53 protein-coding genes (2 of these 53 running past the window's edge) are annotated in these 56,364 nt (G+C 71.1%); 25 read left to right on the top strand and 28 right to left on the bottom strand.

Annotation, left to right across the window (positions count from 1 at the left end):
- The 6 genes from AB0N02_RS10740 to AB0N02_RS10765 form a co-directional block, all read right to left on the bottom strand.
- Positions 1-90: the beginning of an ABC transporter permease gene (locus AB0N02_RS10740; protein ID WP_363944753.1), read on the bottom strand. The gene continues 651 nt to the left of window position 1, outside the view; 90 of the gene's 741 nt are visible here — the first part of the coding sequence; its start codon is at positions 88-90; its stop codon lies off the left edge, out of view.
- A gap of 141 nt (positions 91-231) precedes the next feature.
- Positions 232-1,116, bottom strand: a complete 885-nt coding sequence (locus AB0N02_RS10745; protein WP_363944755.1) for an ABC transporter ATP-binding protein — start codon at positions 1,114-1,116, stop codon at positions 232-234.
- A 10-nt stretch (positions 1,117-1,126) separates the two neighbouring features.
- Entirely contained in the window at positions 1,127-1,429 is a 303-nt protein-coding gene (locus AB0N02_RS10750) for a transcriptional regulator (protein WP_363944756.1), read from the bottom strand.
- Positions 1,426-2,052 carry a hypothetical protein gene (locus AB0N02_RS10755; protein WP_363944758.1) on the bottom strand — a complete coding sequence of 209 codons (627 nt, stop codon included), beginning with the start codon at positions 2,050-2,052 and terminating at the stop codon, positions 1,426-1,428. The genes AB0N02_RS10750 and AB0N02_RS10755 overlap by 4 nt, the downstream gene beginning before the upstream one ends.
- Positions 2,053-2,631: 579 nt before the next feature.
- Complete coding sequence (locus AB0N02_RS10760; RefSeq protein ID WP_363944760.1) at positions 2,632-3,210, bottom strand: hypothetical protein; 579 nt, start codon at positions 3,208-3,210, stop codon at positions 2,632-2,634.
- Between the two features lie 559 nt (positions 3,211-3,769).
- Entirely contained in the window at positions 3,770-4,231 is a 462-nt protein-coding gene (locus AB0N02_RS10765; RefSeq protein WP_363944762.1) for an ATP-binding protein, read from the bottom strand.
- 134 nt (positions 4,232-4,365) lie between these two features.
- Here AB0N02_RS10765 and AB0N02_RS10770 point away from each other — a divergent pair, with 134 nt between their 5' ends.
- The 3 genes from AB0N02_RS10770 to AB0N02_RS10780 are packed head-to-tail and all read left to right on the top strand — an operon-like array spanning position 4,366 to position 5,655.
- A complete protein-coding gene (locus tag AB0N02_RS10770) occupies positions 4,366-5,148 on the top strand; it encodes a helix-turn-helix transcriptional regulator (RefSeq protein ID WP_363944764.1) in 783 nt (260 codons plus the stop codon).
- Positions 5,139-5,372 carry a DUF397 domain-containing protein gene (locus AB0N02_RS10775; RefSeq protein ID WP_363944765.1) on the top strand — a complete coding sequence of 78 codons (234 nt, stop codon included), beginning with the start codon at positions 5,139-5,141 and terminating at the stop codon, positions 5,370-5,372. Before AB0N02_RS10770 ends, AB0N02_RS10775 begins: the two co-directional genes overlap by 10 nt.
- Positions 5,373-5,424: 52 nt before the next feature.
- Positions 5,425-5,655 carry a DUF397 domain-containing protein gene (locus AB0N02_RS10780; RefSeq protein ID WP_363944767.1) on the top strand — a complete coding sequence of 77 codons (231 nt, stop codon included), beginning with the start codon at positions 5,425-5,427 and terminating at the stop codon, positions 5,653-5,655.
- A 98-nt stretch (positions 5,656-5,753) separates the two neighbouring features.
- On the opposite strand, the gene AB0N02_RS10785 is transcribed toward AB0N02_RS10780, so the two are convergent.
- From AB0N02_RS10785 to AB0N02_RS10810, 6 genes are all read right to left on the bottom strand, one after another.
- Complete coding sequence (locus AB0N02_RS10785; protein ID WP_363944769.1) at positions 5,754-6,071, bottom strand: helix-turn-helix transcriptional regulator; 318 nt, start codon at positions 6,069-6,071, stop codon at positions 5,754-5,756.
- A gap of 308 nt (positions 6,072-6,379) precedes the next feature.
- Positions 6,380-7,309: an AraC family transcriptional regulator gene (locus AB0N02_RS10790; RefSeq protein WP_363944771.1), complete on the bottom strand. Its 930-nt coding sequence runs from the start codon at positions 7,307-7,309 to the stop codon at positions 6,380-6,382.
- 95 nt (positions 7,310-7,404) lie between these two features.
- Entirely contained in the window at positions 7,405-9,543 is a 2,139-nt protein-coding gene (locus AB0N02_RS10795; RefSeq protein WP_363944773.1) for a xanthine dehydrogenase family protein molybdopterin-binding subunit, read from the bottom strand.
- A gap of 31 nt (positions 9,544-9,574) precedes the next feature.
- Positions 9,575-10,567: a xanthine dehydrogenase family protein subunit M gene (locus tag AB0N02_RS10800; protein WP_363944775.1), complete on the bottom strand. Its 993-nt coding sequence runs from the start codon at positions 10,565-10,567 to the stop codon at positions 9,575-9,577.
- Positions 10,564-11,106, bottom strand: coding sequence for a 2Fe-2S iron-sulfur cluster-binding protein (locus tag AB0N02_RS10805; RefSeq protein WP_363944776.1), 543 nt, complete (start codon positions 11,104-11,106; stop codon positions 10,564-10,566). Before AB0N02_RS10805 ends, AB0N02_RS10800 begins: the two co-directional genes overlap by 4 nt.
- A gap of 671 nt (positions 11,107-11,777) precedes the next feature.
- A complete protein-coding gene (locus AB0N02_RS10810; protein WP_363944778.1) occupies positions 11,778-12,209 on the bottom strand; it encodes a nuclear transport factor 2 family protein in 432 nt (143 codons plus the stop codon).
- A gap of 62 nt (positions 12,210-12,271) precedes the next feature.
- On the opposite strand from AB0N02_RS10810, the gene AB0N02_RS10815 reads away from it, so the two are divergent.
- Positions 12,272-12,796: a helix-turn-helix domain-containing protein gene (locus tag AB0N02_RS10815; protein ID WP_363944780.1), complete on the top strand. Its 525-nt coding sequence runs from the start codon at positions 12,272-12,274 to the stop codon at positions 12,794-12,796.
- A gap of 41 nt (positions 12,797-12,837) precedes the next feature.
- Here the strand turns inward: AB0N02_RS10815 and AB0N02_RS10820 are convergent, their stop codons facing one another.
- Both AB0N02_RS10820 and AB0N02_RS10825 read right to left on the bottom strand, forming a co-directional pair.
- A complete protein-coding gene (locus tag AB0N02_RS10820) occupies positions 12,838-13,893 on the bottom strand; it encodes a hypothetical protein (protein WP_363944782.1) in 1,056 nt (351 codons plus the stop codon).
- A complete protein-coding gene (locus AB0N02_RS10825; protein ID WP_363944784.1) occupies positions 13,893-14,720 on the bottom strand; it encodes a TetR/AcrR family transcriptional regulator in 828 nt (275 codons plus the stop codon). Before AB0N02_RS10825 ends, AB0N02_RS10820 begins: the two co-directional genes overlap by 1 nt.
- A 671-nt stretch (positions 14,721-15,391) precedes the next feature.
- Here AB0N02_RS10825 and AB0N02_RS10830 point away from each other — a divergent pair.
- Complete coding sequence (locus AB0N02_RS10830) at positions 15,392-16,669, top strand: M20/M25/M40 family metallo-hydrolase (protein WP_363944786.1); 1,278 nt, start codon at positions 15,392-15,394, stop codon at positions 16,667-16,669.
- 119 nt (positions 16,670-16,788) lie between these two features.
- Here AB0N02_RS10830 and AB0N02_RS10835 read toward each other — a convergent pair whose 3' ends face one another.
- From AB0N02_RS10835 to AB0N02_RS10865, 7 genes are all read right to left on the bottom strand, one after another.
- The gene (locus tag AB0N02_RS10835) at positions 16,789-17,229 is read right to left on the bottom strand and encodes an ATP-binding protein (RefSeq protein WP_363944788.1); all 441 of its coding nucleotides are present in this window, start codon (positions 17,227-17,229) and stop codon (positions 16,789-16,791) included.
- A 163-nt stretch (positions 17,230-17,392) separates the two neighbouring features.
- The gene (locus AB0N02_RS10840; protein ID WP_363944790.1) at positions 17,393-18,205 is read right to left on the bottom strand and encodes a DUF1206 domain-containing protein; all 813 of its coding nucleotides are present in this window, start codon (positions 18,203-18,205) and stop codon (positions 17,393-17,395) included.
- 37 nt (positions 18,206-18,242) lie between these two features.
- Positions 18,243-19,124, bottom strand: coding sequence for a Ppx/GppA family phosphatase (locus AB0N02_RS10845; RefSeq protein WP_363944791.1), 882 nt, complete (start codon positions 19,122-19,124; stop codon positions 18,243-18,245).
- Positions 19,125-19,376: 252 nt separating this feature from the next.
- Positions 19,377-21,395 (bottom strand): amino acid transporter, encoded by a 2,019-nt coding sequence (locus tag AB0N02_RS10850; protein ID WP_363944792.1) that lies wholly within the window; start codon positions 21,393-21,395, stop codon positions 19,377-19,379.
- 271 nt (positions 21,396-21,666) lie between these two features.
- Positions 21,667-22,548 carry a carbohydrate ABC transporter permease gene (locus tag AB0N02_RS10855; RefSeq protein ID WP_363944794.1) on the bottom strand — a complete coding sequence of 294 codons (882 nt, stop codon included), beginning with the start codon at positions 22,546-22,548 and terminating at the stop codon, positions 21,667-21,669.
- Complete coding sequence (locus tag AB0N02_RS10860) at positions 22,545-23,450, bottom strand: sugar ABC transporter permease (protein ID WP_363944796.1); 906 nt, start codon at positions 23,448-23,450, stop codon at positions 22,545-22,547. Before AB0N02_RS10860 ends, AB0N02_RS10855 begins: the two co-directional genes overlap by 4 nt.
- A 128-nt stretch (positions 23,451-23,578) precedes the next feature.
- Complete coding sequence (locus AB0N02_RS10865; protein ID WP_363944798.1) at positions 23,579-24,850, bottom strand: extracellular solute-binding protein; 1,272 nt, start codon at positions 24,848-24,850, stop codon at positions 23,579-23,581.
- 990 nt (positions 24,851-25,840) lie between these two features.
- On the opposite strand from AB0N02_RS10865, the gene AB0N02_RS10870 reads away from it, so the two are divergent.
- From AB0N02_RS10870 to AB0N02_RS10905, 8 genes are all read left to right on the top strand, one after another.
- Positions 25,841-26,188, top strand: coding sequence for an NADH-quinone oxidoreductase subunit A (locus tag AB0N02_RS10870; protein ID WP_363944800.1), 348 nt, complete (start codon positions 25,841-25,843; stop codon positions 26,186-26,188).
- Positions 26,179-27,495, top strand: a complete 1,317-nt coding sequence (locus AB0N02_RS10875; protein ID WP_363944802.1) for a hypothetical protein — start codon at positions 26,179-26,181, stop codon at positions 27,493-27,495. The genes AB0N02_RS10870 and AB0N02_RS10875 overlap by 10 nt, the downstream gene beginning before the upstream one ends.
- Positions 27,488-28,564 (top strand): complex I subunit 1 family protein, encoded by a 1,077-nt coding sequence (locus tag AB0N02_RS10880; RefSeq protein WP_363944804.1) that lies wholly within the window; start codon positions 27,488-27,490, stop codon positions 28,562-28,564. The genes AB0N02_RS10875 and AB0N02_RS10880 overlap by 8 nt, the downstream gene beginning before the upstream one ends.
- Before the next feature lie 256 nt (positions 28,565-28,820).
- Positions 28,821-29,354, top strand: a complete 534-nt coding sequence (locus AB0N02_RS10885; RefSeq protein ID WP_363944806.1) for an NADH-quinone oxidoreductase subunit J — start codon at positions 28,821-28,823, stop codon at positions 29,352-29,354.
- 1 nt (position 29,355) lies between these two features.
- Positions 29,356-29,661, top strand: coding sequence for an NADH-quinone oxidoreductase subunit K (locus AB0N02_RS10890; protein ID WP_363944808.1), 306 nt, complete (start codon positions 29,356-29,358; stop codon positions 29,659-29,661).
- Positions 29,658-31,550: a proton-conducting transporter membrane subunit gene (locus tag AB0N02_RS10895; RefSeq protein WP_363944810.1), complete on the top strand. Its 1,893-nt coding sequence runs from the start codon at positions 29,658-29,660 to the stop codon at positions 31,548-31,550. Before AB0N02_RS10890 ends, AB0N02_RS10895 begins: the two co-directional genes overlap by 4 nt.
- Complete coding sequence (locus AB0N02_RS10900) at positions 31,547-33,058, top strand: NADH-quinone oxidoreductase subunit M (RefSeq protein WP_363944812.1); 1,512 nt, start codon at positions 31,547-31,549, stop codon at positions 33,056-33,058. The genes AB0N02_RS10895 and AB0N02_RS10900 overlap by 4 nt, the downstream gene beginning before the upstream one ends.
- 5 nt (positions 33,059-33,063) lie before the next feature.
- Entirely contained in the window at positions 33,064-34,605 is a 1,542-nt protein-coding gene (locus tag AB0N02_RS10905) for an NADH-quinone oxidoreductase subunit N (RefSeq protein ID WP_363944899.1), read from the top strand.
- Positions 34,606-34,946: 341 nt separating this feature from the next.
- Here AB0N02_RS10905 and hppD read toward each other — a convergent pair whose 3' ends face one another.
- Positions 34,947-36,092 (bottom strand): 4-hydroxyphenylpyruvate dioxygenase, encoded by a 1,146-nt coding sequence (hppD, locus tag AB0N02_RS10910; protein WP_363944900.1) that lies wholly within the window; start codon positions 36,090-36,092, stop codon positions 34,947-34,949.
- A 610-nt stretch (positions 36,093-36,702) separates the two neighbouring features.
- Positions 36,703-37,707: a hypothetical protein gene (locus AB0N02_RS10915; RefSeq protein ID WP_363944814.1), complete on the bottom strand. Its 1,005-nt coding sequence runs from the start codon at positions 37,705-37,707 to the stop codon at positions 36,703-36,705.
- Between the two features lie 469 nt (positions 37,708-38,176).
- Here AB0N02_RS10915 and AB0N02_RS10920 point away from each other — a divergent pair, with 469 nt between their 5' ends.
- Together AB0N02_RS10920 and AB0N02_RS10925 are read left to right on the top strand one after the other, a co-directional pair.
- A complete protein-coding gene (locus AB0N02_RS10920; RefSeq protein ID WP_363944816.1) occupies positions 38,177-38,773 on the top strand; it encodes a hypothetical protein in 597 nt (198 codons plus the stop codon).
- 86 nt (positions 38,774-38,859) lie between these two features.
- Positions 38,860-39,510: a DUF305 domain-containing protein gene (locus AB0N02_RS10925; protein ID WP_363944818.1), complete on the top strand. Its 651-nt coding sequence runs from the start codon at positions 38,860-38,862 to the stop codon at positions 39,508-39,510.
- A 453-nt stretch (positions 39,511-39,963) separates the two neighbouring features.
- On the opposite strand, the gene AB0N02_RS10930 is transcribed toward AB0N02_RS10925, so the two are convergent.
- Positions 39,964-40,914: a M56 family metallopeptidase gene (locus tag AB0N02_RS10930; RefSeq protein WP_363944820.1), complete on the bottom strand. Its 951-nt coding sequence runs from the start codon at positions 40,912-40,914 to the stop codon at positions 39,964-39,966.
- On the bottom strand, positions 40,911-41,279 hold the full coding sequence (locus tag AB0N02_RS10935; protein WP_363944822.1) for a BlaI/MecI/CopY family transcriptional regulator: 369 nt from the start codon (positions 41,277-41,279) through the stop codon (positions 40,911-40,913). Before AB0N02_RS10935 ends, AB0N02_RS10930 begins: the two co-directional genes overlap by 4 nt.
- A 290-nt stretch (positions 41,280-41,569) precedes the next feature.
- On the opposite strand from AB0N02_RS10935, the gene AB0N02_RS10940 reads away from it, so the two are divergent.
- From AB0N02_RS10940 to AB0N02_RS10960, 5 genes are all read left to right on the top strand, one after another.
- Entirely contained in the window at positions 41,570-42,157 is a 588-nt protein-coding gene (locus tag AB0N02_RS10940) for a DUF4396 domain-containing protein (protein WP_363944824.1), read from the top strand.
- A gap of 537 nt (positions 42,158-42,694) precedes the next feature.
- Positions 42,695-43,894: an ABC transporter substrate-binding protein gene (locus AB0N02_RS10945; protein WP_363944826.1), complete on the top strand. Its 1,200-nt coding sequence runs from the start codon at positions 42,695-42,697 to the stop codon at positions 43,892-43,894.
- Positions 43,887-44,744 carry a branched-chain amino acid ABC transporter permease gene (locus AB0N02_RS10950; protein WP_363944827.1) on the top strand — a complete coding sequence of 286 codons (858 nt, stop codon included), beginning with the start codon at positions 43,887-43,889 and terminating at the stop codon, positions 44,742-44,744. Before AB0N02_RS10945 ends, AB0N02_RS10950 begins: the two co-directional genes overlap by 8 nt.
- Positions 44,731-46,443, top strand: coding sequence for an ATP-binding cassette domain-containing protein (locus tag AB0N02_RS10955; RefSeq protein WP_363944828.1), 1,713 nt, complete (start codon positions 44,731-44,733; stop codon positions 46,441-46,443). The genes AB0N02_RS10950 and AB0N02_RS10955 overlap by 14 nt, the downstream gene beginning before the upstream one ends.
- Entirely contained in the window at positions 46,440-47,258 is an 819-nt protein-coding gene (locus AB0N02_RS10960; protein ID WP_363944830.1) for an ABC transporter ATP-binding protein, read from the top strand. Before AB0N02_RS10955 ends, AB0N02_RS10960 begins: the two co-directional genes overlap by 4 nt.
- A 236-nt stretch (positions 47,259-47,494) precedes the next feature.
- On the opposite strand, the gene AB0N02_RS10965 is transcribed toward AB0N02_RS10960, so the two are convergent.
- On the bottom strand, positions 47,495-48,022 hold the full coding sequence (locus AB0N02_RS10965; protein WP_363944832.1) for a MarR family winged helix-turn-helix transcriptional regulator: 528 nt from the start codon (positions 48,020-48,022) through the stop codon (positions 47,495-47,497).
- 418 nt (positions 48,023-48,440) lie between these two features.
- Here AB0N02_RS10965 and AB0N02_RS10970 point away from each other — a divergent pair, with 418 nt between their 5' ends.
- Positions 48,441-49,148: an SDR family oxidoreductase gene (locus AB0N02_RS10970; RefSeq protein ID WP_363944833.1), complete on the top strand. Its 708-nt coding sequence runs from the start codon at positions 48,441-48,443 to the stop codon at positions 49,146-49,148.
- A gap of 60 nt (positions 49,149-49,208) precedes the next feature.
- Here AB0N02_RS10970 and AB0N02_RS10975 read toward each other — a convergent pair whose 3' ends face one another.
- Together AB0N02_RS10975 and AB0N02_RS10980 are read right to left on the bottom strand one after the other, a co-directional pair.
- Positions 49,209-49,901, bottom strand: coding sequence for an alpha/beta family hydrolase (locus AB0N02_RS10975; RefSeq protein WP_363944835.1), 693 nt, complete (start codon positions 49,899-49,901; stop codon positions 49,209-49,211).
- Between the two features lie 97 nt (positions 49,902-49,998).
- The gene (locus AB0N02_RS10980; protein WP_363944836.1) at positions 49,999-50,724 is read right to left on the bottom strand and encodes a phosphoribosyltransferase; all 726 of its coding nucleotides are present in this window, start codon (positions 50,722-50,724) and stop codon (positions 49,999-50,001) included.
- 543 nt (positions 50,725-51,267) lie between these two features.
- On the opposite strand from AB0N02_RS10980, the gene AB0N02_RS10985 reads away from it, so the two are divergent.
- The 4 genes from AB0N02_RS10985 to AB0N02_RS11000 all read left to right on the top strand — a co-directional run.
- Positions 51,268-52,281, top strand: a complete 1,014-nt coding sequence (locus tag AB0N02_RS10985; RefSeq protein WP_363944838.1) for an Lrp/AsnC family transcriptional regulator — start codon at positions 51,268-51,270, stop codon at positions 52,279-52,281.
- Between the two features lie 291 nt (positions 52,282-52,572).
- The gene (locus AB0N02_RS10990) at positions 52,573-53,805 is read left to right on the top strand and encodes an amidohydrolase family protein (RefSeq protein WP_363944840.1); all 1,233 of its coding nucleotides are present in this window, start codon (positions 52,573-52,575) and stop codon (positions 53,803-53,805) included.
- Positions 53,802-55,046: an amidohydrolase family protein gene (locus AB0N02_RS10995; RefSeq protein WP_363944842.1), complete on the top strand. Its 1,245-nt coding sequence runs from the start codon at positions 53,802-53,804 to the stop codon at positions 55,044-55,046. Before AB0N02_RS10990 ends, AB0N02_RS10995 begins: the two co-directional genes overlap by 4 nt.
- A 16-nt stretch (positions 55,047-55,062) precedes the next feature.
- Positions 55,063-56,364, top strand: partial view of an ABC transporter family substrate-binding protein gene (locus AB0N02_RS11000; protein WP_363944844.1) — the 5' portion only. It continues 339 nt past the right edge of the window; only the first 1,302 of its 1,641 coding nucleotides appear in the window; the start codon lies at positions 55,063-55,065; the stop codon falls past the right edge of the window.

The raw sequence follows: 56,364 nt of genomic DNA on the forward strand, positions 1-56,364 counted from the left end.
CGCGGGGAAGAACGCGCTGCCGATCACGGTGATGGGGACTCTGACCGTCTCCAGGAATCGGTAGCGGGCATGGGTGAGGACGAGGGACATCGCGGACTCCTGTCGAGATCGCGGAGAGATCAGGCCGCCCGGAGGTGACACGGGCGGGGGCGGCGCGGGAGAGGGCCGGACCGCCCCGGGGGTGGAAGTGGGATGGGAGTGGCCGTCCAGGAGGGCAGGACGGATGAGGGGTCAGGCCGCCTGAGGGTGGCGGGCGGTGATGGTGAGGAAGGCCTCCTCCAGGGAGGTCGGCCGGACCTCCAGGCCGGAGAAGGGGACATCGGCCAGCACCAGCTCGCGGACCAGGGCGTCGGCGTCCGCGGTGAGCAGGTGCGTGCGGGAGTCCTCGTGCTCGACGCCGAGGACGCCGGGCAGGTCGGGCAGCTCGGGGCTGGTCAGGGTGACCCGGTGAACGCCGACCAGGCCGCGGACCGCGTCCATGGTGTCGTCGGCGAGCACCCGCCCCTCGGCGACCACCACGACCCGCTCGGCCAGCGCCTCGATCTCCTCCAGGTAGTGGCTGGTGAGGACCACCGTCCCGCCCTCGGTGTGGAAGCGGCGGATCGCGTCCCAGAGCGCTCGGCGGGCCTCGACGTCGAGGCCGGTGGTCGGCTCGTCGAGGAAGACCAGGCGGGGGTTCCCGACGAAGGCCAGCGCCACCGCCAGGCGGCGCTTCTGCCCGCCGGACAGGCCGCCGATCTGGCGCCTGACGAGGTCGCCGAGGCCGAAGCGCTCCAGCAGCGCCTCCCGGCCGACCGCCTCTGGGAAGTGCGCGGCCACGAAGTCGACGCACTCGCCGACCCGCAGCGTCGGCGGCAGGCCGGTCTCCTGCGGGGTGACCCCGATGCCGCGGCGCCGTACGGGGTCGGCGGGCGAGCCGCCGAACAGCTCGACGGTGCCCGACGTCGGCCGCCGCAGCCCGGCGAACAGGTTGACCAGCGTGGACTTGCCCGCGCCGTTCGGGCCGAGCAGCCCGACCAGCTCTCCGGCGCGGATGTCGAGGGAGACCCGGTCCAGCGCCGTCACCGCGCCGTATCTCCGGGTGGCCTCGACGGTACGGGCCACGATCTCCGTCATGGGATGTCTCCTAACCTAGGTCGAGCAGTTCGCGGATGGCGGCGGTGTAGTCCTCGAAGGCACGGCGTCCCTGCCGGGTCAGGGCGACGTAGGTCACCGGGGTACGGCCCTTGTGGGTCTTGGTGATCTCCACGTATCCGGCCTCCTCCAGCTTTCCGAGGTGCACCGACAGGTTCCCCGCGGTCATCCCGAGCAGCTCCCGCAGGCCCGGGAAGGTGATCTGGTTGGCCTCGCCCAGGGTGTTGAGTGTGGCGACCACCCGTAACCTCGCCTGGGCGTGGATCACCGGGTCGAGCTCGCGCGGCGCTGTCATGCCCCGCCCCGCCGCCGTACCCGCTGCACCAGGCCCACGGCGACGAACGCGCCGCCCGCGCCGACGGACATGAGCAGGGCGTGCGCACCGGGACCCACGACGGCGCCGACCACGTTGAGCGCCGAGAGCCAGGCACCGAGGAAGACCATCGTCCGCACCCGCCACACCGCGCCCCCGGCGGTGTAGAGGGCGGCCACGACCGCCATGGACGTCACCGCCCACAGCAGGCCGGTTTCGTCGGGGGGCAGCAGGGGCGAGAGCCTGATGCAGATCGCGATCGTGCAGGCGAAGCCGAACAGCCAGGCGAAGCCGTACATCATGCCCCGCTCGGCCGCCTCGCCCCGCACCTGGCTGCTCACCGTCCGCTGCGCGAAGGAGGTGACCGCCATCGCGAGGATCATCAGGGCGAACAGCAGCGCCAGCGCCGTGCCCCTGGCGATGAGGCCGTAGGCGTAGTGCAGGAACAGTGCGCCGAACCCCACCCCCCAGGCGATGCCCCACGGCGTGTAGGTCAGCAGCGGGTCACCGCCGAGCCGTTTGCTCGTCGCGCTCTGCTGCTCCTCGATCAGCCGGAGCATCTCCTCCGGGCTCAGCGGCCGGTCGTCGTCCTCAAGCCGATCCATGCCCGCCCCTCAAACTAGTTTGAACCGCAAACCTGTGGTTTGAACTGTAAACCACACTGCGATCCAAACTCAACAGGGCGTTCCCGTGGGCGCGGTGACCACATCGAGGAGACGGCAACGGGTCGTCCCGTCCGGCAAGAGCGACCGAGTCGATCACGGCGACCCCGCACGGACGGGCCGTCCGAGGCCGTCCTGCTCGGCGACCCGGACCACGACCGCTCGAACGGATCCGCCGAAGCCGACAATCGGCTCTCGAACACCCGCTCACCTGGAATGCGGGGTTGCCGAGACGTTCACCTCGGCAACCCCGCCGTTCACCGATGAAGGGCTGCATCTCGATCGTTTTGCCCTTGGCCCGTCATGCGACCCCGAAACGGGCTTTACCTGTTCTGCGTGAGGGCACCGACCGCCGTACGCGAGAAAGAAACACCGGCCGTAGAACGACCGGAGCACATCTCCGTGTTCATCATTTCAGCCTTCAGAACCGCCCGGACGAAACAGTCGATCTCATCCTTGGCGGCTCCTTCCCGATGAAGGCGAAGGGATGTCCATTACACCCCCTCACAGAGTTTCCCATCGTCAGCAGTCGACGAGGACGGGCGGCGTCTGCGTGTTCAGTGTGATGGTCGGCGGCGTATAGCCGGGGGGAGCGGAGTAATTATGGATGCCTCGCAGAACGTAATACGCCGGCCGCCCCTGGCACAGATCCAATCCGTACGAGGTGACCGGACCCGCGCTGTTGAGTGCATACGACAGGCTGCCGATTCCGACGAGGCTGAATCCGTAGCCGTCGAGGTAGCGATACAACTCCGCCTGGGCGCGGATGTCGGCGATGGGCGCCGTGCAGAACGAAGCCGCTTTTCCGTCGACGGCGGACGGTGTTCCGGTGGACTGGTGCGGGTACTGGGCCTGAGCGGTGCAGGTGATCTCGTCTGCGGCGGCGGACGGCTTTCGGGTGCTCCCACCCGGGCCCGGCCTGTTGAACGTCAGTGTCGGCGAGACGGAGAGAGCCGGGTGTGCCGTCTTCAGATCCTCGGCCGCGCGCAACACGTTCGGCGGGACGGCCGGGACGGCGATGGTCGCGGCGTGGGCGGGTGAGCACAGCAGTGAGAACATCAGTCCGAGGACTGCCGTAATCGCGAGCGAAACTCGCTTCATCCTGTCTCCCTTTGGATTTCTCGCTGCATGGATCGGGGAATTTCGGCCATGTGCGGCATCACTTCAGGGGCGATGACATGAGAGGCCCCTTGGTTCGGGAGCCTCCTTCCACGGGATACAACTAATCGGGCCGCTCACACTCTTCACGAGAAGAATGGGACAGATCCTTCGGAGAGACAAGGCCGGCGACCGGCACTGGCCGGTGACCGCACATGAATATCATGGATATGGCCCGGGAACTCCACATGGCGACTTCATGGCCTGCGCACCAGACGCGAACACGCCGTCGGAGACGTTTTCGGCCGGATCTTCGGACGCGTTTCCCACATCCAAAATTTCATGACGGCCGGCATCACGAACGGCCATTGCGCATTTTCTTCATTCGCCATCACGGCCCGGCCGTCCCACGGGTTTCACCGCGCGAGGAACCGTCGGCGTGTCATGGAACGACGAGAAATGATGCGACGAGGACGCCGAGGAGCACGGCCGTGGCGGCCGGGAGAACGGGAGCGTCGGCGACAGCCGCGCGGGGTCCTCACCCGCATCCCCGGCGGAAACCTCACGGCCAGGCGAGCAGTTCGAAGAAGACGGCCTTGCCGAGGCGCGTGTCGCGGAAGCCCCAGCTTCGGGCCAGCCCGGCGACCAGGGCCATGCCGCGCCCGGACTCCCCGTCCTCGCCCGGGATGGTCACGACCGGGGCGTTCCTGTTGCCGTCGTGGACCTCGACGACCATGATCCTGCCCTCGCGGTACACGGCGACGTGAACGGCGAGTTCGTCGCGGTAGCCCCGGCCGTGGACGATCGCATTCGTCACCAGTTCCGAGGTGAGCAATTCCACCACCTCGCGGATTTCTTCAAGAACCCCCCAGTCACGGGCGATGTCCCGCACGAATCCACGGACGCTCGCAACGCATTCCGGCTTGTACGGAATCGCCTTCTCCCCCAGCACGGAAGGGGGATTCTCCGCAGCGAGAAGTTGTCTCGCCGTGAGCGCCGCCCTCGGGTCGGTGTCGATTGTCATGGGCCACTCCCGCTTTTTCGCTCCGTTTCCGCACCAGAATGCCAAGCGCCCACTACTCTTAGTAGGTGAATGGCTACCACGGGAAACCTTGGCGGCCGGTCCCCCCGCATTGAATTCCGGCAGGAGAGGGCAAGATGGGAGATCCACACGCGCCACAGGCCATATGGGGCAGGGAACTGCGCCACCACCGGCGGATAGCCGGGCTCACCCAAGCGCAGTTCGCGGCACGAGTCCACTTCAGCGAGAGCCTGGTCAGCGGCATAGAGACGGGTCAGCTCCCCGCGAGCCCCGACTTCGCCCGCGTCGCCGACACCGCCCTCGGCACGGACGGCCTGCTCCTACGCCTGCTCGACTGGAGAAAGGGCCAGGTCTTCCCGTCCTGGTTCGGCCCCTGGCACGAGAAGGAACAGTCCGCCGTCGCCCTGCGCACCTACCAGCCGTTGCTGGTTCCTGGCCTGCTCCAGACCGAGGACTACGCCCGTGCCCTACTTGTCGATGACGAGCAGGTCGTGACAGCACGATTAGAGCGTCAAACGGTGCTCACCCGTAGCTCCCCTCCGTCCCCGACGTTGCGCTGTCTCATCGACGAGACGGTCCTGCATCGCCCGGTCGGCAGTGGAAAGGTCATGTACGACCAACTTCAAAGGCTAGTGTCGGTGGCCAACTCCTCGATTAACATTCAGGTGGTGCCGATGTCCGTCGTCCACTTCGGACTCCTGGCAGGATTCGTCATCGCCACGCTTGAAGACGGGAGCGAGGTAGCGCATTTCGACACAGCCATTCGCGGCCTGACGACCGGTGATCCATCGGAGACCAGGGAGGCCGTTCGGCTATTCGAGGCCATTCGCACAGAAGCATTGCCACAAAGCATGTCCATAGACCTCATCAGAAGAACGGCGGAAGAGCAATGGATCTGAGCAATCTGAAGTGGCAGAAGTCCAGCTTCACCGGAAACAACGGCGGTGACTGCGTCGAGGTCGCCGAGCTGGAGCACCCCGCGCAGCGGCCCGTCCACAAGCACGACGCCGCCCTCGCCCTCCGCGACAGCAAGGACCCCCACGGCCCCGTCCTGTTCTTCACCGACACCGAATGGGCAGCCTTCCTCAACGGCGTCAAAGCCCATGAATTCGACCGTGGATGACCACCCCGCATCGAAGACCATGTCCCTGAGGCAGGAGAAGGGCAGAAGAGCGATGGACCTGAGCACACTCACCTGGCGCAAGTCCAGCCTCAGCGGGAACAACGGCGGTAACTGCGTCGAGGTCGCCGAGCTGGAGCACCCCACACAGCGCCCCGCCCACAAGCACGACGCCGCCCTCGCCCTCCGCGACAGCAAGGACCCCCACGGCCCGGTGCTCTTCTTCAACGACACCGAATGGGCAGCCTTCCTCAACGGCGTCAAAGCCCACGAATTCGACCGCTGACGGCGGATCCTCCCGGCTCCGGCTCCTCATCACAGGAGGATCCGGAGCCGTTCGCGTTCGATGTTCCCCGCCCCGTCTCCACGTTCACGGGTTTCGCGTCATGCGATCGCGGCGATGTCACCGTCGTCGAAGTAGATCGACTGGTGAAGCCGTCCCCCGAGGGCGGCTGCGTACCGGGTGAGGATCTCCTGACCGGAGATCTTGCCTTGTTCGATCTGGGAGACACACTCCTTGGTAACGCCCATATGGTCGGCGACCTGCTGCTGGGTCAGGCCTCGCCCGCGCCGGATCTCGGCCAGCCGGTGCCCCTGGACCTCGGCCAGAAGTTCCCGCTTACCGGCCTCTACGGCCTCCTCGCCACCGGCACGCTGAACGTGCTCGGCCCGGATGTCCCTCCAGCGCACGTATCCGCTCATCTGCCGTCCTAAGGAGCTTGCCGATCGCCTTTTAGAGGCTACTCGTACAGATCTTGATGCCCACTTCATTCTCGCCATGCTCACGCGCGTTTTCCGCGCCGACGAACACACCCGTCGACCCGCCCCGGACGGGTTGATCCCGCTCACTCGTAACGAGATCCAGAGGCCGTTCATCGTGCTCGCCGCCCGGCCGGTGCACGACGTGGCCCACCGGCTCGCCTGGTCCGACCGACGAAGCGCCGCGCGGCCGTCGTCACGTCGCCGTCTCCTGCCGTACGTGACGCGCTGTAGCCCGCTCATCGGCGAGGTCAGGAGAGGTGCCGGGCACTGTCGGGGGCGCTATCGGGGGCGCTGTCGGCGCGGAGGCGGGCGGCGTCCTGGCCGGGTGGGGCGCCGAACAGGCGGCGGTATTCGCGGTTGAACTGCGACGGGCTGTCGTAGCCGACGAGATGGGCGACGCCGACGACGTCTCCCGCGCGGGCGACCAGCAACGACCGGGCCTCTTGGAGGCGAATGCGTTTCTGGTACTGAAGGGGGCTCAGGGTCGTGATGGCGCGGAAGCGCCGGTGGAACGCGGACGGGCTCATTCCGGCCAGCCGGGCGAGGTCGGAGATCCGGAGAGGTTCGGCGTAGTTGTCGCGGATCCACTGGATGGCCCGGCTGACGTGGGACAGGCCGTCGTCTGCCAGGCCGATCCGGCGGATCATGCCCCCGTGTGGGCCGGTGAGCAGCCGCCAGAGAATCTCGCGCTCGATCAGCGGGGCCAGCACCGGCGCGTCCGCGGGACGGTCGAGCAGCCGCAGCATGCGGGCCACGGCGTCCAGCAGGTCGGCGCCGGCCTCACTGGTCGCGATGGCTGGAAGGGCGGCGGCGCTGCGGGGCCGCCGGCCGGCCGGGAGCTCCGGCAGGAGCGGGGCCACGGCGGCCGGCCGCAGCACCAGCGCCATGGCCAGCGACGGGACCTGCGGGCTGGCGTCGAGGAAGTGGCCGGTGACGGGCAGGTTGGCGGTGACCATGAGGCAGTGTCCCGCCCGATACTCGAAGACCTGGTCACCGAGCAGGATGCGTTTGCCGCCCTGGGCCATGACGACCAGCAGTGGCTCGGTCAGCGAGTAGTCCGGCGCCTCCGTCTCCACCTTGGACGCCAGCAGCCCGGCGATCGGCGTCGTCATGTCCGGCCGGGCATGCGCCGCGATGATGCCGCGGATCTCGTCCAGCAGGTCGTCGGTGGTGCGCACACCCCACGAAACCATCCCCGCGGTCGCCGGACAAGCCTGGTCTGGGCGAGGCCGGGAGGAGCCGACCCCGACTCCGGGCGTCCAACGGTCACGGCTCATGTCAGGGGGTGCTCTTCCAGGACGCGGTCGAGACGGATCGGAAGTGTCCGCTGGCGAGATCCGGTGGCGTGCCAGACGGCGTTGGCGATCGCGGCCGCGGTGCCGACGTTGCCGATCTCGCCGACGCCTTTGATCCCCCAGGGGATGCCGGGTTCGTCGTCGGGTACGAAATCGGCTTCTATGTCGGGCACGTCGGCGTGCGCGGCGATGTGGTAGCCGGCGAAGTCCGCGTTGACGTGCCTGCCCGAGACCGGATCGCGGACGCCCTCCTCGTGCAGCGCCATCGACAGTCCCCCGATCATTCCCCCGACGACCTGGCTGCGGGCCGTGAGCGGGTTGACCACCCGGCCCACTGCGAACATCCCGAGCAACCGCCGTACACGCACCTCGCCGGTCGCCGGATCGACGGTCACCTCGGCGAAGACGGCGCTGTAGGAGTGCCGTTCCCTGGACGGCAGATCACCGAGCAGCCGCGTGGTGTCGGCCGTGACGGTCACCGATCGCGCCGGATCGCGCGGCCGGTCACGCAGCTTCGCCGCGGCCTCGCTGATCGCCCAGGCCCAGGACGTCGTCCCTCGGGATCCGCCGGCGCTCCACGCCGGACCGAGGTCGCTGTCGGAGATCAGGAGCCGGACCCTCTCGGTGCCGACCGCCAGCGCGTCGGCGGCGATCGTGGTCAGCGCGGTACGCGCGCCCGTGCCGAGGTCGGTGGCGCCGATCGCCACCGTGAAGGTCCCGTCCGGCTCGGCGGTGATCGACGCCGACGAGGGAAACGCCCCGGCGCTGAAGGACGTGGCGGCCAGCCCGGTTCCGACGAGCAGGTGTCCCTCTCGCCGCATCCGCGGCCGATGGTCACGCGCGGCCCAGCCGAACCTGCGCGCTCCCTCACGCAGGCACGCGACGAGGTTGCGGCTGCTGAACGGCAGGCCGGACACCGGGCCGACGGCGGGCTCGTTGCGCAGCCGGAGTTCGAGCGGGTCGACGCCCAGCCGCTCCGCCAGCTCGTCCACGGCGGATTCGAGCGCGAACGAACCCGGTGCGGCGCCGGGTCCTCGCATCGAGTACGGCGGCAGGATGTCGAGGGGGACGGCGGTGAGCCGGGTGCGGATCGCGGGTGCCGCGTAGAGCGTCTTGGTGAGTTCGGTGCAGCCCTCGATGTACTCCGCGAGCGGTGAGATCGCGAACACCGGCTCGTGGTGGATCGCCCGCAGGCGACCGTCCGCCTCGGCCCCGATCCGAATCGGCTGGTCGGTCGGCGGCCTCAGCGCGGTCGTCAGGAACACCTGCCTGCGGGTCAGGGTGACGCGTACGGGCCGTCCGAACCGCGTCGTGGCCATCACGGCCAGGATCAGCTGCGGACCGCACATCCCCTTGGACCCGAAACCGCCGCCGACGTGCTCGGTGCGAACGCGCACCCGCTCAAGATCGAGAGAGAACAGCGTGGCCAGGACACCGGCGACGGAGAAGGGCCCCTGATTGGAGTCGACGGCCTGCAGGCGTCCTCCCTCCCACCAGGCGGTCGCCGAGTGCGGCTCCATGGCGCTGCAGTGCTCCTCGGGCGTGCGGTACCGCTCGTCGACCACCACCGTGGACGCGGCCAGTTCCGCGTCCACGTCACCGACGTTCACCGGCCCGTCGAAGAGCGCCAAGGCCGGACGGCCCGCCGGATGATCGGCGGAGAAATCCGTGTCGTGCGGCTGCGCGTCGTACGTCACCGGCAGCGCCTCGGCCGCCGCCTGGGCCTGTTCGAGCGTCTCGGCCACCACGAGCGCGACGGGCCTGCCCGCGAAGGGGATCACGTCGTCCTGCAACAGCAGCAGCCCGCCGTCCGGGCCGAAGAAGTGCCCCGCCCCGGGGTTGAGCCGAGGCGCGTTCCTGTGGTCGATCACGCCCAGCACACCGGGCATGTCCTGGACGGCCGAGACGTCGATGTCGCCGATGCGCCCCCGGGACACCGTGGACACGACGATCGCGCCGAAGGCCAGGTCCCGCATCGGGATGTCGGCGGCGTAGCGGGCGCCGCCGGTGACCTTGGCCCGTCCTTCGATCCGGGGCCGTGCGGTCCCGGTGCCGCCGGTGTGGCGGCCGTCCGGGGTCGTCGCATCCGGGGATTCACGTCCGGTGAACACGTTCACGCGCGGTTCTCCTTCGGTACGGTGCGCCGGATCATTCCGCGGCCCTGTCCGCGAGTTCCGTCAGGACGGCCACGATGAGATTGCGGGCCAGCGTCACCTTGTATCCGTTGCCGGGCAACGGTTCGGCGGCGGACAGTTCCGCATCGGCGGCGGCCCGGAACCTGTCGGCGGTGGCGGGCCCCTCCCGCAGGAGGGCTTCGGCGGTCCGAGCACGCCAGGGCCGCGACGCGACACCGCCGAGGGCGATCCGCGCGCTCCGGACCCATCCGTCGTGGACGTCCAGATCGGCGGCGATGGACACGGTGGCGAAGGCGTAGGACGCCCGCTCGCGGACCTTCCGGTACCGCGACCGGGAGGAGACCGCGGGCCGCGGGAGGGTGACCGCTGTGATCAGGGCGCCCGGCGGCAACGCCGTCTCCTGCCAGGGGGTGTCACCGACGGGCAGGTAGAACTCCGAGATCGGGATCTCGCCGACACCGTCGAGCGTCTCGTAGCGCACGACCGTGTCGAGGGCGGCCATCGCCACCGCCATGTCCGAGGGGTGGGTGGCCGCACAGTGGTCGGACCGCCCGAGGACGGCGTGGTTGTGGTGCTCCCCGGCGATCGCGGAACACCCGCTGCCCGGAACCCGCTTGTTGCACGCCTGCGAGGGGTCGGCGAAGTAGGCGCACCGGGTCCGCTGCAGGAGATTGCCGCCCACCGTGGCCATGTTCCGCAGCTGACCCGACGCGCCGGCCAGCACCGCCTGGCTCAGCGCCGGATACCGTCGCCGTACCTCCGGATGAGCCGCAACGTCGCTGTTGGTCGTCGTCGCGCCGATGACCAGTCGGCCGTCCGGCGCCTCGCTGACACCGGCAAGCGGAAGAAACCGCACGTCCACCAGCCGGGTGGGCGCCTCGATCCCGTCTTTCATCAGATCGACGAGGTTCGTGCCGCCGCCGAGGTATCTGGTTCCGTCGTTCTCGGCGACCAGGGTCAGCGCGTCGCGGACCTCCGCCACGCGCCGATAGGCGAACTCCTTCACCCCGCCACCCCCTCGTGAGCGGCTGTCTCAAGGATCGCGCGCACGATCGACGGGTAGGCACCGCAGCGGCACAGGTTGCCGCTCATCCGCTCGCGCACCTCCGCCGCGTCCAGCTCCGCCCCCGGGCCGTCCGGGGAGACGTCGGCGGTGGCGGCGCTCGGCCAGCCCGCCGCGTGCTCCGCCAGCATCCCGACGGCCGAGCAGATCTGCCCGGAAGTGCAGTACCCGCACTGGAAACCGTCGAGCCGCACGAACGCCTGCTGGATCGGCCGCAGGTCACCGTCACCGGAGAGACCTTCGACGGTCGTGATGTCGGCGCCCTCGGCGGCGACCGCCAGCGTCAGGCAGGACACCACACGTCTGCCGTCGCACAACACGGTGCAGGCGCCGCACTGCCCGTGGTCGCAGCCCTTCTTCGAGCCGGTGTGGCCGATGCCCTCCCGTATCGCGTCGAGCAGCGTCGTGCGGTTGTCGACGGTCAAACGGTGCGTCACGTCGTTGACGCGAAGTGAGATCTGGCTGCGGGTATCGTCGGTCAACGTCTCGCCTTTCTCTCGCCGCACAGCGCGCCCCTGGGTGCTGCCGGACGCCGGAGGGCGACAGCGTTGGGATCCGCGGCGAAGGTGAACAGCCGGTGACAAGCCATGTAAGCAGTTCCGCGAAAAGGAACGTGAGCCCAAAACTCGCGAACTCGTGCACGATCCTGCTCGCGTCGCCCACCGTCATCACGGCGTCGAAGCCGCCTTCGGCGAGCCTGCGCCGGACCTGCTCGATCATCAGCGACGCCGGATCCCCCGACAGGCTGGTGTCCCTGCTCGGCAAGCACCAAGGACAACGAGCCGGTACCGTCCCCTCGGCCGCGGAACGCACGCCGTCGTCGGCGTTGAAGCGGTCCACCGGGGCGAAACCGATCTGCTGGGCGGCTGGAGAACCCGGAGGGCCGAGGCCAGGGAACCCGGGGAACCCGAGGCTGGGGCTGGGGGCAGCTCCAGGCGTGCTGGGGCGGACAGGCCGCGAATCGGGCGTGAAGATCACGACCTGCACTCGCGCAAGCCCGCCACACACGCGTTCTACAGAGCGTGCGGTTTCTCATCCGACACCAAGACGGCCTACCTCGCGCGCCCATCGTGATGCCATGAGCCGGGCACCTACACGATCACCAGGGCCTTGAAACGCCTCCTTCGCAGGTCCACGACCTACAGCTGGAGTACTAGACGCCGGGCGGCTGGGGCGCGGCCGAGAGGCGGTGAGGCTGTCGGCGCAGGGCGGCGTCGAGCTTGAGGGTGTCCTCCACGACGATGTCGTCGACCATGCGGCCCCAGCGGAGAGTGACCCACTGCATGGCGATGTTGCGGTACGGCGTCCCGTCCTCCAGCGTGCCGGCGACCTGCAGCCGCACCGCGACCTTGGTGTTCCACGGCCAGCCACCGGCCACGACGTCCACGAGCTTGAGACGAACGCCGGGGAGGTGCTCGGTGAACCGCGCGAACCACGCCCGGAACGCCTCCGGGCCGCGCACGTCCGCCCCCAGCGCGGTGTCGCCGACGAACCGGAACCGCAGATCGGGCGAGGCCATCGACACCGCCGCCTCGTAATCACCGGCGTTCACCCTGCGCCAGGTCCTCCTGACAACCGATCGCACGATCGCGTGATACATGAGGCGCACGGTATCCTGCTGACTTGCTTTAAGCAAGGGACTAGGACATGACCAGAACCGACTTCACCGGAATCGCGTGCTCGATCGCCCGTTCGGCGGCGATCGTGGGCGACCCCTGGGCATTGCTGATAGTGCGCGACGTGGCGCTCGGCCTCCACCGGTTCGACGAGCTCCAGCGTGACCTCGGCGCCGCCACCAACGTGCTGACCCAACGGCTCGAACGGCTGGTGGAGGGCGGCCTGCTACGGCGCGAGCGGTACTCGCAGCGGCCCGACCGATACGAGTACCACCTGACCGACAAGGGACGGGACCTGGTGCCCATCCTGCTCGCGCTGACCGCGTGGGGCGACCGCTGGGAGGCCGGTGACGCGGGCCCGCCGTTGATCGTCCGGCACCGTACCTGCGGCAACGATACCCAGGCCACCGTGACCTGCCGATCGTGCGGCGACGAACTGACCGCCGAGCAGGTCGACTACCTACCCGGCCCGGGCGGCCGCACCGGCCGAGGCACCTCCCTCATCTCCACTCTCCTCGCCCATGGCGAGGAGAGTGGAGAAATCAGCCATGGCTGATCCCGGCTCATGACGCAGGCACGAGCGCTTCGCAGGCGCGATCAGGGTGCGGCCGGCTCGAGTGCTTCGGTGTGTGGGCGGTGAGGGTGTTCCGGGTTGTGGGCGGTGCGGCGGTCGGCGATGACGATGAGAATCAGGCCGGCGAGTACCCAGGCGGCCAGGACGAGGGCCGGGCCTGCCGCGCCGACGCCGTCGAAGAAGGCGTTGGCGCGCAGCAGGCTGCCGGAGGATCCGGGCGGCAGCAACTGGCCGACGGTGGCCAGACCAGTGGGTAGCCAGTACGGCCCGGCGAAGCCCGACAGCGGGTTGCCCAGCAGCATCATCACCGCGGCGCCGACGCCCAGGCCACCGAAGCCGAACAGCGACTCCAGTCCCAGGAAGGGCACCGCCAGAGCGGCCATGCCGAGCGAGACGCCAAGGGCGGTCAGCCAGTAGGCGCCGTTCAGGGAGCCGAAGCCGTACTGCAGGACGGCCGTGACGGCGAAGCCCGCCACCAGGGCGAAGGCGAGCACGCCGACCAGGCGCCGGCGTAGCCCGGCGTGGCCGGGGAACAGCCGCAGCAGGGCGACGGCGGGCAGGACGCCGCCGATGAGCATGGGGAGGGCGGCGGCGGTGAACCCGGCGCCGCGGGGGTCGCCGGCGGGCAACGGCACCACGTCGTGGACAGTCGAGGTGGTCTGCTGGCGCACTGCCAGGCCGTTGCCCATGGCGGTGATCGCGGCGGTGGTCGGGCTGCCTGCGGCGGAGGCGGTGTACACCGTGACACCCTGGGGGGCGACGGCCAGGCCGCCGACGATGTCGCGGCTGGTGATGGCGGCGGTCAGGGCCTTGTCGTCAGGGTAGACGGCGACGGTCCAGGCGTCCTTGTCCAGTCCGCTCTGGATGGCCTGGACGGCTTGCTGGGGTCCGGCCAATCCAAGGGGGACCCGGTGAGGGCCGCTGTTGATGCTCGGCAGCGCGAACGCGCACAGCATCACCACGACGACGACGGCCAGTCCGACGACGACACCGAGCAGCCGGCGCGTGGCGTGGGCGGATGGCTGATCAGCCGGGGCGCCGGAGCCGGTGGCGGGGTGGGGCTTGGCTGTTGGGGGCATCAGGGTTTCCTGTCTTCATCTGTTCGGGAGGGAGCGGTGACGGCGCGCAGGAACGCCTCAGCGAAGACCGCACAGGTCTCCTGCGTATCGGGCAGATCGAAGCCGGGGATCTGCCCGGCGGCCGGGCGCGTCATGAAGTGGATCAGGACCGGGCCGATCATCTGCTGCATCAGCAGGGGAACCGGCAGGGGGCGGATGCGTCCCATGGCCATCTCGTCGGCGAACCACTGTCCCAGCCCGGCGAGCATGCGAGGGACGAAGCGCTGCCGCAGGCCCTGCAGGGCGGGTGTGTGAGGGTGGGCCAGCGCCTCGGCGAGCATGGCGGGCAGCACCCGCGGCTCGCGGTTGAGCGTTTCGGCCAGCAGCCGGTAGATCGTGGCGACCGTCTCGGCCAGGTCGGCGCGCGGGCCGGAGATCACTTTCTCCACGTCCAGGATCGGGCTGTAGATCTCAAAGATCGCATGCAGCAGTTCGTCCCGACCGCCAAAGGCCGCATACAGACTGTGCACCGAGCACTGGGCGGAGGCGGCGACCATCTCCAAGGTGAACGCGGCCAGGCCGTGCTCTCCGATCAGGTTCGCGCCGGCCTCGATCGCCCGCTCGCGGACCGGGCGCTGCCCGCCCGGGTTCACACCGGCGGCGCGCACCGCCTCGTCCAGCGCTTGACGGGAGCCTCCCAGACGGCGCAGCAGGGTGCTACGGGAGACGCCGGCCTCCTGCGCGATCGCCAGGACGGGCACGTCGGCCACGTCCTTGCCCAAGCGCTCGGCGGCACGCAGAGCGGCCTCCACCACCTCGGCGGGGATGTGGCGGCTGGTATCCGGCACGTCACTGCTCCTTTGTCGCGCACCATCACGAATTGACACATGGAACAACATAACATGTAGTGGTGTTTCACAGCCCGATGAATTTCCGAAGAGATGCTGCGATGCTTTGAGAGGGACGTGCCCGGATCATGACCACTTCACATTGGAGATGGGCATCGGCCGCCCCACCTTAGGGGTGGGCATCGGTCGCCTCACCGAAGCTGCCGCCCCACGGGTGGGGATGCCCTTCCCCACTGGGCGCAGCTTTCCACCCCAGCCCTGCGCTCCTTTCCGCACAGGAGCTTCAGCTGCGGCGATCAACCCTGAACGGCCCCTCAGCGGATTGCTTCAGCCGCCCTCAGGACCCTGAGCAATGGGAGAGGGAGCGACTACGGCCCGCACGCCGTACGGCCCGGCAGATGGTGCGCGGAGGTGGGTGGGTGGTCCGGCCGGCGTATGAAAGGACCGAAACCACCGCGCCCGCCAGGCCGAAGGCCTGAATCCCCCAGACCTCAACCAACGACGGCCGGCCGGACCACCCACCCACCGCAGCGCGAACCTAGGCACCCGCTGCGTGCCCGCCCGCCGTCCCCGCGGGCCACGAGAGGCCGGATCCGGCGTGTCGCGGTGCCGTACCACGATCAAGTCGGGTATGCAGCGGTGATCAGTCGTTTTTCGGGGGGCGTTCTTCCATGGGCAACGAGGTCTCGTCGATCTGCTCGGACCTGATCAGGTTCGACACCACCAATCCCGGTTCCGGTGAGCGGCCCGCGGCCGAGTACGTGGCCGGGCTGCTGGCCGAGGCCGGTGTGGAGCCGGTGGTCTTCGAGTCGGCGAGGGGCCGTACCAGCGTGGTCGCCCGGATCCCCGGCGACTCGTCCGACGCGCTGCTCGTGCAGGGCCATCTGGACGTGGTCCCCGCGGAACCGGCCGACTGGCGGATCCACCCGTTCTCCGGGGAGATCGACGGCGGCTGCGTCTGGGGCAGGGGCGCGGTGGACATGAAGGGCACACTGTCGATGACACTCGCGCTGGTCCGCGACTGGGCCAGGCGCGGCGTACGGCCGAGGCGGGACGTCGTGCTGGCCTTCCTCGCCGACGAGGAGGCCAGCGGCGAGTACGGCGCGCACTACGCGGTGCGGCGGCACCGGGAGCTGTTCGACGGCTGCACCGAGGCGATCGGCGAGTCCGGCGGCTACAGCGTCGAGGTCCGCGGCAGGCGGATCTACCCGGTCGCGGTCGGCGAGCGCGGCACCGCGTGGATGCGGCTGACCGCCCGGGGCGTCGCGGGCCACGGCTCCCGCCCGCCGGTGGACAACGCGGTCGCCGAGCTCTGCCACGCCCTGTCCAGGCTCGCCGCCCACCGGTGGCCGGTACGGCTGACGCCCGGGGTCGCCGCGCTGATCACCGCCCTGGAGGACATCCTGGGCGAGAGCATCGACCGCGACCGCCTGGAGCAGGAGGCGGAGCGGCTGGGCCGGGCGGGCACCCTGTTCGCGGCGCAGATCCGCAACTCGGCCAACCCGACGATGCTGGAGGCCGGATACAAGGTCAACGTGGTCCCCGGTACCGCGACCGCCCACGTGGACGGCCGCTTCCTGCCCGGCCACCGGGAGGAGTTCCTGGAGACGGTCGACCGGCTGCTCGGGCCGAAGATCACCCGCGAGTTCGTCAGCCTCCAGGAGGCCCCCTCCGCGCCGCCGGACTCGCCCTTCTTCGCACGGCTCTGCACGGCGATCGTCGCCGAGGATCCCGCGGCGCGGCCGGTGCCGTACGTGATGTCGGGGGGCACGGACGCCAAGGCCTTCGCCGGTCTCGGGATCAGGGGGTACGGGTTCGCGCCCCTGATGCTCACCCCGGACCTGGACTACTTCGGCATGTTCCACGGCGTGGACGAGCGCGTCCCCGTCGCGGGCCTGGAGTTCGGCGTGCGCGTGCTCGACCGGCTGCTGACCGCGCCGGAGGCCTGATCACGCCATCCGGCCGCGACCCGTCCGGCGGCCCGACGCCGGACGGGTCGGCCCGGCGATTCACCCGGCGGTTCAGCCCGGATTCGGCCGGACGTTCACCTGACGGTTCAGCCGGACGCTCACCTGACGGTGGCCAGCCGGCTCCTGGACACCGTGGCCGGTTCCATGACGAGTTCGAACCAGACCCTGTTCGTCCCCGCCTCCCGGACGAAGCCCCAGCGGTGTGACAGCGCCTCCAGCAGCGGCAGCCCGCGTCCCCCGGTGGACTCCGCCGAGGCGTGGCAGACGCAGGGGGCGTCGGTCGAGCCCTCGTCCTGGACGGAGACCCGCACCCCGCCGGCCGAGTAGACGACGGTTACGGTGAACGTCCCGCCGTCGCCCGACCGGGAGTGGACGACGGCGTTGGTGGCGATCTCGCTGGTCAGTAACACGCAGTCGTCGTGGAGGGGGTGGTCTCTGCCCAGAGCCGTCGAGATCAGCCGCCGTGCCCTTGCCACCTGGTCGGGAGAACCCTCCAGATGGAGAACCCGTTCGCCGCCGTCGTACTCCGACGAGTCCATTGGCCCCTCCGATACTGTTCGCGCCCTTGGAAGGACGCGGAGCTCGGGAAGGGAGATGTCTCGAAAAAGTATGAATGGGATGGCTTACCAGATAGATAGGACGGACTTGCCAACGGGGCTCCCAGCTGCGTGCCGCACCAGCCGCCCCGTACGGTCCCACCCGTCACAGCCGGTGCAGGCGCGCCTCGAAGAAACAGTAGACCGCGAAGAGCACCAGGCCCAGTGCGACGACCGCCAGCAGCCACGGCCCGGCCGGGGCGTCCGCCATCGCGCGCAGCGTCGAGTCGATGCCCTTGGCCTCGTCGGGATCGTAGGTGATCGCGGCCCTGACGACGAAGACCCCGGCGGCCGCCGCGATCACGCCGCGGGTGAGGAAACCGGCCATGCCCAGTTTCTCGGCCAGGCTCCGCGCCCGCCGGGACATCTCGCCGGTGCGTAGATCCTCTAGGAACCTCTTGCGGTACCCCTTGTGGACCCAGTAGGCGCCCAGGGCGATCACCCCCAGCCCGGCCAGGCCCACCAGGAACTGGCCTCCGGGCAGGTCCATCGCCCTGGCCGTGAGGTCCTTGGAGCTCTCGTCGGTCGAGCTGCCCGGGTCGCCGCGCAGCAGCAGGCCCAGCAGCGTCGCCACCACCAGCCCGTAGACGACCGTCCGCGATCCCGCCTCGACGCGGTCCTTGACCTCGCCCCGGCCGAGGACCGCCTCCGACAGCTGCCAGACGGTGAGCGCGGCGAACCCCACCACCATGAGCCAGAGCAGCACGGTGCCGAAGGGCTGTTCGGCCACCGTCTCCACCGCGCCGGTCTTGTCGGCCTCCTTGCCGCCGCTGCCGCCGCCGAAGGCGATCTGCAGGGCCAGGAAGCCGATGAGCCCGTAAAGGACACCGCGGCAGGCGAGCCCCAGGCGCGCCAGCCTCTCCAGAGTGTGACTGTTCGCCGCCCTGCGCGCGGCGCCTTCCACCTGAGCGCTGTTCATGCCACAGCGCTCTTACCTCACAAAGATCGGGTAAACCTCACCTTTCGGGCATGGCGTCGAGTCGGCGCAGGATGACGCCCTCGCGCAGCGCCCAGGGGCAGACCTCCAGCTCCCCCACCCCGAACAGGTCCATCGCGGCGTCCGCGACGATCGCCCCCGCGACCAGCTGCGGCGCCCGTCCCTCGGAGACGCCGGGCAGGCCCGCCCGCGCGCGCACGTCCATCCTGACCAGCCGGTCGGCCCACTCCACCAGGTCGGTATGCCTGAGCACCCGGCGGACCGAGGACCCCTCGCTCGAGGGCGCGGCCCCGGCTATCCGCGCCAGCTGCCTGAACGTCTTGGACGTGGCGACCGCGTGGTCCGCCCGGCCGTACCTGGCCACGTCCCCGACCGTGCGGGCGATCTCCGTCCGCACGTGCCTGCGCAGCGCCCGTACCTCCTCCGCCGGGGGCGGGTCGGCGGTGAAGCAGTCGCGGGTGAGCCGGCCCGCCCCCAGCGGCAGTGACACCGCCGCGTCCGGCTGCTCGTCGATGCCCGAGGCGATCTCCAGGGATCCCCCGCCGATGTCCAGTACCAGCAGCCGCCCGGACGACCAGCCGAACCACCGCCGTACGGCCAGGAACGTCAGCGTGGCCTCGTCCCGGCCGGAGAGCACCTGGATGTTCACCTCGGTGGCGGCGTTGAGCCGGTCGAGCACCTCCTCGCCGTTGACCGCCTCCCTGACCGCCGAGGTGGCGAACGCCATGAGATCCTCGACGCCCTTGTCCTCGGCGAGCCGCAGAGCCTCCTCGACGTGCTCCCGCAGCCGCGCCGCGCCGAGATCGGACAGGCGTTCGCCGTCCTCCATGTACTCGGCGAGCCTCAGGTCGACCTTGTGCGAGTACGCGGGCAGCGGCCGAGCGCCCCGGTGTGCGTCCATCACCAGGAGATGAACCGTATTGGAACCAATGTCTAGAACACCCAGTCGCATGGGTCGAAATTACTACCGTTCCCCGGCCCGCAGAGCAGGTGTCCGAAAGCTTCGGAGAACGCTCTCCGGATCCGGCCTGCCGTTTCCCCTCCAGGTCAATACAGCGGAAACATGACAGGAAACCGGGAGGAACACCGGGAGAACGGTACAGGGGCACGCCGCCCCGCCACGACCTCCCCGGACCGCGCCGCCCTCCCCCGGTCAGCCGATGTGAATCCGTGGCCTCCGCTCCGGGTGGGGTTCGGCCTTCCGGAGGATCTCCCGGGTCGTCGGGGGCACGTCGCCCTCGCCGAGAACGAGGTAGCGGAGCATGGCGACCACCGGGTTGCCCTCGGCCCAGTGGAAGAAGATCTGCGGCATGCGGCCCGTGTGGTCCCGCAGGTACAGCAGGAGCGCGGCGATCGCGTTGGCGATGGACGGGCTCTGGACGGTGAGGACACGGCAGCCGTCGCGCTCCACGCCGCCGACCGTCAGCGTGCTGCTGAACTCGGAGGCGTCGGTCACCGTCACCTCCAGCAACAGCACCGGGACGTCGCGGGGCAGGTTGTGCAGTTCGCGCGCCCGCCGCTCCTTCTCGCGGAGGCTCAGGTGGTCGCGGGGGGCGGGATTGCTGGCGACCAGCAGGAGCTGTCCCGACCTGGCCGCCTCCTCGACGAACGAGCGGGCCGCGGGTTCGAGGATCACCTCGTCGACGCGGAGTTCGAAGGAGCGGGTCGCCCGTGAGGCGAAGGAGGTGACGATGATCGACCCGATGAAGAACGAGGCGATCTTGATTCCCTCCGGGCGTTCGAGGATGTTGGCGGCCGTGGTGTAGACGAGCAGCAGCGTGATCGCGCCGAACGTGACCGCCGCCCTCCGGTCGCCCCTGCGGTGCGCGGACAGGGTGACGGCCAGGGCGGCGGACAGGATGACGACCAGGACCCCGGTGGCGTACGCGCCTCCCTGCGCGTCGACGTCGGCCCTGAAGATGATCGTGATGGCGAACGCCACCGCGGTGAAGACGAGCACGAGGGGGCGCCTGGCCAGGGCCCAGTGCGGCGCCATGCCGTAGCGGGGCAGGTAGCGCGGCACGACCGTCAGCAGGCCGGCCATGGCCGACGCGCCGGCGAACCAGAGGATCGTGATCGTGCTGAGGTCGTAGGCGGTGCCGAAGGCGGGGCCCAGGTACTCGTGGGCGAGATAGGCCAGGGCGCGGCCGTTCGCGCGGCCTCCCGGCTGGAACTCCCGGGCCGGGATGAGCAGGGTGGTGGTGAGACTGCTGGCGATGAGCAGCACGCTCATGATCGACGCGGCGGTGACGAGCAGGTGCCGGGTGTTGTGGATCCGGCCCTCCGGACGCTCGGGGTCGTCGTCCGGCAGGCCCTTGACCAGGGGCATCACGGCCACACCCGTCTCGAAGCCGGACAGCCCGAGCGCCAGTCTGGGAAAGACGAGCAGGGCCGTGGCGACCATGACGGGTGTGCTCGGGTACTGGGCGGCCAGTACGGACTTCCAGGAGAGCACGAGGCGGGGTTCACCGAGCAGGGCCTGGAACGCGACCACCAGGACGACCAGGTTCAACGCCAGGTACGTGCCGACCAGGCCGACCGCGATGCCGATGGCCTCGCCGAAGCCGCGCAGGAAGACCGCGCCGAGCAGGGAGACGAGCAGCAGTGTGACGCCGATCCGGTGCCCCCGCAGGATCTCGGGGACCAGGGGGTTCTCGATGATGTGGGCGGTGGCGTCGGCGGACGACAGGGTGATGGTGATGATGAAGTCGGTCGCCAGGAAACCGAGCAGGACCAGCACCAGGAGCTTGCCTCGCCAGCGGGGAAGGTAGCGCTGCAGCAGGGCGATGGAGCCCTGGCCGTGCGGGCTCTCCTCGGCGACGCGGCGGTAGACCGGCAGCGCGCCCAGCAACGTCACCGCGACCAGGACCACGGTGGCCAGCGGCGACAGGGCGCCCGCCGCCAGGAAGGCGATTCCCGGCTGGTAGCCCAGCGTCGAGAAGTAGTCGACGCCCGTCAGGCACATGACGCGCCACCAGGGGTGGCCCCCCTGTGGGGGCTTGGGTTCGGCCCTCCTGGAGGCGGTATCCTCCAGCAGCCACGCGGACAGCCGTCTGGACACCCTCCGGGTCAGCCGCCCCACCGGCCGCCCGGCCGACCGCCCGGCCGCCCGTGCCCGGCGCGCGCCGTACGGTCCCGCCCCGCCCCCGGCTCCGCCCAGGCCCGTCGCCACCGCAGCCACCCCCGTGACATCCGCCGGGCCCCTGGAAGGCGCGGCCCTCGCGTCCCGGAGATCCGCGAGGCCACCGGGCGTCTCCAGTGTGGCCGTCCCCTCCGGGAGGAGGAGACGGCGACGCGGAGAGGCCGCGCGTATCGGGCCCGGGGTTTTGTCGGGGTTTTGTGGTTACCTGGGATTTCCTCCTGGCGCCCAGGCCCGTTTCCCGGTCACCTGACGGGTCACCCGGCAGGTCACCCGGTGGATCCTTGAAGGATCACTTGGCGGTTCACTTTACGGAGCCGGCGGTGAGGCCGCCGACGACCTTCCGCTCGATCAGCGCGAACAGGATGATGACCGGGATCGTGGCGATGACGGAGCCGGCGAACAGGTTCTGCCAGTCCACCTGATACTGGCCGATGAAGGAGTTCAGGGCGACCGTGAGCGGCTGGTTGGCCGGGGAGGTGGTCAGTGTCAGCGCCACCACGAACTCGTTCCAGGCCGCGATGAAGGTGAAGATCAGGGCGGTCACCACGCCGGGCATCGCCAGCGGGAGCGTGATCCTGAACAGCGCGCCGAAGCGGCCGTTGCCGTCGATGAACGCGGCCTCCTCCAGTTCGCGAGGGATGGAGGAGAAGTACGCGTTGAGGATCCACACCGCGAAGGCCAGGTTGAAGCCGCCGTTGACCAGGATCAGCGACCAGACCGTGTCGATCAGCCCGAACTGGAAGAACTCACGGTAGATGCCGACCAGCATCGCGGTCGGCTGGAACATCTGGGTGATCAGCACCAGGATCATGAAGGCCGTACGGCCCCGGAAGTTGTGACGCGCGGTGTAGTAGGCCGCGGGCAGCGCGACCAGCAGCACCAGCACGGTCGATCCGGCGGCGACCTGCAGGGTGACGCCCAGGTTCCCGGCCAGTCCCCCGGTCCAGAAGTTGGCGAAGTTCGACCACTCGAACGTCTCCGGCAGGTAGGTCGCCTGGCGCAGCTCCTTCTGCGGGCGGAGCGCGGTGAGGACCATCACCAGATAGGGGAACAGGAAGAGGAAGGCGACCAGGTAGGCGCCCGCCGCGATGACCACGGTCTTGACGGACGGCAGCGCCCGCCGCGCGGCGGGCGGCGCCTGGGCCGCTCCGGTGGTCACCGGGGCGTTCTGGGTGAGGGTCATGCGGGTTCCGTCCTCCACTTGCTGACCTTCAGGAAGAGGATCGTCAGGACGATCACCATGCCGAAGTTGACGACGGACATGGCCGCCGACTCACCGATGTCGGACCCCTTGAGGATGTACATGAAGATGGTCGAGGTCGCGGTGGAGTAGCCGGGCTGCCCGTGGGTCATGGCCCAGATGATCGGGAAGCTGTTGAAGACGTTCATCACGTTGATGAGCGCCGCCACCAGGAGCGCGGGCCGCAGCAGCGGCAGCGTGATCGACCAGTAGGTCCGCAGCCGGGAGGCCCCGTCCATCTTGGCGGCCTCGTAGACGTCGGCCGGGATCGCCGACAGTCCGGCCAGCAACGCGTAGGTCGTGAACGGCACCGAGACGAAAACCGCGACGAAGACCAGCCACGGCATCGCGCCGGCCGCGCTGCCGAGCGGGTCGGCGTCGGCGCCGCCGAGGGCGTCCAGCAGCCCGAGATCGCGCCTGAGCATGTTGATCAGACCGACCTCGGGGTCGAGCATCCACTTGAAGATGATCGACGTCATCAGGACCGAGGCGGCCCAGGGCGCGATCAGCGCCCAGCGGGCGAACTTACGGCCCGGGAAGCGCTGGTTGAACAGCTGGGCCAGCGCCAGGGAGACGAGCACGGTCAGCGCGACCACCGCGACCACCCACACCAGGCTCCTGATCATGACCCCGCCGAAGTCGGGCTCGGCGAACAGCTTGGCGTAGTTGCCGGTGCCGTTTCCCCCCTGGACGATGCCGAACCGGCTGATCTTCAGGAACGACGACTGGATCATCACCACGACGGGCCAGACGACCACCACGCCGATCAGCACCACGGCCGGGCCGACCCAGGCCAGCGGGGCGAGGGCGCGCACCGCCCTGCCCCGCGCGGATGTTTGCTGCATGAGTCCTGCTTTCCGATGAGCGGCGGTACGGCGCGCGCCCCACGGGGCACGCCGGGTGTCCCGTGGGGGTTTCCCGGGCACGTGCCCCGGCGACGTCCCGGAGCGCGCGCCGTACTCCACGCCGAGGGTCAGTTGGCGGTCGCGACCTTCTGGATCGCGCCGAGAACGGCCTTCGGGTCACCGCTGATCGCGCCACCGATGGTCTGCTTGACCTGGGTGTTCACCTCGGACCACTTGGGGTCCTGGAACGGGTAGAAGGTGGCGTTCGGCAGGGCGTCCAGGAACGGCTTGAGCTTCTCGTCCGACGAGAGCTTCTCGATGCCGGACTTCGTCACCGGCAGCAGCTTGTAGGTGTCGCTGATCTTCTGGGCCGCGGTGCTCGCGTAGAAGAAGTCGAAGAACTTCTTGATCTGCTCCTGGTGGCCGTTCTTGTTGAACGCCATGATCCAGTCCTCGACGCCGAGGGTGGTGTCGAGGGCGCCGCTCTTGCCGGCGATCGGGGCCACGCCGAAGTTGGTCAGGCCGCCCTTCTCGAAGATCGGGATGGACATGGGTCCGCCGTTGACCATGCCGACCTTGCCCGCGGCGAAGTCCGCCCAGACGTCCTTGCGGTTCTTGGTGCCGGGGTTGGGGCTGGTCAGACCGGCGTCGACCAGGCCCTTGAGGTACTGGAAGGTCTCGACGTTGGCCGCCGAGTCGATCGCCCAGGCGCCGGAGGAGTCCTTGTAGCCGCCGCCGTTGCCCATGAACCACAGGAACGACTCGCCCTGGGCCTCCTCGTTGCCCAGCGGCAGGCCGAACGGCTGGCTGACGCCGGCCTTCTTCAGCTTCTCCGCCGCGGCCTTGACCTCGTCCCACGTCTTGGGCGCCTCGGTGATGCCGGCCTTGGTGAACAGGTCCTTGTTGTAGAACAGGGCGCGCGCGGAGGAGACGAACGGGATGCCGTAGCCGACGCCGTCGACCTTCCCGAAGTCGGCGAACTTCTGCAGCAGGTCGGAGGAGGTGTTCGACGACAGGACCTCGTCGGTCTTGTACAGCAGGCCGTCCTTGACGAAGCCGGAGTAGTCGCCGGTCTGCAGGATGTCGGGCACCTGGCCGTTCTGCATCATGGTGGCGACCTGCTTGTCGATGTCGTTCCAGTTGATGACCTGGACGTCGACCTTGATACCGGGGTTGGCCTGCTGGAACTCGTCGACGACGCCCTTCCAGAACTTCTCGCCGCTGTTGTCGGCGGTCGGGCCGTCGCCGTAGTCGGCGGCGACCAGCTTCAGCGTCACGTCGCCGCCGGCCGCGGCCTTGTCACCGCCTCCGGTGCCGTTGCTCTCCGTGGAGCCGCAGCCGGTCATGACCAGCGCGGCGGACAGGCCGAGCGTGAGCGCGCCGACAAGCCTCTTGTTCACGTGAAATACCACCTTGATGTCAGACGATCCAAGCCGGTCCGTACCAGCGGGAGTACCGCCGGGGATCGCCCGGCGGGTGGGTGTTATCGAAAAGAGCAGGCGACGGCCGGTGGGCCGCGAAGCTCGAAGCTTTCTCTGGTTCGGACCAGGTTAGGCGGCCGAATCAGCCTGGTCTATACCGGTTGATATCGTTTTCGCAACGTCAAACATGAAGGTATCTCACTGGTCCATACCAGTTACCGGGCTCACGCCACCCGAGTGACTGCCTATTATTGCGCTGTTTTACAGAAAATCAATCATCTATGAGCAGTTCCGTGCGAGAAGGTGCACGGAGCCGCCGAGCCGACGTCGATCCCCCGAAGGTCGACCCCCCGAAGACAGGCCGCACCCCGCCCACTCCCCGCTCTCCGCCTCTCCACCCCGGCCCCACCCCGGGCCGGAACGGGTGGGCGCACCGGACCACCCCCTCCGTTCGTCGACGACCGTCTCCCTACGTCGTGATCCGGCCCCGGCCCCCCTTCACGGATCGTCGCCGGCGCATTCGGGTCCGGCCCGGCCCCCTGCGGATCGTCCCCGGCGTGATCCGGCCTCGCCCCTGCGGATCACCTCCGAGGCGACCCGGCCTCGCGCCCCCTGGGCCCGCCTCCGGCGGAGTCAGGGCCCGGCGCACGAAGTCACGGCCTGACGCGGTGACCGTTCGCCTTCACCGTGTGCGTGTCCGTCCGGGCGCCGGTACGGCGGGCGGTGGAAGGGCGCGGAACGGCGCGGAACGGCGCCGGTGAGCGGCGTCCGGCCCGGCGGACGTTCCGGTCACAGCACCCGCACGACACCCCACTGTTTACTATCCACGATAGGAGAAATGGCCATCTCCTGGAGTAGTCCAGAGATCCGGAATACCCGGTGTGAAATGCGAGGATGAGGGTTCGTCGGGCGGTTGACACGCACCTCCCAGGGAACTACGGATCTTAGTAACTTCGTGGGGAGAGATCCATGGAACCCTGGGCGGCCACCCTCGGCGTGCTGGGCGTGCTCGCCGCCGGAGTGCTCGCGGTGTACGCGACCTCGCGCCTTCTCGCCCCGCCGGGGACCCTCGAGACCGGGCCGTTCCTGTCGGGCGCCAGGCCCAGGGAACACGCCCTCTCCCGCTTCCACGTGCGCTGGTACACGGTCACGCTGCTGTTTCTGGCCTTCGACATGGAGATGGTCTTCATGTATCCGTGGGCCGTGGTGGTCGCCGAGGTCGGCGTCACCGCCGTGGTCGAGATGTTCGCCTTCCTCGGACTGCTCATGGCCGGGGTCGTCTACGCCTGGCGGGAGGGGGCGCTGCGATGGGCCTGAGCGATCGGCTCACGCGGTACGCCGCCGCCCGTCCGCGGCCGATCGTCATCACGGCTCCCCACGGAACCCGCCCGCGGCTGCTCGCCGAGGCCGAGCTGGCCCGGCGCGGCTGGCGCGGCGCCACCGCCCCGGCGGGCGCCGACCTGCTCGTGCTCTGCGGCGCGCCCGCGGACGCTCTGTCCAGGGCGGTCGAGGTGGTCTGGACGGACGTTTCCCCGCCCCGGGCCCTGGTCGAACTGCGCGGGGACCTCCGGCCCGAGGAGGCGGCCAGCGCGCTGGACAGGGCGGTCGGCCGTCTGTCCGACCCGAGGGCATGGCGTCTCGACGCGGCCACGCGCGCGGGCACGACCGGCCGGTGGCCCCACCCGGACGGCGACGGGCACGGAGGCCACCGCGGGCAGAACGGCCACGGTGACGGCCATGAGGACGGCCACGGTGACGGCCACGGGGGCGAGCAGGGCGGCCATCGTGACGGGCACGGAGATCACGGCGGCGGAGACGGTGACGGAGACGGTGGCGGGCACGCTCATCACATGGGCGCTCCCGGTGGGGTGCCGATGGCCGGGAGGGGCCCCGACCGCGACGGTCTCGCCCTCGACCGGCTGCACGTCCCCCTGGGGCCGGTGCTCGCCGACTGGCCCGCCGGGCTCGTGGTGGAGACGGTCCTGCAGGGCGACGTGATCCAGCGGGCCCGGGTCGAGGTCGCGGGCGGTCTGGGGACGGAACGGTTCTGGGACGCCCCCTGGCTGGCCGCCCTGGAGGGGCGGGAGGTGACACGCGGCGAGGCCGCCCGCCGTACGGCCGCCTCCCACCTGGACAGTCTCGGGCGGCTGCTGGCGGTAGCCGGGTGGGGCGGGGCCGCGGCCGAGGCGCGGTGGCTGCGCGACCGTCTCCTGTGGGGGCGGCGGGACGAGGAGGTCTCCGGGGACTTCGCCGGGTTCGCCCGCCGGGTGCGGCGGTCGCGGTTGCTCCGCTGGATGCTGCGCGACCTGGGCACGGCCACACCGGCCGCCCCGGGGAACGGGCGGGCCGCACCCGTGGGAGGCGCCCCGGACGATGTGGCGGCGCGGCTGGACGGGTGGCTCGGCGAGACGGGCCCCGCCCTGGGCCGCCTGGGCGACGAATCACCGCTCGACGACGACGAGGGGCCTCGCGGCCCCGTGGGCGACCGGCCGTCCGAGGCGCTGCTGGCCGTACTGCCGTCGCTGGTCACCGGGGCCGAGCTGGCGGCCGCGCGGCTGATCGTCGCGGGCCTCGATCCGGACCTCGACCAGGTACGGCCCGCGCACGAGGCCTCCCATGGTTGAGCCCGTAAGTGGTCCCCTGCGCGACACCTTGAACGACACCTTGAACGACACCGTGAACAACGTGGTGAACGGCGCCACGGTTGAGCCCGTGCGCGGTCCCCTGCGCGACACCTTGAACGGCACGGTGAACGGCACCTTGAACGGCACGGTGAGCGGTGCGGTGAACGGCGCCGTGTCCCCGTGGGCCCCGGTCGCGCTGCTCGCGGTGCTCGCCGCGCTGGCGCTGGCCGCCGCCGCCCTCGACGCGGTCCTGGTGACGGTCCCGAGGCCGGGAGCCGTGGGGGATCCGTTCCGGGAGGCCGCCCGGCTGCTGGTCCAGCAGCGGCGGCGCACCCTGCTGGCCGACACCCTGCTGGTACGGACCGGGGTGTGCGGCCTGCTCGTCGTCGCGGTGCTGGCGTCCGTCGTGCTGCCGCTGGGAGAGCGGCCGGTGGCCGACCTGCCGGTGGGCGTCGTGTGGTTCAACGCGATGGAGGTGTGCGCCTGGGGCGCCCTCTGGCTGACCGGGTGGGGCGCCAACTCGGTCTATCCGCTGATCGGCGGCTACCGGTTCGTGGCCCAGGGGATCGCCTACGAGCTTCCCCACATGTTCGCCCTGATCACGGCGGCGCTGGGGGCGGGCTCCCTGCGTGTGGGCGACGTGGTCGAGGCGCAGCGGGGGCTGTGGTTCGCGGTGTGGATGCCGGTCGCCTTCGCGGTCTATCTCGTCTCGGCCCTGGCGATGGCCTTCTGGGGGCCGATGGGCGCGCCGGTCGGCTCGGACATCGCGGGAGGGGTGAAGGCCGAGCTGGCCGGGCCGGACAGGCTCGTCTTCCAGGTGGGGCGCCACACGCTGCTGGCGGTCGCCGCGGCGGCGGCCGTACCCCTGTTCCTGGGCGGCGGGGCCGGTCCGCTGCTGCCGCCGTGGGTGTGGACGGCGCTCAAGACGGTCGCGGTGCTCGTCCTGCTGGTGTGGAGCGGGCACCGGCTGCCCACGGTGCGGATGGACCGCTTCATGTGGCTGTCGTGGACGGTGCTGATCCCCGCCACGCTGCTGCAACTGCTCGTCGTCGCGGTCGTGGTGCTTTGACATCCTCCCTGCCCCGAAAGGACCGGGATTCCCGGCCGAAGCCGGGTGGTTCGCGGTTCACAGCCCCGCCCGACGGCTGGAGGGCTCCCCGCGCCGCCACCCCATGCCCTGAGGCGGTCGTGCGATGCCGGCTTGGTTATCGCCGGCCCGATCACCATGGCAAGCCTCACCGAGAAAATCCGGAGAACACCATGAGGGACCGTTCCGCATCCCCTCTCCGCCCTGAAGGACAGGGCATCCATACCGGAGGAACGTGGTGACGGCGCCGGCCCCCGCGTTCTGGGCGTCCGTCGCCTTCTGGGCGCTCGCCGCGGTCGCGGTGGCGGGCGGCGTCGCGGTGTTCACCGTCGACTCGATGGCGCGGGCGACGTTCGCGCTGCTGGCGTCGCTGGTGGCCGTCGGCCTGATCTTCCTCCTCATCGGCCTGGAGTATCTCAGCTTCATGATCATCCTCATGATGGTCATGGAGATGCTCGTCATGGCCGTCTTCATGATCATGTACATGATGAACCCCGCGGGGCTGATGCCCATGAAGATGGTGCACAACCGCTGCGGGGCCGCGATCATCGCGGGCGGCGTCTTCGTCCTGCTCGTCGCGGGGGTCTTCCTCACCCCCTGGCCCACCCCCGCGGGCGGGCCCCCGGCCGATCCGACCCGCGCGCTCGGCCTGTCGGTCATGGGGCCGAAGATGCTCGTGATGATGGTCGTCGGGGTGGCCATCCTCGCCACGATGGTCTCCACGGTCACGCTGGCGCACGATCGGGGCGGCCGCGCCGGGAAGGGCGGCTGAGATGGGACTGCACGCCCTCCTGCTGCCGGCCTGCGCGCTGTTCGCCGTCGGCCTGTACGGCGTGCTGTCCCAGCAGTCGATCGTCATGCTGATGATGGGCCTCGAACTCATGATCAACGGGGTGATCGCGGCGGCCGGCGCCTTCTGGTACCACGTGGCCCCGGCGACCGCCGACGGCCAGGTCCTGGTCCTGGTCGCCGTGACCGTGATGGCGCTGGAGATGGCCATGGGGTTCGCCGTCACGACGGCGATCTTCAGGGCGCGCGAGGTCGACGTCACCGACGAGGCCGGTGACCTGCGAGGATGAACGCGCTCGCGGGGCTGCTTCCGGGTCTGCCGGGCGTGACCGGTGCCCTGCTGGCCGTCGCGGGCCACCGGGCGGACCGGGCCGCGCCCGCGGTGGCCCTCGCGGCCGCGGTCGCGACCCTCGCCCTGGCGGTGCTCGCCGCGTTCACCCGGCCCGCCGTCTCGGCGGAGCTGTTCGACGGGCTGCGGGCGGGGGCGGCGGTCGACGGGCTCTCCGCGGTGCTGGTCGTCACCGTCTCCGCCGTCGCGCTGGCCGTACTCGTCTTCTCCGCGGGCGACACCGGCGAGGTACGGCGGGCCCGCGCCCGCTTCTTCGGGCTGATGCTGCTGTTCACGGCCGCCATGCTGGTCACCGTCACGGCCCTCGACCTGGCGCTGCTGCTGATGGGCTGGGAGGTCATGGGCGCGATGTCGTACGCGCTGATCGGCTTCCGGTGGCGCGACGGCGCCCGGGTCAGGTCGGCGGGCATCGCGTTCGTCACGACCCGGGCCGGGGACACCGGCCTGTACATCGCCGCGGGCTGCGCGCTGGCCGGGACCGGGTCGCTGGAACTGGCCGGGCTCGCGGAGGGCGCGCGGCCCTGGCGCGACCTGGTCGCCGCCGGGATCGTCGCCGCCGCGCTGGGCAAGTCGGCCCAGCTGCCGCTGTCGTTCTGGCTGTCGCACGCCATGGCGGGCCCGAGCCCGGTCTCGGCGCTACTGCACTCGGCGACCATGGTCGCCGCCGGGGCCTACCTGCTGCTCCGCGTGCAGCCGCTGCTGGCCGCGACCGGCTGGGCCGCCCAGGTCGTGGCCTGGGCGGGGGCGCTGACGGCGCTGCTGCTGGGCGCGGTCGCCCTCGCCCAGCGCGACCTGAAACAGCTGCTGGCGGCCTCGACGTGCGCGCAGCTCGGTTTCATGGTCCTGGCGGCGGGCTGCGGCGCCCCGGCGGGCGGGACCGCGCACCTGGTCGCGCACGCCGCGGTCAAGAGCCTGCTGTTCCTGTGCGCGGGCGCGTGGCTGGCGGCGCTGGGCACCAAGGATCTGCGGGAGCTGCACGGCGCGGCCCGGCGTCACCGGTTCGTCGGGGTCGCCTTCGGGGTCGGCGCCGCGGCGCTCGGCGGGCTGCCGCCGCTGTCGCTGTGGGTGACCAAGGAGTCCATCCTGCCGGTGGCGGCCGGGCGCTCGCCGTGGCTGTACCTCCCGGCGCTGGCCGCCGCGCTGCTGTCGGCCGCCTACGCCGCCAAGGCGGTGCTCGCGGTGTGGCGCGCCGCCGACACCGGGACGCGCGAAGGCACCGAGCAGCCGGGCACGGGACGCGTCGGTCCTCTGGAGCGGCTGCCGCTGCCCGTGCTCGCCCTGGTCTCGGCGACGTTCGGCGTGGTCGGGCTGCCCACGGTCTTCGACGCCTGGCAGCGGCTGCTCGGGGCGGCGGGCGAGCCGGGCCCGGGAGGCGGCGGGCTGCTGCTGACCGGGGTGCTGGCGGTCGTGACGGCCCTCGCCGTGCCGGCGGCCGTACGGCTCGCCGCGGTGCCGGCCGTACGGCGCCGCACGCCCCGGATCGTGGCGCGGGTCCCGCCCCTCCTGCTCGGCTGGCTGGGCCTCGAACGGGCCGCGGCCGCGCTGGCCGGGCGGCCGGTCATGGCGCTGGCACGGTCGCTGGCGCGCTTCGACGACGGGGTGCTCGACGGCGCGGTCAGGGCCGTCCCGAGGGCCGGGATGGCGGCGGCCAGGCTGACGAGGCGGCGGGCCGAGGCCGGGGTCGACGGCCTGGTACGCGACGTCGGGGCGGCGGTGGCCAGGCTCGGCGGGCTGGCCCGCGGGCCGCAGACCGGACAGGTGCACACCTACTTCGCCCAGGCGGCGGTCGGGCTCGTCCTGCTGGCCGTCGTGGTCGCGCTGGCGAGGTGAGCGTGCTCACCGTCGTGATCTTCCTGCCCCTGGTCGTCGCGGCGGGCCTGGCGGCCCTGCCCCGGCTGGGCGCCCGGACGGTGAGCGGGGCGTGGATCGCCGCCTCGGCCGCCGACCTGGTGCTGGCGGCCGTGATGTGGCACGGGTACGGGAGCGGGGAGCAGCGGGGCGGGATCGGCTACGAGACGCGGGCCCGCTGGATCCCGTCCCTGGGCGCCGAGTACCACGTCGGGGTCGACGGCCTGTCGCTGCCGCTCATCGCGATGACCGCGCTGCTGTTCCTGGTCTGCGCCGTCTACTCGCCGTGGCGGACCGGGCGGGGCCGGCCGTACGCGGCGCTCTTCCTGGCCCTGCAGACCGTCTGCACCGGCCTGTTCGCCGCGCTGGACCTGCTGCTGTTCTTCGTCTTCTTCGACCTGTCGATCGTGGGCATGTACTTCGTGATCGTCGGGTGGGGACACGGTGACCGGACCCGCTCGGCGCTGAAGTTCTTCCTGTACACCTTCCTCGGCTCGCTGGCGCTGCTGCTGGGCTTCATCGGGCTCTATCTCGGCGGCGGGGCGCGCACCTTCGACATGGTGGACCTGACCCGCGAGCCGCCCTTCGCGGGCGCCCCGGGGGCCTCCGGGCTCGTACTGCTGGCGGTCGGCGTGGGGCTGGCGGTCAAGACGCCGACGGTGCCGTTCCACACCTGGCTCCCGCCCGCGCACACCGACGCGCCCGCCGCCGGGTCGGCCATCCTGGCGGGCGTCATGCTGAAGATGGGCACCTACGGCTTCGCCAGGATCGCCATGCCGTTGCTGCCGGGCGCCTGGCAGCGCAACGCCTGGGTGATCGTCGCGGTCGGCGTGGTGAGCGTGCTGTACGGCGCGCTGGTCGCCCTGGCCCAGGAGAACCTCAAGCGGCTGGTCGCCTACACCTCGATCAACCACATGGGCTACGTGGTGCTCGGGCTGGGCGCCGCCGGCGTGGTGTCCGGGGACGTCCAGGCCAGGCGGCTGGCCGTCAGCGGAGCCGTCACCCAGATGGTCAGCCACGGGCTGATCACCGGGGCGCTCTTCCTGCTCGCCGGCGTGCTGTGGGACCGGGCTCACGCCTACGATCTCGGCCGGTTCGGCGGGATCGCCGGAGTCGCGCCGGTCTTCGCCGGGCTCACCGCGGTGGCCGCCTTCGCCTCCCTCGGGCTGCCGGGACTGTCCGGATTCATCGCCGAGTTCCAGATCCTCGCCGGGGTGATCGGCGTCGGGACGCCCGGCGCCGTGGCGGCGGGCGTGCTGTCCGTCGGCGGCATCGTCATCACCGCCGCCCTGCTGCTGCGGATGCTGCACCGCGCGTTCCTGGGCGCCCCCGGGGAGCTGACGCCCCTCGTCGGCGACGTACGGTCGCGCGAGCTGGCCGCGGTGGCGCCGCTGCTGGCCCTGTCGGCGGCCATCGGCGTCGCGCCCCGCTGGCTGCTCAGCCTCGTCGAACCGGCCGCCGCCGCGATCGTGTCGCTGGTGAGCCGGTGAACGGCATGCGGGACGACCCCCTGGACCTGCTGCCCGAGCTGTTCCTGCTCTGCGGGGCGGTCCTGGGACTCCTCGCCGGGATGTTCCCCTCACGCGGCGGGGCGCGGCTCGTGCCGTGGATCTGCGGCCTGGGCCTGGCGGGTGGCGTGATCTCCGCCTCGGTCGCGGCGGCCGGGCCGGGCGGTACGGCGTTCGCGGCCTACGTCCTCGATCCGCTCACCCACGTCACCCGCGTCACGGTCTCGCTCGCGACCCTGCTCGTGGTCGTCCTGGCGTCCGGCTGGGCTCGCGGTCACCGGCGCGGGACCGAGATCCACGTCCTGCTGCTGCTGGCCGCCCTGGGCACGGTCGCCCTGGCGGGTGCCGGGGACCTGCTGGTCTTCGTCACGGCCTACCTGCCCGCGAGCATCCCCGGGTACGCGCTGGCCGGGCTGGGCGGGGACGCCGCCGGCACCGAGGCCGCGCTCAAGTACTACCTGATGGGAGCCTTCCTGGGCGTGCTGACACTGACCGGGGTGACGCTGCTGTACGGCCTGGCGGGCACGACCTCCTACGAGGTGCTGGGCGAGCGGCTCCCCGCGGTCCCCCCGGCGGCCGTCGCCTGCGTCCTGGTCGTGCTGCTGGCGGGGGTGCTGTTCAAGGTGGGGGGCGTGCCCGGCCACTTCTGGGTGCCGGACGTGACCGAGGGCGCACCGGCCGCCGTGGCCGCGTTCGTCACGACGGTTCCGAAGATCGGCGCGTTCGCCGCCCTGTTCCGCATGGCGACCGGGTTCTTCGCGGCGTCGGCGGCCGACTGGCGGCTCCTGCTGGCCCTGGTCTCCGTCGCGACGATGACGCTGGGCAATCTCGCCGCGTTCTACCAGGGCAACGTGCGCCGGCTGCTGGCGTACTCGACGATCAGCCAGGCCGGGTATCTCCTGCTGCCCGTCGTCGTCGCGGGACGCGCCGGCCCGGCGGAGCCCGCGCTGCTGTTCTATCTCGCCGCCTACGCCGTCACGAACCTGGGGGCCTTCGCCGTGGTGATCGCCGTGGGCGAGGACTCGCTGGGCGGCTACACCGGCCTGGCCCGCCGCTCCCCCGGCCTGGCCTGCGCCCTGACCGTCTGCCTGCTCGGACTCGTCGGCACCCCGCCGACCGCCGTGTTCGTCGGCAAGCTGATGGCCTTCACCGCCGCGTGGGACGGAGGGTACGCCTGGCTGGCCGTCGTCGCGGCGGCGAACACCGTCGTCAGCCTCTTCTACTACCTGCGGTGGATCGTGCCCGTGTTCCGGCCCGGCGCGTCCGGCCGCGCGGAGCCGGATGCGCGGCCGGGCGGGAGGACACCGGACCGGGCTGTCCCGAGCGGGACGGACGGGACGGGCGGGACGGACGGGACGGGCGGAATGAGGACCGCGGAGGGCGGGGTAGGGACCGCGACGGCGGAGGGCGAGGTGAGGGCGGAGGTCGCGGGGTCGCGGGGTGCCGCGAGGGCCGCCTACGCCGCCGCCGCGGTCTCGGTCCTCCTGGGCCTGGCCAGCGGCGTGCTGCTCGCACTCGGCGGGCGGTAGCCGCGGCCCGCTCCCCCGGCCCGGTTCGGCGGCGACGGCACGGGCGCGCACGTTCGATTCGGCATAGGGCGATTCGGTATAGGTCGATTCGGCATGGGTCAGCGTGTGCGCGACACCGCCACCCCGGAATCACGGTCCACATATGCGACCGCAGGACACATGGTATTTCACACGTGCAGGAATGAGGCATCGGTGAATTCGCTCACCGGCCGTTTACCCGTTGGATCGCGCTCCGGAAGACAATTCACCGATCAATTGGTGAATCTCTCCCGGCGTGCCCGGCGGCCCTCCGTACAGGCCGAATCGGGAAGACCCATGACGCGAATCACCCTTTCGACACGTCAGAGGTTGCCGCGTCGCGCCTGCTCGGCCTCGATCGCCTCGAAGAGCGCCCTGAAGTTGCCCTTGCCGAAGCCAAGTGATCCGTGACGTTCGATCAGCTCGAAGAACACCGTCGGCCGGTCGCCGAGCGGCTTGAAGAAGATCTGGATGAGGTAACCGTCCTCGTCCCGGTCCACCAGCAGGCTTCGCTTCTGCAGTTCCTCGATCGGAACCCGGACGTCACCGAACCGGGCACGCAGCTCCGGATCCTCGTAGTAGGAGTCCGGAGCGTCGAGGAACTCCACCCCGGCGGCCCGCAGCGCGTCCACGGTGTACAGGATGTCGTTGGTGGCGAGGGCGATGTGCTGCACGCCGGGCGTGCCGTAGTAGTCCAGATACTCCTCGATCTGCGACTTCCTCCTCGCGACTGCCGGCTCGTTGAGGGGGAACTTCACCCGGTGGTTGCCGTTGGCCACCACCTTGCTCATGAGCGCCGAGTACTCCGTCGCGATGTCGTCCCCCACGAACTCCGCCATGTTCACGAAGCCCATGACGCGGTTGTACCAGTCCACCCAGTAGTCCATCTTCCCGAGCTCCACATTGCCCACGCAGTGGTCGATCGCCTGGAAGATGCGCCTGGGGGCGTCGGCGGGCTTGACGTACGTGCCCTGCCGCGCGACGTACCCGGGCAGGTAGGGGCCGTGGTAGCGGGACCGGTCGACCAGACTGTGCACGGTGTCGCCGTAGGCGGCGATCGTCGCGGTGCGAACGGTTCCGTGCTCATCACCGACGTCGTGCGGCTCCACCAGGATCGTCGCGCCCTGGCCGCGCGCGTGCGCGACGCACCTGTCCACATCCGGCACCTGGAGCGACACGTCGATCACGCCGTCGCCGTGCGCCCGATGGTGATCGAGCAGCGGAGAGTCCGGTGACACGCCACCCTTGACCACGAACCGCGCCGCCCCGGACTTCAGCACGAACGCCTTGTGGTCCCGCGTCCCGGTCTCCGGCCCGGCGTACGCGACGACCTCCATGCCGAACGCGGCCTGGTAGTGGATCGCGGTCTGGGTCGCGTTGCCGACGACGAAGACGAGCGCGTCCTGTGCGGTGACCGGGAACGGGTCGGCCGATTCGTCGTAGTCCACGAGGCCGCACAGCCGGCGCATGTCCTCCAGGTCGTCGTCCTCCAGCGTCGCTATGCGCTCGGATCGGGTGTCGGTCATGGATCCTCCTCCTGAGATACGCGGCACGGCCAGGATCCATATGGCTGAACTATTTGTGCAACAGTTCACCGAAATGCTGTGCACTCTGTCCGGTCTTCGATGGGGAATCACTCCGCCGCTGGGCAACCTGCACCGGCGTCCGGATATCGGGGGCCGCGAAAGCGCGAAACGCCGGTGGCGCACATGCCATCGCCGCTGTTTCGACGGCGATCCTGTTTGCCCCGCATTGCGGACTTCGAAGATCCGTCACCGAAAAAGGTGTCGCAGGATGGGTGAGCCCGCGTTGTGCTCATCGCATAAAGTCACACCGGCTTCACGGTAAAGGCCGTGTCGATCTCGAATGTCTCATCGGACGGTTTCCCCGCCCCTTTCCCCTCCCCCGGTGAACCCGCGAGTTCCCCTCGTGAACCCGCGGCCTCTCCTCGCCCCGGCGGAACCGCGAGCCGGCGCGGGACGGGTGGGGGCCGGAGACGTGCGGGTGACGGCGCGCGGTGCCCCGGACACGGCCGGAGAGACCCCGGACGCGCTCACCGTGGGCCGGAGGCCCGACGGATCAGTACATCGAGATGTGGACGTGGTCGTAGTGGTTGGCGGTGACGCCGCCCCGGTTGGACATCGAGCGCCAGGAACCGGTGCGGACATGCCAGATGCGCTGGCGGAAGATGATGTACATGACGCCGAGCCGCTGGGCGTTCTTGATCGTCCAGGCCGCGATCTCCTCTCCCCTGGCCGTCTCCGCGGCGGTGGGCAGGGCGCCTCCCTGGCTGAGCATGAAGTCGCAGGCGCGGCCCAGCGGGTGCTCGCCGCCTCCCGCGATCCCGCCGTCGACGCGGTAGCAGCCGATGCCGAAGTGCGGGCCGAAGCGCTGCGCGATCAGCTGCCGGACCAGGCGTGTCCGGGGTGTGATGTTGTCGGGGCCCGACGGCAGCTGGGGCACCCACGTGCCGTCGGCCCTCCTGAGCCCCGGGGTCGGGTAGATCCGGTCGATCCGGTCCTTGATCTCGGCGATCAGCTTCTGGGTCCGCTTCTTCTGGACGCCGAGTTCCTCCAGCGAGGCCCGGAGTTCGGCGGTCCGCTTCTCCGCCGCGGCGCGCGCGTCGCGATAGGTGTCACGGACCCCCGCGAACCCCTGGAGCCTGGCGTCCTGCTCGCTCACGATCTGCTGGGTGAGGGCCAGGTGGTTCAGCATGGCCGCCGGATCGCCGCCGCCCATCAGCGCGGGGAGCGTCCCGACGCCGCCGGTGCGGTACCGCTGGGTGGCCAGCAGGCGGATCTGCTCGGCGGCCTGTTCGAAGTCCTGCTGCGCCCGGCCGAGGTTGCTCCGGGCGACCTTCTCGGCCTTCTCTGCCTTCTGCAGCGCGACCCGCCCGGCGTAGTAATCGGCGATCATGACCTCGGACTGTTTCTGGAGTCGCGCCAGCTCCTTGCGGAGCTGTTTGGCGGTCGGCTTCGGCGCGGTGTGACCGGCCGCCGCGACACCGGCGCACATCACCACGACGATGATCGACGCGGTCAGGATCCGGAGCGCGCCCCGCCATCGGCCATCGCGGGACAGCACCACGTCTCTCCTTCTCGCCGACCTTGTCGCCGCGGGAGGGACTCGCCGGCCTCTCCCGGAGGCATGAGCCTCCGATCGGAGGGCAGGGGACGGTGGTACCGCCCGTCCGATGGACGATAGTAGGAGATGGTGCACCGAACGCGGCGATCATGCCAAATCGGGCGAGGATTCCCCGCGGGAGTGCCTTTCCCGGCAGATCCCCGCCTCCGGCGCGGACATCTCTCCTAAAAAGGATCGTTGCCGGATGACATCCCATTTCCCGTCCACGGCCGGGTAAAGAGCGGTAACGTACGGCCCGGCCCGCCACGGCGGGTCGCCCTCACCCAGGTCGCCCCCGGGGAGCCACCCGCGACCGCCCGGTGCCGGGTCCCCTCCTCCGGCCGCCGCACGCCCGGATAGAGTTACTACCACAGATCGTAGAGTGTCCGCATCGGAGAGGCCGGAGGCCGGAACGGGCGGGAGGGGGACGATGAACGGCTGGAGACGCGGGCGCCTGCCATGGGCGTCCCACGGCCTGCTGCTCGTCATGCTCGCCCTGGGCATCGCCGGGATGCACACGCTGGGCCATCCCGGTCACGGGCCCGCGCGCGAGGGCGGCCCCATGGCCTCCGGTCACACCCTGGAGGCGGGCCGCCCGGCCGCCGAATCCCGTCCGGCCTTCACCTCGACCTCGATGTCGATGTCGATGTCGATCTCCGCCGCTGGTCCGGTTCCGGTCTCCGCCCCGCCCCCGGTTCCGGTCCCGGCGTCCGCCCCGGTCCCGACGTCCGCCTCGGTCCCGGCCTCGGTTCCGGAGCAGGCGGTGCCGCCCGGCAGGGTCGCCGCCTCGTCCCTGAGCGCGGATCCGGGTCCGGGAGACGGGGTGCCCGGCCTCGACCCGTCGTCGGTCTGCCTGGCCGTGCTGACCGGGCTCCTCGTCCTCACGCTGTCGGCCGTGGCATCGGCGCACGCGCGGCGTCCCCGTGAAGACGCCGCCCCCGCCGCGGCGCCCCCGCAGCGCGCCGCCCGGCCGCCTCCCAGGAGGACGGCGCTGCGTCTGGCCTGTCTCTCGGTCCTGCGCATATAGACCGGCCGGTTCGGCGGGCGGCCTCCGAGGCCTGCCCGCGAACGGTCGGCAAGCAGGCACCACACACCGAAAGAGACGAGCCAGTCATGTTCTCCATCTTCACCGACCACCCGTCCACCGTCCGCCCGGCGGCCCGCAGGCTCACCCTGGCGGCCACCGCCGCGGCCGGCGCGCTCGCGTTGCTCACCGCCTGCGGAGGCGGCGGCTCGGCGTCCGCGCTCACCGGCGCGACCGGCGCCCCCACCTCGGGGGCGACCGTGAGCGAGCAGCCCTCCGCGTCCTTCAACGGCGCCGACATCGCCTTCGCGCAGATGATGATCCCGCACCACCGCCAGGCCGTGGAGATGTCCGACCTCGCCGAGACCCGGGCCTCCGACCCGCGGGTGAAGAAGCTCGCCGAGGAGATCAAGGCCGCCCAGGATCCCGAGATCGCCACCATGACCGCCTGGCTGACGGCCTGGGGCAGGCCCGCCACCCCGGAGGGAGGCCACGAGGGGCACGAGATGCCCGGGATGATGAGCGGTGATGAGATGGCCAAGCTCCAGGCGGCGAAGGGCGCGGAGTTCGACCGGATGTTCCTGAAGATGATGATCGCCCATCACGAGGGGGCGATCGGAATGGCCAGGACGGAGCTGGAGAAGGGCGTCAACCCCGAGGCCAGGCAGCTGGCCCAGAACATCGAGAGCACGCAGCAGGCCGAGATCGAGCAGATGCGGCAGATGCTCGGCGGCTCCTGAGCCACCCCGCCGGGCGGCCGCCCGGCATCCGTGGGCGGCGTGATCGCCACGCCGGTTCCCGGGCCGCGCGCCGCCCACCGGCGCCGGCCCGGCCCGCGCCGCTTCTCACCGCACCGGCGCGGCCGCTCCACACCCGATCCAGGAAAGGCGGCGCCCCCACCACCCACCGCACCGGCGCGGCCGCTCCACCACCGGTCCGGGAAAGGCGACGCCCCACCGCTCACCGAACCGGCGCGAAGATGACGCTCCACCACCGATCCGGGAAAGGCGACGCCCCACCGCTCACCGAACCGGCGCGAAGATGACGCTCCACCACCGATCCGGGAAAGGCGACGCCCCACCGCTCACCGCACCGGCGCGAAGGTGACGCTCCGCCTCGGTGGTGCGGCGCTCCGGTGGGCGATCCGGGTGTGAGCGATGCGGGAAACGGGGGTGGGGACGGGGAGAAGGGGGTCAGAAGATCGAGATCGTGTGGCAGTGGTGGGCGAGGAACGAGCTCACGCCCGGGATCGCCACCACCGCCGCGGGGCCCGCGAGCAGGGCTCCCAGCGCGGCCAGACCGGCCAGGCGTTCCCCGCGCCCGAGCGGCGGGGCGGGGCTGAGCATCCGCCGGATCCGGATGAGCGCCGTCTCGCCGCCCGCGCCCAGGGTGGCGGCGGGCGCGTTTCCGGTGGCGAGCCGGACGAGGGCCGCGGCGATGTGGGCGCGCGAGTGGCGGCGGGCCGCGACGTCGTCGGCGCGGAGCTCGACCAGGCGCGCGACCTCGCTCCTCGCCCGGGCGAAGAGCGGCAGGCGGAAGAACGCCCGCGAGAGCGTCTCGGCCGCGGCCAGCGCGAGGTGGTGGCGGCCCCTCAGGTGCGCCCGCTCGTGGGCGAGAACGGCGGCCACCTGTTCGGGGGCCAGTGAGTGGAGCGCGCCGGTGGTGATGACCGCCCTGCCGCGCCGTCCCGGCAGGCAGTAGGCGGCTGCCTCGCCGTGGTCGAGCACGACGGCGCCCAGCTCGCCGTCGTGGTGGCCCAGGATGTCCAGCATCCCGGCGTGGCGGCGCCGCTCACGCCGCGCCGCGACCAGCACGGCCGCCCCGCAGCAGACGATCCTGGCCGCGATCAGCCCGGCGCACGACAGCGCGATCCAGGTGACCGGCGAGGCGGGGGGCACGCCCTCGGACAGCAGCATCGCGCACGCCTCGAGGAGCTCGGCCAGCCGGTGCCCAAGCACGGGGGCCGGGATCGCGACGGCGACCGCCGCGAAGAGCACCGAGGCGACGACGGAGGCGCACGCGGCCAGCCACACGGCGATTCCCAGGCGGGGGGCGCGCTCGGCCCATCCGGTCCCGCCGCGCGGTCTCGGCGGCGCCGCCGTCGCGACGACGGCGTACAGGGCCAGGACGGCGGCGGCCGTCACGCGCGGCTTCCGGGGGGATACACCTTGAGCGCGGCCTCCAGCGCGACCGACTCCTCCGGGGTCAGCCGCTCCAGGAAGTGGACCAGGGTGGCCGCCTGGTTGCCGCCGGAGGCGAGGGTGCTGCGCATGAGCTCGGCGGTGTAGGCCTCCTTGCTGGCGACGGTCTCGTAGACGTACGCCCGGCCGACCGCCTTCCTGCGCAGGAGGCCCTTGGTGTGCAGCTTGTCCATCACGGTCATGACGGTGGTGTAGGCGATCTCCCGCTCGCGGCGGAGGTCTTCGAGCACGTCCCTGACCGACGCGGGCCTGCGGTACGACCACAGGCGTTCCATGATCGCCGATTCCAGGTCTCCCAGACCGCGCATCGCGTGAGACTCCCATCTACCTGCGGATCACTTGATGCTACCCGGCGTCGTAGACAACCGGCCATGGCCTTTCCCTGCCCTCGCGGGCCGGACGGCGGCGGGACGGAACGCACACCGATCGGACGTAGTAGAGACCCGCCCCTCAGGGCGCCGTCCATCCGGACCCCCGCGCGACGCCACGGCTGCGCGAGCCGACCCGCCCCTCGGGGCGCCGCCCATCCGTTGCCATATACCCCCCGTGGGTATAACGTAGGGCGCGCCGGCACCGACCGGCGATCAAGGAGGTTGTGATGTCCGAATCGATGCGGCACATGGACCACGCGGGGCACGAGGACCACACGAGCCACGCGGGCCATGGGGACCACTCGGGACACGGGGACCACGCGGGGCACGGAGAGGCCCACGCGCACGACCACCACGCGCACGCGGGCCACCCCGCGAAGGCAACGTGGCGGATGGCCGCGTCGGCGACCCTGCACTGCCTGACGGGCTGCGCGATCGGCGAGGTGCTCGGCATGGTGGTCGGCACCGCCCTGGGCTGGTCGAACGCGCCCACGCTCGTGCTCTCCATCGTCCTGGCCTTCTTCTTCGGCTACGCGCTCACCCTGACGGGACTGCGCAGGGCCGGGGTCGGCTGGCGCGAGGCCGTACGGCTGGCCCTCGCGGCCGACACCGTCTCGATCATCGTCATGGAGATCACCGACAACGCCGTGATGGTGGCGGTGCCCGGCGCGATGGACGCGGGACTCGGCGCCGGCCTGTTCTGGGGCGCCCTGGCCCTGTCGCTGCTGACGGCGTTCCTCGTCACCGTCCCCGTCAACAAGTGGATCATCGGCCGGGGCCGGGGACACGCGGTGGTGCACGCCTACCACCACTGACACCCGTCCGCACCGCCGGGCGCACCGGCCGTCCGACATACCCCCCGGGGGCCCCCGCGTGATCGCGGGGGCCCTCGCCGTTCCCGCCCCGGCGCGGGGCGGCGGAGACTCCGGACCGGCCGCCCGGAAGGGGCGGCGAAGATCGAGGAGGTGGCCGCGACGGCCCGCCCGGCCCCGGAAGATCGTACGGGGCCAAAATAAATCATCACTCTTTACATTGATGTGACTTGTTCACGGGGGGTGAGCGCCATATGTTTTGGGACCAAACATTGAGCATGCCTCGCCGTAGGAGTTCTCGATGCGAACCACCCCGGATCCTCTGGTGCCCGGCACCACGGCGCCCGCCGTCGATCCCGCCCAGGCTCGTGACACAGCCCGCGGCGGGCGGGATGACCGGTGCCCCGCCCACCATCAGATCACGATCCGGCCGAACCCGCCGGGCTCCCCACCGTGCCCGGCGATCTGACGATCCCGGGTGGAGGATCCGTCCGCCACCTCTGATCGCCAGCCCCCCAACCTCATGAAAGGCACCGTCCCATGGGAAAGATCTCCAAGGGCCTCGCGGCGGGAGCGGTCGCGCTCCTGGCCGTCAGCGCCACCGCGTGCGGTTCGGGCGACACCGGGGGCGCCGGCGGCGCCGCCACGACAGCCGACCCGATCGTCGTGGGGGCGATCAGCTCTCTGAGCGGTCCCGCCGCCTTCCCTGAGGCGTCCCAGGCGGCCAAGGCCGTCTTCGACCGCGTCAACGAAGCCGGAGGGATCAACGGCCGCAAGATCTCCTATGTCAGCGTCGACGACAAGGGAGACCCCAGCACCGCCGCCCAGGCCTCCCGGGACCTCATCCAGAACAAGGGCGCCGTCGTGCTCGCGGGCGGCGCCAGCCTGCTCGACTGCCAGGTCAACGGAGCCTTCTACAACCAGTCGGGGATCTCCTCGATCTCCGGCACCGGCATCGACCCCGGTTGCTTCACCTCCCCCGCCATCTCCCCGGTCAACACCGGCCCCTTCCTCGGCACGACCGTCAGCCTCTACCACGCCTCCGAGGTCCTGAAGATCGACAAGCTCTGCGGCTTCTTCGTCATCCTCGGCGGCACCTCCGACGCCTACAAGGGCGCCGTCGACCAGTGGTCGAAGATCACCGGAAAGCAGCTCCTCATCAACGACCGGAGCCTGTCGGGGAACACCACCGACTACACCCCCTACATCCTGCGGGCGCGGGACGCCGGCTGTAAGGGCGTCATCTTCAACGGCACCGAGCCCATGTCGGTCGGCTGGGTCAAGGCCGCCAAGGCGCAGGGCGTCACCGACATCAAGTGGCTGGTGCTCACCTCGACCTACACCGACGCCGCGAGCAAGGCGTTCGGCGACGCGGGCAAGGACGTGGTCGCCCTGTCCGAGTTCGAGCCCTACTCCGACACCTCCTCGGAGGCGACGAAGGACTGGCGCGAGCTCATGACCAAGAGCAACGTGCCGCTCACCTCGTTCGCCGAGGGGGGATACCTGGCGGCGACGAACCTGGTGACCGTGCTCAAGGGCATCAAGGGCGACATCACCCGGGAGTCGGTGACCGCGGCGCTGAAGGCGCTCCAGCCCATCGAGTCGGGCATGGTCGGCACGCCGTACGCCTTCGGCTCCGAGCAGGCGCACGCCTCCAACCGGGCGGCCAAGTTCGTCCAGCCGGAGAACGGCTCCTGGAAGGTCATGACCCCGGACTGGATCCGGCTGCCCAATGATTGAGGGTGCCCTCGCGGGCCTGACCGCGGGCGGCGCCTACGCCGTCCTCGGTCTGTGCCTGACTCTGATGTATCGCCTGGGCAGGGTGGTGAACCTCGCCCAGGCGGCGATCGGCGTCGTGGGCGTCTACACGATGTCGGTGCTGGTCGAGGCCGGGCTGCCGTACGCGGTCGCGGTGCTGATCGGCCTGGCCGGGGCGGCGCTGGTCGCCGCCGCGCTGGGCTACATGATGGGCCGCTGGTTCGCCGAGGCCGGGACCGACCAGCGCTCGGCGATCGCCATCGCCTACCTCGTCGGCCTGCTCGCCGCCGAGTACCTCGTCTTCGGCACCGACCCCCGCCAGATCCCCGGCGTCCTGGGCGGCCCGCTGGCGACGGTCGGCGGTGTCACCATCACCCAGGCGGCCGCGGTCTGCGTGGCCGCCGCGGTCCTCATCACCGCGGGCGTCTCGCTCTTCCTGGCCAGGACCGCCGTCGGCCTGCGGCTGCGGGCGCTGTCGCAGCGGCCGACCACGGCCGAGCTGATGGGCATTCCGAGCCGCCGCCTGGGCGTCGGGCTGTGGGCCGTGACCGGTCTGCTGGCCACCGCCGTCCTGCTGGTGGTGGCCCCGCAGCAGAACAGCGACCAGCTCTCCCTCGGCCTCATGGTGATCCCGGCCTGCGCCGCGGCGCTGGTCGGCGGTTTCCGCAGCCTGATCGGCACCGCCGTCGGCGGGCTCGCGCTCGGCGCCCTGCAGGGGGCGCTGGCGCATGTCAGCCAGCTGCAGGAGTTCCGCGACGTGGTTCCCTTCGTGGCGATCCTCGCGATCCTGCTCTGGTCCCAGCGCGGGGAGGTGTGGGATGCGGCGCGTTGAGATGACCGGGCCCGCGGCGCAGCTCGTCGGCGCGATCGCCCTGATCGCGCTGCTGGCCGCCGTGGTCCCGCAGTACTGGCTCTTCCTCGGGACCACCGCCCTGGTGTCGGCGATCGCGCTGAGCGGGCTCGGCATCGTCACCGGCCGGGCCGGAATGATCTCGCTGTGCCAGATGTCCTTCATGGCGCTGGGCGCCTGGATCGTCTGCGAGCTGAACGTCCAGGCGGCGCCGGGCGGCCTCATCGTCTGGGTGCTGGCCGGCGGCATCGCCGCCGTCCCCCTCGGCGTCCTCCTCGGCCTGCCCGCGCTGCGGCTGCGGGGCGTGCACCTGGCGGTGGTCACGCTGGGCTTCGCCGCCGCGGCCGACGTGATCATCGCGGCGGCGGGCTTCCCCGGCGCGACCACCTTCCAGCAGGTGCTCAGGCCCTCCCTGATCGCCAGTGACACCGCCTACTTCGTGTTCACCGCGCTGGTCTTCCTGGCGGGCGCGGTCGGCGTCCGGCTGCTCGGCCGCACCCGGTACGGCACGGCCTGGCGGGCCCTGCGCTTCTCCGAGCGCGCCACGGCGGCGGCGGGCATGAGCGTGCCGCGCGCCAAGCTGGCCGCGTTCGCGCTCAGCGCCTTCTTCGGCGGCGTGGCCGGAGGCGTGCTGGCCGGCCAGATCGGCGTGGTGACCGCGCAGAACTTCGACACCATCGACTCCCTCATCCTGCTGGTCGTGGCCGTGATGGCGGGCAGCGAGTACGCCGGCGGGGCCGTCGCCGGCGGCGCCCTGATGGTGTTCGTCCCGGAGATCTTCCGGAAGATCGGCATCCCGCAGGACTGGGGCAGCCTGGTCTTCGCCGTCGGCGCCGTGCAGACGCTGTCCACCGGGCTCAGCATGAGCGAGGACATCGTCCGCCGGGTCCGCCGCCGCAGGGCGGTGCCCGAGGAGCGCCCGCGGCCCGCGGGCGAGCCGGACACCGCCGTGACGCCTGTGAAGGGCGAGCGTCCGGTGCTGGTCGTCGAGGGACTGTCGGTCGCCTACGGGCGGATCACCGCGCTCGCCGGTGTCGACCTGGTCGTCCCCGAGCGGACCGTGATGGGGCTGATCGGCCCCAACGGCGCGGGCAAGTCGACGTTCACCGACGCGGTGACCGGTTTCATCCCCGGTGCCACCGGCTCGGTCACGCTCGACGGGCGGCGGCTGGACGGTCTTCCCGTCCATCGCAGGGCCGCGGCGGGGCTGCGCCGTACCTTCCAGCAGGACCGCGTCCCGCCGGGCCTGACCGTCGCGGGGTTCCTGCGCTTCTCCGCGCACCGCCGGGTGAGCGCGGCGGAGCTGGAGGAGATGGCCGGCTTCCTGAAGCTGGGCACACTGGACCGGCACGTCAGCGAGCTCGACGTGGGCAGCAGGCGGCTGCTGGAGGTGGCGGGCGCGCTGCTGTCCCGCCCCAAGGTGATCATTCTGGACGAGCCCGCGGCGGGCCTCGCCCACGCCGAGTCCATGGAGCTCGCCAACCGCCTGACGGAGGTACCCGATCGCTTCGGGGCCTCGGTCCTGCTGATCGAGCACGATCTGGAGATGGTGCGGCGGGCCTGCGCCGAGGTCGTGGTGCTGGACTTCGGCCAGGTGATCGCGGCGGGACCGCCCGCCACGACGCTGGCCAGGCCGGAGGTCGCCCGCGCATATCTGGGAGACGAGGTGGCACTGGCATGACGTCCCAACTGGTGCTGGAGGAGGTGACCGTCGCGCGCGGCGGCGCCCCGATCGTCCGGGGTGTCTCGCTCACCGCGCCCGCAGGCGAGGTGACCGCGCTGCTCGGGCCGAACGGCGCGGGCAAGACCACGCTGCTGGAGTCGATCTCCGGGGTGATCCCGGTCGCGAGCGGTACCGTCTCCCTCAACGGCACGAAGCTGACGGGGCTGGACCGGGTCGCCCGTGCCAGGGCGGGAGTCGCCCACGTGGAGCAGGGCCGTACGGTCTTCCCCGACCTGACGGTCGCGGAGAACATCCTCGTGGTACGGCGCGGCCCCGGCGTGATCGACCAGGCCCTCGAGCTGTTCCCCGAGCTGCACAAGAGGCTCGACGTCGCCGCCTCGCTGCTGTCCGGAGGCGAGCAGCAGATGCTGGTGCTGGCCCGGGCTCTGGCGAGCAGGCCCTCGGCGCTGCTGATCGACGAGATGTCGCTCGGCCTGGCGCCGGTGATCGTCCAGCGGCTGCTGCCGGTGGTGCGGAACCTGGCCGAGTCGGGCGTCGCGGTACTGCTCGTCGAGCAGTTCGCGACCCTGGCCCTGAAGATCGCGGACACCGCGCACGTGCTCGCGAGCGGCACGCTGACCTACTCGGGGCCCGCCGAGGAGCTGCGTTCGGCCCCGGGCAGGCTGCACGCGGCCTACCTCGGGGAGACGGCCGCCCCGGACGGGACCGCCTCTCCCGCGGAGACGTCCGGGCCGGAGGAGAGCGCCGGGCCGGAGGGAACCGCCTCGGCCGCGGAGACGAACGCCCCGGAGGAGACCGCCGAGTCCGGGTGACCGCCCGCGGGTGTCCCGGCCCGGCCGGAACGCCCGCGTTCTCCCCCGACCACCCGGTCCGGACGACTCAGAGGTCCGGGCCGGGTACGGCCCCCGTCCGGCCAGACGCGCCCTGGCCGGACGGGGGCCGACGGTTTCCGGGAGGGAGTCCGCGGCCGGGGTGCCGCGCGAAGGGCCGGGGCGTCGAAGGCGCCGAAGCGGGGGCGGGGGACGCCGGGAACGCCGGGACCGGGGCGTCAGGAGCGTTCGACGCTCTCCAGGTGCTGCACGACCAGCCGCAGGCTGGCGGCCAGGTCGCGGCGCCGCCCGCTGTCGAGTTCCTTGACGACGAACGCCTCCTCCCGGTTGAACTGGGGGAACAGCGTCCGCATCAGGCGTTCGCCGGACGGCGTCAGGGTCACCATCACCCGTCGCCTGTCGGCGGGGTTGGGCATCCGCCGGACGTAACGGTAGGACTCCAGGGTCTTCAGGACGCCGGTGAGGGTGCCCTTGGCGATTCCCGCCTCCGCCGCGACGTGCCGGGTCTCGCTCTCTCCCCAGATCCACACGACCCACATGACGACGAACCCGGTCCAGGTGAGCCCGGTGTCGCGAAGCACCGTCTGTTCGAGGTGGTTGCGGATCGCCGCCGACGCCCGGTAGATGTTGGAAACGGCCCACATCGCCTCGAAGTCGAGGTTGAAACCATCCAGCCGGCCGCCGATGGCCTCTTCGGTGCTCCGCAGGGTGTGGTGTCCCGTCATCTCGGTGTGGCGCTCCCTCACTTTTTGGCCTCCACCCTACGATCACGTTCGCCGGGATCGCGCGCCGCGTCTCCTTCCGGGGGCGGGCGTGGAGAACGCGGACGGACCGGGAGAACGCCTCGCGCGGGGCGGATCCGGAAGGGCACGCCGGAAAGACCCCGGAAACGAGGGGACGACCTACCCGGCGGGCCCGCGAGCGCCTTGGGACGGCAAGTATTCGGATCCGAACAATATTTCAGGCGTACGGCGGTGAGCAAGATGTCTCCGCGAAACGTTTTTCGGTAAAACACCATGTCGTCGCGGTCACGCGGACACCGCGCGCCTTGTGCCGCCTCTTCGTTCCATCTATCGTACGGAGGCAAATAAATCGCCCGTCGTCCGGCGGCCGCGTCCCCCGGGCGGGCCGTCCCGCATGCCAGCGCACCACGAGGAGCACGTAATGGATCTCGGACTGTCCGGCCGGTCGGTTCTGGTCACCGGCGGAGCGAGCGGGATCGGCCGCGCCACCGTGGAGGCGTTCCTCGCGGAGGGGGCGGCGGTGACCGTCCTCGACCGGGCGCCGAAGCCCGAGGACCTGGACGTCACCTGGGTCCGGGGAGACGTGACCGACGAGGAGACCGTGCGATCGGCGATCCCGCGTGAGCTGGACGTCGTCGTCGGATGCGCGGGCATCTCCGGCCCCATGGGGCAGGACGCGCGGGAGATCGGCCACGCCGACTTCACCAGGACGCTGGAGGTCAACCTCACCGGCCAGTTCCTGCTGGCCAAGCACGCCGCGCCCGTGCTCGCGGGGAGCACGGCCCCCGCGATCGTGTTCGTCGCCTCGGACTCCGGCTTCGTCGCCGCCCCCGGCATGGCCGCCTACTGCGCCTCGAAGGGCGGCGTCCTGATGCTCACCAAGGCGCTGGCCGTGGACTTCCGGTCCGACGGCATCCGGGTGAACTGCGTCTGCCCGAGCATCGTCGACACCCCGATGGCCCGCGGCGACCTGGGCGACGCCTTCGACGAGCTGGACTGCCCCGTGCTGCGTCCCGAGGACGTCGCACGTTCGATCCTGTACCTGGCCTCACCGGCGTCCAGGGGCGTCAACGGCACCGCGCACGTCCTCGACTTCGGCGGCCTGGCCACGTCCACCTTCCCGGCCTGAGCCCCTTCCGGCCTCCCGGCGGACTCCCCGCGAGCCCTTCACGCCCCCGCGGGAGGCCGGTCACTCCGGGCCGTTCTCCTCCCGGCCCGGTCCCCTCGGCAGGTACCGCTGGAACCACTCCCCGGCCAGCCTGGCCACCTCCTCCAGCGCCCCCGACTCCTCGAAGAGGTGCGAGGCTCCCGGGACGATCTCCAGCCGCGTCTCGCCCGGCATCCTCCTCATCGCCTCGCGGTTGAGCTCGACGACTACGGGATCACGCTCTCCGACGATCAGCAGCGTGGGCGCGCGGACCGACCCGAGCGACTCACCGGCGAGGTCGGGGCGCCCGCCGCGGGAGACGACCGCCCGGACGAGGCCGGGCTTGGCCGCCGCCGCCACGAGCGCGGCCGCCGCCCCCGTGCTGGCGCCGAAAAGCCCGAGGCCGAGGCCCTCCGTGGGCTCGTGCCTCACCAGCCAGCGGGCCAGCGCGGCCACCCGGACGGCCAGCCTGCCGATGTCGAAACGGAACTCGCCCGTCCGGAGGTCGACCCGCTCCTCCGACGGCGTGAGCAGGTCCACGAGCACCGTGGCCAGTCCCGTTCGCTGGAGCTCGGCCGCCACGTGACGGTTGCGGGGGCTGTGGCGGCTGCTGCCGCTGCCGTGCGCGAAGAGCACCACTCCGCGCGCAGGTCGCGGCACCACGACGTCGGCCTCCAGCACCACGTCCGTGGCCGGGATCTCCAGGCGCTCCAGATTCATCCGGACGGCGTTCATCGCCCCTCCTCGGCTGACTCGCTGACTCGCTGACTCGGCTGACTTCGCTGACTTGGCTGACTTGGCTGAAAGCCCCCGCTCCCCCTTGAGCGGGAGGTCAGGGCTGGGCCGTTCCTCCCGCCGGAGTGGCGCGCCTCGGCCCCCTCCGCCGTCCAGGCGCCCCCTCCGGCCGGGCGGGCCCCGACGCCGCGCGCAGGAGTTCCCGCACCTCCCGGTCGGTCGTCTGGTCGAAGTCCCAGTAGGACAGCCCGACCGCCAGGAAGGGGGACGGGGTGGCGGCGCAGACCACCTCGTCCGCCATGGCGCGGAGCTCGTGACAGGCCGAGACGGGCGCGGTGGGAACCGCGACGACGATCTCGGCGGGCCGGTGACGGCGGAGGGCCTCGACGGCGGCGCGCATGCTGGCCCCCGTCGCCAGCCCGTCGTCCACCACGATGACGGTCCTGCCGGTCAGGTCGGGCGAGGGGCGTCCCTCCCGGTACACCTCCTCCTGCCTGCGGAGCTCACGGTTCTGGCGTTCGGCCGCCTCCTGGACGGTCTCCGCCGAAATGCCCAGGCCCCGGACGATGTCCTCGTTGAGCACGACGATCCCGCCCCCGGCGATCGCCCCCATCGCCAGTTCCTCCCGGCCCGGGACGCCCAGTTTGCGGACGAGGAAGACGTCCAGCGGGGCGCCGAGGGCCACCGCGATCTCGTACGCCACGGGGACCCCGCCCCGGGGAAGTCCCACGACGACGACGCCCGGGGTGTCCCGATACCGCGTCAGGAGCTCGGCGAGGACACGTCCGGCCTGCCGCCGATCCTCGAACAGATGGTCCGACATGACCGCCACCCCCGATCGGTATAGCCCGCCCCATCCATTGAGGTATGCCCAGACCCACGCGGCCGTTTTGGGGATACCGAGGATGTATCTGGAGTTTTACCTGGAACGGCGGCCGTCTTTACGGGCCCGGCCGGTGGGAGCGGATACGGGACGTTGACCGTTCGCCGGCGTCACCGCTCCCCCTCCACCCGCGCACCCGGCACGCCGCGCACGTTCTCACCGTGATCACGTGACGGCCGAACGTGTCACAGGCACATCCTGCCGGCATTTCCATGGAGAGCGCGACGGCGATCAAGCCAACCCTTCCAGGAAGCGATTGCGGCTCTTTAGTGTCAAGTTCCCGTTCAATGACCCATCGCTATGAATGGGACATGAATTAACCGAGCCGTGTGGTTTTCAAGCCACCTCCGGCCGAGATACCCCCGCCGGGTGCGCCGGCCGCGCGCGGCACACGGGCCCGGCACCTCAAAAAGCACCTTGTAGCCATATATAGCAATAAATAGGATGTGACGCTCAAGAGGTGACGAACATCCGGGAGGCGCCGTGGAGGAGCTCGGTCTCGACGAGCGGGATCTGGCGATCGTGGCGGCCCTCCACGTCGACGGCCGTCTGCAGTGGGGCAGGCTGGGAGAGATCCTCGGACTGTCGGACCGTACCGTGGCCCGCAGGGCGAAGCGACTGATCGAGCACGGCGTGGTACGCGTCGTCGGCGTCGTCAACCCCTACCACTCCGGCTACGCCACCCCGATGATCGTGCGGGGCCGCTGCGTCAAGGGCTCCATCGTCACACTGGCCGGGCTGATCGCGCACCGGCCCGACACGCTGTGGGTGGACATCCTCGTCGGCGGCACCGACCTGTGCTTCGTCACCTTCGCCGGGTCGCGCGAGAGCCGCAACGCCTTCCTGCTCAAGGAACTGCCCGGCATCGACCAGCTGGCGGACGTCGGCGTCTACACGATGCTGCACAGCTTCGGCGACGCCAGGCTGTGGTACCCGCGTTTCCTCGACGAGGACCAGTACCGGGCCCTGGCCCCCGTACACGACAGGCGGGCCGAGCCGTCCTCCCCGCAGGCGCTGACCACCGAGGACCGGGCGTTCCTCAGGGTGCTCGCCAGGGACGGCCGCGCGGGATACGCCGAGCTGGCCGCGGCCGCCTCCTGCTCGGAGTCCACGGCACGGCGCAGGATGCGCCTGCTCACCGAGTCCGGCGCGATCAACTTCCACACCGACGTCGATCTGGCCCTGCTGGGCTACGGGGTCGAGGCGATGCTGTGGATGTCGGTGCTGCCGGGGGCGCTGGACCGGGTGGGTCGCGCCCTCGCCGCGGCCGATCCGGTGCGCTTCGTCGCGGCCACCACGGGTTCCGTCAACCTCGTGTGCTCGGTGACCTGCCGGGACGTCAGCGCGCTCTACACGTTCCTGGTCGAGGTCGTGGGCGCGCTGCCGGAGATCACCCATGTGGAGACCACCCCGATCACCCGGACGGTGAAGCGGGCCGGAGGCGTCCGCCACCGGCGCCGCCCGTCCGGCGGCGCGGAGCCGGATCACCGGCGATGAGTGTCGCTTTCCGCCAGAAAAGCGGGCCGTATTTCGTTTTCCGGCAGAGCGCCCGCCTTTAGTGGACGTGTATCGGCCGTCCTCAGCAGGATGGCGACACGGCCGGTGCAATCGTTCTCATCGCCCGGTGGGCCGTGAACGGCGCGGGCCACGAGAACGGAGCCGTCCTTTGAGCGTCCGACGGAGATCCACAACACACGACGCCCCCGGCCCCGGCGGCCGGGGGCGTCCCCACACGGCGGCCACCGGCGCGTTCGCGCGGCGACCGTATCCAGAGGAGGAGTGAGAGAGTTGTCGAGGCTAGTGCTTCGCGGTGCCAGGGTGTTCGACGGCACCGGAGCGCATCCCTACGCCGCCGACGTGGCGGTGGAGAACGGCCGGTTCGCCGAGGTCGGCACGGCGCCCGCGGGCGACACGGTCGCCGACGTCACCGGGCTGACCCTGCTGCCCGGCCTGATCAACTGCCATGTCCACGTCGTGGGATGCGCGCCGACGCTGGAGGAACGGCTGCGCACGCCGTTCTCCTACCAGTTCTACGCCGCCCTGCCGATCCTGGACCACCTGCTCCGCAGCGGTTTCACCACGGTCAGGGATCTGGCCGGCGCGGACGCGGGGCTGAAGCTGGCCGTCGACCGGGGCATCGTCCGGGGGCCCCGGCTGCGCATCGCCATCGAGGCGCTCTCCCCCACCGGGGGCCACATCGACGCCCACCTCCCCAGCGGCCTGCCCGCCTTCGAGTACTACCTGCCCCACCCGGGCCGTCCGCACGGCGTGGTCGACGGACCCGAGGAGATCAGGCGGCTCGTCCGCGAGCTGATCAGGGGCGGAGCCGACTGCGTCAAGGTCTGCACCACCGACGGCGGAACCTGGCCGCGCAAGGACCACCTGCCCGCGCATTTCCGGGACGACGAGCTCGCCGCGGTGATGGAGGAGGCGCGCAACGCGGGCCTGCACGTCGCCTCGCACGCCCACGGCGCCGCCGGCGCGGCCAACGCGGCACGGGCCGGGGTCGACTCGATCGAGCACGGCACCTATCTGGACCAGGAGACCGTCGATCTGATGGCGGAGCGGGGCACCTGGTTCGTGCCGACCCTCGTGCGGACCTTCGGCCTGCTGGAGCGTGACGACGTCGCCGAGTACGTCGGCGCCGAGAAGCTGGAGCTGGCCCGGATCACCGCGGACGCGCACGCCGCCTCCTTCAGGATGGCGGTCGAGGCCGGCGTCCCGATCGCGATGGGCACCGACATGCACGGCGGCGAGTTCCTCGACGAGCTGCGCCACATGAACCGGCTGGGCCTGTCTCCCGCGCAGACGATCGTCTCCGCCACCTCGGCCGCCGCCACGCTGCTGCGCGTCTCCGACGAGGTCGGGCGGATCGCCGCCGGGCTCAGGGCGGACCTGGTCGTCCTGGAGGGCGACCCCTACGACTTCACCGGCTGGCCCGGCCGTATCCGCGCCGTGCTCAAGGACGGCGAGCTCGTGCACGGCACGCTCGACACCACCGGACAGGAGAACGACCGATGACCCGTACCGTCTTCACCGGCGCCGACGTCTTCGACGGCACGGGAAGCGCCCCCTACCGCGCCGACGTCGCCGTCGAGGACGGCCGGTTCGCCGAGGTCGGCACAGGACTGACGGGCGACGAGACGGTCGACGTGACCGGCCGGACGCTGCTGCCGGGACTGTTCGACTGCCACGTCCACGTGCTCGGCGTCGCCCCCACGGTGGCCGAGCGGCTCGGCGAGCCGTTCTCCTTCCAGTTCTACAACGCCATCCCCAACCTGCGCCGCCTGCTCGAGTGCGGCATCACGACCGTCCGCGACTGCGCGGGGGCGGACCTCGGGGTGAAGCAGGCGCTGCGGGACGGGCTGATCGCGGGACCGCGCCTGCAGATCTCCATCACCGCGATCTCCCAGACCGGCGGGCACATGGACGGCGCCACACCGTCCGGCCAGTGGGTGGACCCGTACTACCTGCCACACCCCGGCCGGCCCGGCTCGATCGCCGACGGCGTCACCGGGGTGCGCAAGGCCGTACGGCGGTCGCTGCGGATGGGGGCCGACTTCGTCAAGGTCCTCGCGACGCACAGCGGCAGGGCCAGGTACGAGAGCACCCGCTTCACCGTCGCCGAGCTGGAGGCCGTCGCCGAGGAGGCCCGGGCGGCGGGCGTCGCGGTCGCCGTCCACGCGTACGGCCCGGCCGCGATCAAGGACGCGATCAGGGCGGGAGCCCGGTCGATCGAGCACATCGCCTACCTCGACGACGAGGCGATCGCGTTGATGAAGGAGAGCGGGACCTGGCTCGTCCCCACGGTGGCCATGGAGATGTACGAGCTGCCCGAGTCGGAGGTGACGACGCCGGAGGCGGCCAGGGAGGCCATCGGCCACCAGGACGACCCCGGACAGGACCACGTGGCGGCGGCCCGCAAGGCGCTCGCCGAGCTCGGCCGGGCGCACCGGGCCGGGATCCGCATCGCGATGGGCACCGACTTCGGCAACACCGCGGGGGACAACCTCGACGAGTTGCGGGCGATGACCCTGGCGGGGCTGAGTCCCGCCGAGGCGCTGGTCGCCGCCACCTCCTCCGCCGCGGAACTGCTGGGCCTCGACGATCAGCTCGGCACCGTCACCGCCGGCAAGCGGGCCGACCTCGTCGTCGTCGACGGCGACCCGTACGACTTCGCGGCGCTCAAGGGCGCCATCGAGTCGGTCTACATGGACGGCGGTCTCGTGTACCGCCGGTCGGCCAGGCCCGTCCAGGGCTGAGCGAAGGGAAACCCCCATGCACACCATCAGGCTCGCCGCCGTCGCGGGCGCGCTGATCCTCGCGGCCACCGCCTGCGTCGCGTCACCGGAACGGGGGACCGGTGACGCGACGCCCGGCGGCGGTGGCGGCACGGTGACGGTCGCCACCATCCAGGCGTGGACCGGCCTCAACCCGCACGTGCCGACCCAGGGCGAGGCCATCGGGCTGGCGATCGGCAACCTCATCTACCCGTCCGCCTTCGCGATCGGGCCCGACCTCGGCCCGGCGCTCAACACCGACCTGCTGGTCAGCGCCGAGGTCACCTCGACCGAACCGCAGACGGTCGTCTACAAGATCAAGCCGACGGCGGTCTGGTCGGACGGCACGCCGATCACGGCGGCCGACTTCGACTACCTCTGGCGGCACATGAGCGGGAAGGTGCCCGGCGCCCAGACCACCGGGGCGCTCGGGTACGACGCGATCAGGTCGGTCACGGGCGGCGACGGCGGCAAGACCGTCACCGTGGTGTTCGCCAAGCCCTTCGGGGAGTGGCGGTCGCTGTTCACCCGGATCCTGCCCGCCCACTTCATGGCGACGCGAGGGGCGGAGCCGAAGGCCTGGAACGAGGGCCTGATCAAGGCCGTCCCGCCGACCGGCGGCCCGTTCGTGATCGCGGAGGACCGGCAGGGGCAGCTCATCAGGTTCGCCCGCAACCCCAGGTGGCCGGGTGAGCGGGCCAGGTCCGACGCCCTCGTCCTGCGCTTCGTCAAGGAACCGCAGGCCGTGATCCAGGCGCTGGCCGCCGGCGAGGTGGACATCGCCGCCCTCGACCCCGACCAGAGCACGCTCGCCCAGCTCAGGGCCGTGCCCTCGGTCACGACCGAGCTCGTGGCCTCCCCGACCCAGCAGTTCCTGGGCTTCCAGTTCGGCCGCAGGCCCGCCTCCGAGCCCGTCGTGCGCCAGGCCGTCGCCACCGCGCTCGACCTCAAGGCGATCACGGTCAAGACACTCGGCGTGGACGGCGAGCGGTTCAGCTCGGTCAACCACATCTACTCCGCGGGCTCACCGGGGTACACCGACAACCTGGCCGGCCGGTACGGCACCGGCGACGCCGCCGCGGCGGCGGCCCTGCTCGAAGGGGCCGGGTACACGCGCGGCGGCGACGGCTACTTCGCCAAGGGCGGCAAACCGCTCACCGTCCGGCACGCGCTCTCCTCGGGCGGCACGATGGAGTCGCAGCTCGCCGTCCTCCTGCAGGGTCAGCTCAAGGCCGCCGGCATCAAGCTCGACGTGGTGACCGTGCCCGACAGCGTCTACTTCGACCAGGTGCTGATCCCC

This window comes from Streptosporangium sp. NPDC051022, assembly GCF_040683035.1.
Taxonomy (GTDB): Bacteria; Actinomycetota; Actinomycetes; order Streptosporangiales; family Streptosporangiaceae; genus Streptosporangium.

Excerpts from the sequence above, each read along its gene's own strand:
- AB0N02_RS10745 (WP_363944755.1), bottom strand. The coding sequence starts at position 1,116 with ATGACGGAGATCGTGGCCCGTACCGTCGAGGCCACCCGGAGATACGGC.
- AB0N02_RS10750 (WP_363944756.1), bottom strand. The coding sequence starts at position 1,429 with ATGACAGCGCCGCGCGAGCTCGACCCGGTGATCCACGCCCAGGCGAGG.
- AB0N02_RS10755 (WP_363944758.1), bottom strand. The coding sequence starts at position 2,052 with ATGGATCGGCTTGAGGACGACGACCGGCCGCTGAGCCCGGAGGAGATG.
- AB0N02_RS10760 (WP_363944760.1), bottom strand. The coding sequence starts at position 3,210 with ATGAAGCGAGTTTCGCTCGCGATTACGGCAGTCCTCGGACTGATGTTC.
- AB0N02_RS10765 (WP_363944762.1), bottom strand. The coding sequence starts at position 4,231 with ATGACAATCGACACCGACCCGAGGGCGGCGCTCACGGCGAGACAACTT.
- AB0N02_RS10770 (WP_363944764.1), top strand. The coding sequence starts at position 4,366 with ATGGGAGATCCACACGCGCCACAGGCCATATGGGGCAGGGAACTGCGC.
- AB0N02_RS10775 (WP_363944765.1), top strand. The coding sequence starts at position 5,139 with ATGGATCTGAGCAATCTGAAGTGGCAGAAGTCCAGCTTCACCGGAAAC.
- AB0N02_RS10780 (WP_363944767.1), top strand. The coding sequence starts at position 5,425 with ATGGACCTGAGCACACTCACCTGGCGCAAGTCCAGCCTCAGCGGGAAC.
- AB0N02_RS10785 (WP_363944769.1), bottom strand. The coding sequence starts at position 6,071 with ATGAGCGGATACGTGCGCTGGAGGGACATCCGGGCCGAGCACGTTCAG.
- AB0N02_RS10815 (WP_363944780.1), top strand. The coding sequence starts at position 12,272 with ATGACCAGAACCGACTTCACCGGAATCGCGTGCTCGATCGCCCGTTCG.
- AB0N02_RS10820 (WP_363944782.1), bottom strand. The coding sequence starts at position 13,893 with ATGCCCCCAACAGCCAAGCCCCACCCCGCCACCGGCTCCGGCGCCCCG.
- AB0N02_RS10830 (WP_363944786.1), top strand. The coding sequence starts at position 15,392 with ATGGGCAACGAGGTCTCGTCGATCTGCTCGGACCTGATCAGGTTCGAC.
- AB0N02_RS10835 (WP_363944788.1), bottom strand. The coding sequence starts at position 17,229 with ATGGACTCGTCGGAGTACGACGGCGGCGAACGGGTTCTCCATCTGGAG.
- AB0N02_RS10840 (WP_363944790.1), bottom strand. The coding sequence starts at position 18,205 with ATGAACAGCGCTCAGGTGGAAGGCGCCGCGCGCAGGGCGGCGAACAGT.
- AB0N02_RS10845 (WP_363944791.1), bottom strand. The coding sequence starts at position 19,124 with ATGGACGCACACCGGGGCGCTCGGCCGCTGCCCGCGTACTCGCACAAG.
- AB0N02_RS10855 (WP_363944794.1), bottom strand. The coding sequence starts at position 22,548 with ATGACCCTCACCCAGAACGCCCCGGTGACCACCGGAGCGGCCCAGGCG.
- AB0N02_RS10860 (WP_363944796.1), bottom strand. The coding sequence starts at position 23,450 with ATGCAGCAAACATCCGCGCGGGGCAGGGCGGTGCGCGCCCTCGCCCCG.
- AB0N02_RS10870 (WP_363944800.1), top strand. The coding sequence starts at position 25,841 with ATGGAACCCTGGGCGGCCACCCTCGGCGTGCTGGGCGTGCTCGCCGCC.
- AB0N02_RS10875 (WP_363944802.1), top strand. The coding sequence starts at position 26,179 with ATGGGCCTGAGCGATCGGCTCACGCGGTACGCCGCCGCCCGTCCGCGG.
- AB0N02_RS10880 (WP_363944804.1), top strand. The coding sequence starts at position 27,488 with ATGGTTGAGCCCGTAAGTGGTCCCCTGCGCGACACCTTGAACGACACC.
- AB0N02_RS10890 (WP_363944808.1), top strand. The coding sequence starts at position 29,356 with ATGGGACTGCACGCCCTCCTGCTGCCGGCCTGCGCGCTGTTCGCCGTC.
- AB0N02_RS10895 (WP_363944810.1), top strand. The coding sequence starts at position 29,658 with ATGAACGCGCTCGCGGGGCTGCTTCCGGGTCTGCCGGGCGTGACCGGT.
- AB0N02_RS10905 (WP_363944899.1), top strand. The coding sequence starts at position 33,064 with ATGCGGGACGACCCCCTGGACCTGCTGCCCGAGCTGTTCCTGCTCTGC.
- hppD (WP_363944900.1), bottom strand. The coding sequence starts at position 36,092 with ATGCGCCGGCTGTGCGGCCTCGTGGACTACGACGAATCGGCCGACCCG.
- AB0N02_RS10920 (WP_363944816.1), top strand. The coding sequence starts at position 38,177 with ATGAACGGCTGGAGACGCGGGCGCCTGCCATGGGCGTCCCACGGCCTG.
- AB0N02_RS10925 (WP_363944818.1), top strand. The coding sequence starts at position 38,860 with ATGTTCTCCATCTTCACCGACCACCCGTCCACCGTCCGCCCGGCGGCC.
- AB0N02_RS10935 (WP_363944822.1), bottom strand. The coding sequence starts at position 41,279 with ATGCGCGGTCTGGGAGACCTGGAATCGGCGATCATGGAACGCCTGTGG.
- AB0N02_RS10940 (WP_363944824.1), top strand. The coding sequence starts at position 41,570 with ATGTCCGAATCGATGCGGCACATGGACCACGCGGGGCACGAGGACCAC.
- AB0N02_RS10945 (WP_363944826.1), top strand. The coding sequence starts at position 42,695 with ATGGGAAAGATCTCCAAGGGCCTCGCGGCGGGAGCGGTCGCGCTCCTG.
- AB0N02_RS10950 (WP_363944827.1), top strand. The coding sequence starts at position 43,887 with ATGATTGAGGGTGCCCTCGCGGGCCTGACCGCGGGCGGCGCCTACGCC.
- AB0N02_RS10955 (WP_363944828.1), top strand. The coding sequence starts at position 44,731 with ATGCGGCGCGTTGAGATGACCGGGCCCGCGGCGCAGCTCGTCGGCGCG.
- AB0N02_RS10960 (WP_363944830.1), top strand. The coding sequence starts at position 46,440 with ATGACGTCCCAACTGGTGCTGGAGGAGGTGACCGTCGCGCGCGGCGGC.
- AB0N02_RS10970 (WP_363944833.1), top strand. The coding sequence starts at position 48,441 with ATGGATCTCGGACTGTCCGGCCGGTCGGTTCTGGTCACCGGCGGAGCG.
- AB0N02_RS10975 (WP_363944835.1), bottom strand. The coding sequence starts at position 49,901 with ATGAACGCCGTCCGGATGAATCTGGAGCGCCTGGAGATCCCGGCCACG.
- AB0N02_RS10980 (WP_363944836.1), bottom strand. The coding sequence starts at position 50,724 with ATGTCGGACCATCTGTTCGAGGATCGGCGGCAGGCCGGACGTGTCCTC.
- AB0N02_RS10995 (WP_363944842.1), top strand. The coding sequence starts at position 53,802 with ATGACCCGTACCGTCTTCACCGGCGCCGACGTCTTCGACGGCACGGGA.